The organism is Telluria sp. LT2P80, from assembly GCF_059685955.1.
The window spans coordinates 114352-172022 of record NZ_JCASIO010000007.1 but is presented as its reverse complement, the minus strand read 5'-3'; the positions used below and the strand labels follow the sequence as shown (position 1 = coordinate 172022).

The 57671-nt window shown below is 62.2% G+C and carries 55 protein-coding genes (2 of these 55 only partly in view); 28 read left to right on the top strand and 27 right to left on the bottom strand.

Annotated elements, in window-relative coordinates; translation table 11 throughout:
- Positions 1-660 carry the 3' portion of an MFS transporter gene (locus AC56LW_RS18195; protein WP_499636594.1) on the top strand. Its footprint begins 492 nt before the window's first position, so only the last 660 of its 1152 coding nucleotides appear in the window; the start codon falls outside the window, past its left edge; its stop codon occupies positions 658-660.
- Between the two features lie 13 nt (positions 661-673).
- Here the strand turns inward: AC56LW_RS18195 and panB are convergent, their stop codons facing one another.
- Positions 674-1561, bottom strand: a complete 888-nt coding sequence (gene panB, locus AC56LW_RS18190) for a 3-methyl-2-oxobutanoate hydroxymethyltransferase (protein ID WP_499636592.1) — start codon at positions 1559-1561, stop codon at positions 674-676.
- 207 nt (positions 1562-1768) lie between these two features.
- Here panB and AC56LW_RS18185 point away from each other — a divergent pair, with 207 nt between their 5' ends.
- From AC56LW_RS18185 to arsH, 4 genes are read left to right on the top strand one after another with little or no spacing between them, the layout of a single operon-like run.
- Complete coding sequence (locus AC56LW_RS18185; RefSeq protein ID WP_332532762.1) at positions 1769-2095, top strand: ArsR/SmtB family transcription factor; 327 nt, start codon at positions 1769-1771, stop codon at positions 2093-2095.
- 35 nt (positions 2096-2130) lie between these two features.
- On the top strand, positions 2131-2610 hold the full coding sequence (locus tag AC56LW_RS18180; protein ID WP_499636590.1) for an arsenate reductase ArsC: 480 nt from the start codon (positions 2131-2133) through the stop codon (positions 2608-2610).
- Between the two features lie 56 nt (positions 2611-2666).
- On the top strand, positions 2667-3947 hold the full coding sequence (locus AC56LW_RS18175) for an arsenic transporter (RefSeq protein WP_499636588.1): 1281 nt from the start codon (positions 2667-2669) through the stop codon (positions 3945-3947).
- Between the two features lie 15 nt (positions 3948-3962).
- Positions 3963-4682, top strand: a complete 720-nt coding sequence (gene arsH / locus AC56LW_RS18170; RefSeq protein ID WP_499636587.1) for an arsenical resistance protein ArsH — start codon at positions 3963-3965, stop codon at positions 4680-4682.
- 97 nt (positions 4683-4779) lie between these two features.
- Here arsH and AC56LW_RS18165 read toward each other — a convergent pair whose 3' ends face one another.
- Positions 4780-5505 carry an AraC family transcriptional regulator gene (locus AC56LW_RS18165; RefSeq protein WP_499636585.1) on the bottom strand — a complete coding sequence of 242 codons (726 nt, stop codon included), beginning with the start codon at positions 5503-5505 and terminating at the stop codon, positions 4780-4782.
- A gap of 151 nt (positions 5506-5656) precedes the next feature.
- On the opposite strand from AC56LW_RS18165, the gene AC56LW_RS18160 reads away from it, so the two are divergent.
- Complete coding sequence (locus AC56LW_RS18160) at positions 5657-6832, top strand: MFS transporter (RefSeq protein WP_499636583.1); 1176 nt, start codon at positions 5657-5659, stop codon at positions 6830-6832.
- 231 nt (positions 6833-7063) lie between these two features.
- Here AC56LW_RS18160 and AC56LW_RS18155 read toward each other — a convergent pair whose 3' ends face one another.
- From AC56LW_RS18155 to hda, 5 genes are all read right to left on the bottom strand, one after another.
- Positions 7064-7603: an NUDIX hydrolase gene (locus AC56LW_RS18155; protein WP_499636581.1), complete on the bottom strand. Its 540-nt coding sequence runs from the start codon at positions 7601-7603 to the stop codon at positions 7064-7066.
- 79 nt (positions 7604-7682) lie between these two features.
- Complete coding sequence (gene folK / locus AC56LW_RS18150) at positions 7683-8156, bottom strand: 2-amino-4-hydroxy-6-hydroxymethyldihydropteridine diphosphokinase (RefSeq protein ID WP_499561343.1); 474 nt, start codon at positions 8154-8156, stop codon at positions 7683-7685.
- Positions 8153-9616 (bottom strand): polynucleotide adenylyltransferase PcnB, encoded by a 1464-nt coding sequence (gene pcnB / locus AC56LW_RS18145; RefSeq protein ID WP_499636579.1) that lies wholly within the window; start codon positions 9614-9616, stop codon positions 8153-8155. The genes folK and pcnB overlap by 4 nt, the downstream gene beginning before the upstream one ends.
- The gene (locus AC56LW_RS18140; RefSeq protein ID WP_499581660.1) at positions 9609-10283 is read right to left on the bottom strand and encodes an HAD family hydrolase; all 675 of its coding nucleotides are present in this window, start codon (positions 10281-10283) and stop codon (positions 9609-9611) included. The genes pcnB and AC56LW_RS18140 overlap by 8 nt, the downstream gene beginning before the upstream one ends.
- A complete protein-coding gene (hda, locus tag AC56LW_RS18135) occupies positions 10280-10963 on the bottom strand; it encodes a DnaA regulatory inactivator Hda (protein ID WP_183556114.1) in 684 nt (227 codons plus the stop codon). The genes AC56LW_RS18140 and hda overlap by 4 nt, the downstream gene beginning before the upstream one ends.
- A gap of 190 nt (positions 10964-11153) precedes the next feature.
- Between hda and purM the strand changes: the two genes are divergently transcribed.
- A complete protein-coding gene (purM, locus tag AC56LW_RS18130; RefSeq protein ID WP_258835832.1) occupies positions 11154-12197 on the top strand; it encodes a phosphoribosylformylglycinamidine cyclo-ligase in 1044 nt (347 codons plus the stop codon).
- A gap of 6 nt (positions 12198-12203) precedes the next feature.
- Positions 12204-12821 carry an adenylyl-sulfate kinase gene (gene cysC / locus AC56LW_RS18125; RefSeq protein WP_499636577.1) on the top strand — a complete coding sequence of 206 codons (618 nt, stop codon included), beginning with the start codon at positions 12204-12206 and terminating at the stop codon, positions 12819-12821.
- Positions 12822-12990: 169 nt separating this feature from the next.
- On the opposite strand, the gene AC56LW_RS18120 is transcribed toward cysC, so the two are convergent.
- From AC56LW_RS18120 to tssE, 9 genes are all read right to left on the bottom strand, one after another.
- Positions 12991-13248 carry a PAAR domain-containing protein gene (locus AC56LW_RS18120; RefSeq protein ID WP_499636575.1) on the bottom strand — a complete coding sequence of 86 codons (258 nt, stop codon included), beginning with the start codon at positions 13246-13248 and terminating at the stop codon, positions 12991-12993.
- A gap of 257 nt (positions 13249-13505) precedes the next feature.
- Positions 13506-13733 carry a DUF6396 domain-containing protein gene (locus AC56LW_RS18115; RefSeq protein WP_499636758.1) on the bottom strand — a complete coding sequence of 76 codons (228 nt, stop codon included), beginning with the start codon at positions 13731-13733 and terminating at the stop codon, positions 13506-13508.
- 1 nt (position 13734) lies between these two features.
- Complete coding sequence (locus AC56LW_RS18110) at positions 13735-14586, bottom strand: tetratricopeptide repeat protein (RefSeq protein WP_499636573.1); 852 nt, start codon at positions 14584-14586, stop codon at positions 13735-13737.
- Between the two features lie 41 nt (positions 14587-14627).
- Positions 14628-16256 (bottom strand): tetratricopeptide repeat protein, encoded by a 1629-nt coding sequence (locus AC56LW_RS18105; RefSeq protein WP_499636571.1) that lies wholly within the window; start codon positions 16254-16256, stop codon positions 14628-14630.
- Positions 16257-16258: 2 nt separating this feature from the next.
- A complete protein-coding gene (locus AC56LW_RS18100) occupies positions 16259-18286 on the bottom strand; it encodes a phospholipase D-like domain-containing protein (RefSeq protein ID WP_499636569.1) in 2028 nt (675 codons plus the stop codon).
- Between the two features lie 33 nt (positions 18287-18319).
- The gene (locus tag AC56LW_RS18095; RefSeq protein ID WP_499636567.1) at positions 18320-21154 is read right to left on the bottom strand and encodes a type VI secretion system Vgr family protein; all 2835 of its coding nucleotides are present in this window, start codon (positions 21152-21154) and stop codon (positions 18320-18322) included.
- Between the two features lie 49 nt (positions 21155-21203).
- Positions 21204-22274, bottom strand: coding sequence for a type VI secretion system baseplate subunit TssG (tssG, locus tag AC56LW_RS18090; protein ID WP_499636565.1), 1071 nt, complete (start codon positions 22272-22274; stop codon positions 21204-21206).
- A complete protein-coding gene (gene tssF, locus AC56LW_RS18085; RefSeq protein WP_499636563.1) occupies positions 22274-24115 on the bottom strand; it encodes a type VI secretion system baseplate subunit TssF in 1842 nt (613 codons plus the stop codon). The genes tssG and tssF overlap by 1 nt, the downstream gene beginning before the upstream one ends.
- Before the next feature lie 20 nt (positions 24116-24135).
- A complete protein-coding gene (gene tssE, locus AC56LW_RS18080) occupies positions 24136-24618 on the bottom strand; it encodes a type VI secretion system baseplate subunit TssE (RefSeq protein WP_499636561.1) in 483 nt (160 codons plus the stop codon).
- A 52-nt stretch (positions 24619-24670) separates the two neighbouring features.
- On the opposite strand from tssE, the gene tssK reads away from it, so the two are divergent.
- Positions 24671-26146, top strand: a complete 1476-nt coding sequence (gene tssK / locus AC56LW_RS18075) for a type VI secretion system baseplate subunit TssK (protein ID WP_499636559.1) — start codon at positions 24671-24673, stop codon at positions 26144-26146.
- Positions 26147-26161: 15 nt separating this feature from the next.
- Here tssK and AC56LW_RS18070 read toward each other — a convergent pair whose 3' ends face one another.
- The 5 genes from AC56LW_RS18070 to AC56LW_RS18050 all read right to left on the bottom strand — a co-directional run bounded on the left by AC56LW_RS18070 (position 26162) and on the right by AC56LW_RS18050 (position 32952).
- On the bottom strand, positions 26162-28180 hold the full coding sequence (locus tag AC56LW_RS18070) for an alpha/beta hydrolase family protein (RefSeq protein ID WP_499636557.1): 2019 nt from the start codon (positions 28178-28180) through the stop codon (positions 26162-26164).
- Between the two features lie 120 nt (positions 28181-28300).
- On the bottom strand, positions 28301-30367 hold the full coding sequence (locus tag AC56LW_RS18065) for a sodium:solute symporter family protein (protein ID WP_499636555.1): 2067 nt from the start codon (positions 30365-30367) through the stop codon (positions 28301-28303).
- On the bottom strand, positions 30364-30678 hold the full coding sequence (locus AC56LW_RS18060) for a DUF4212 domain-containing protein (RefSeq protein WP_499636553.1): 315 nt from the start codon (positions 30676-30678) through the stop codon (positions 30364-30366). The genes AC56LW_RS18065 and AC56LW_RS18060 overlap by 4 nt, the downstream gene beginning before the upstream one ends.
- Complete coding sequence (locus tag AC56LW_RS18055) at positions 30668-32215, bottom strand: sensor histidine kinase (protein WP_499636552.1); 1548 nt, start codon at positions 32213-32215, stop codon at positions 30668-30670. Before AC56LW_RS18055 ends, AC56LW_RS18060 begins: the two co-directional genes overlap by 11 nt.
- Positions 32212-32952 (bottom strand): response regulator, encoded by a 741-nt coding sequence (locus AC56LW_RS18050; RefSeq protein WP_332532786.1) that lies wholly within the window; start codon positions 32950-32952, stop codon positions 32212-32214. Before AC56LW_RS18050 ends, AC56LW_RS18055 begins: the two co-directional genes overlap by 4 nt.
- 221 nt (positions 32953-33173) lie before the next feature.
- Between AC56LW_RS18050 and recA the strand changes: the two genes are divergently transcribed.
- From recA to AC56LW_RS18020, 6 genes are all read left to right on the top strand, one after another.
- Positions 33174-34247 carry a recombinase RecA gene (recA, locus tag AC56LW_RS18045; RefSeq protein WP_183556129.1) on the top strand — a complete coding sequence of 358 codons (1074 nt, stop codon included), beginning with the start codon at positions 33174-33176 and terminating at the stop codon, positions 34245-34247.
- 75 nt (positions 34248-34322) lie between these two features.
- A complete protein-coding gene (gene recX / locus AC56LW_RS18040; protein ID WP_332532787.1) occupies positions 34323-34787 on the top strand; it encodes a recombination regulator RecX in 465 nt (154 codons plus the stop codon).
- A 440-nt stretch (positions 34788-35227) separates the two neighbouring features.
- Positions 35228-35791: a DUF2889 domain-containing protein gene (locus tag AC56LW_RS18035; RefSeq protein WP_332532788.1), complete on the top strand. Its 564-nt coding sequence runs from the start codon at positions 35228-35230 to the stop codon at positions 35789-35791.
- A gap of 66 nt (positions 35792-35857) precedes the next feature.
- A complete protein-coding gene (sucC, locus tag AC56LW_RS18030; protein ID WP_183556131.1) occupies positions 35858-37027 on the top strand; it encodes an ADP-forming succinate--CoA ligase subunit beta in 1170 nt (389 codons plus the stop codon).
- A 19-nt stretch (positions 37028-37046) separates the two neighbouring features.
- Complete coding sequence (gene sucD / locus AC56LW_RS18025) at positions 37047-37928, top strand: succinate--CoA ligase subunit alpha (protein WP_343026256.1); 882 nt, start codon at positions 37047-37049, stop codon at positions 37926-37928.
- Between the two features lie 304 nt (positions 37929-38232).
- The gene (locus AC56LW_RS18020; protein ID WP_499636550.1) at positions 38233-38721 is read left to right on the top strand and encodes a pilin; all 489 of its coding nucleotides are present in this window, start codon (positions 38233-38235) and stop codon (positions 38719-38721) included.
- Positions 38722-38776: 55 nt separating this feature from the next.
- Here AC56LW_RS18020 and AC56LW_RS18015 read toward each other — a convergent pair whose 3' ends face one another.
- Together AC56LW_RS18015 and AC56LW_RS18010 are read right to left on the bottom strand one after the other, a co-directional pair.
- Positions 38777-40843, bottom strand: a complete 2067-nt coding sequence (locus AC56LW_RS18015; protein ID WP_499636548.1) for a S9 family peptidase — start codon at positions 40841-40843, stop codon at positions 38777-38779.
- A 155-nt stretch (positions 40844-40998) separates the two neighbouring features.
- Positions 40999-41454, bottom strand: a complete 456-nt coding sequence (locus AC56LW_RS18010) for a fasciclin domain-containing protein (protein WP_183556134.1) — start codon at positions 41452-41454, stop codon at positions 40999-41001.
- A 132-nt stretch (positions 41455-41586) separates the two neighbouring features.
- On the opposite strand from AC56LW_RS18010, the gene AC56LW_RS18005 reads away from it, so the two are divergent.
- Entirely contained in the window at positions 41587-42549 is a 963-nt protein-coding gene (locus tag AC56LW_RS18005) for a MerR family transcriptional regulator (protein ID WP_499636545.1), read from the top strand.
- Between the two features lie 208 nt (positions 42550-42757).
- Complete coding sequence (locus AC56LW_RS18000) at positions 42758-43144, top strand: LysM peptidoglycan-binding domain-containing protein (protein ID WP_499636543.1); 387 nt, start codon at positions 42758-42760, stop codon at positions 43142-43144.
- Between the two features lie 51 nt (positions 43145-43195).
- On the opposite strand, the gene moaC is transcribed toward AC56LW_RS18000, so the two are convergent.
- A complete protein-coding gene (gene moaC / locus AC56LW_RS17995; RefSeq protein ID WP_499636541.1) occupies positions 43196-43702 on the bottom strand; it encodes a cyclic pyranopterin monophosphate synthase MoaC in 507 nt (168 codons plus the stop codon).
- A gap of 124 nt (positions 43703-43826) precedes the next feature.
- Here moaC and AC56LW_RS17990 point away from each other — a divergent pair, with 124 nt between their 5' ends.
- Complete coding sequence (locus tag AC56LW_RS17990) at positions 43827-45365, top strand: M48 family metalloprotease (RefSeq protein ID WP_499636756.1); 1539 nt, start codon at positions 43827-43829, stop codon at positions 45363-45365.
- Between the two features lie 211 nt (positions 45366-45576).
- Here the strand turns inward: AC56LW_RS17990 and AC56LW_RS17985 are convergent, their stop codons facing one another.
- The 3 genes from AC56LW_RS17985 to AC56LW_RS17975 are packed head-to-tail and all read right to left on the bottom strand — an operon-like array spanning position 45577 to position 47394.
- On the bottom strand, positions 45577-46164 hold the full coding sequence (locus AC56LW_RS17985; RefSeq protein ID WP_499636539.1) for a DUF2946 family protein: 588 nt from the start codon (positions 46162-46164) through the stop codon (positions 45577-45579).
- A gap of 4 nt (positions 46165-46168) precedes the next feature.
- Positions 46169-47152, bottom strand: coding sequence for a YheT family hydrolase (locus tag AC56LW_RS17980; protein ID WP_499636537.1), 984 nt, complete (start codon positions 47150-47152; stop codon positions 46169-46171).
- A gap of 47 nt (positions 47153-47199) precedes the next feature.
- A complete protein-coding gene (locus AC56LW_RS17975; protein ID WP_183556139.1) occupies positions 47200-47394 on the bottom strand; it encodes a zinc-finger domain-containing protein in 195 nt (64 codons plus the stop codon).
- Positions 47395-47616: 222 nt separating this feature from the next.
- Here AC56LW_RS17975 and AC56LW_RS17970 point away from each other — a divergent pair, with 222 nt between their 5' ends.
- The 10 genes from AC56LW_RS17970 to AC56LW_RS17925 form a co-directional block, all read left to right on the top strand.
- Positions 47617-48375: an AzlC family ABC transporter permease gene (locus tag AC56LW_RS17970; RefSeq protein ID WP_499636534.1), complete on the top strand. Its 759-nt coding sequence runs from the start codon at positions 47617-47619 to the stop codon at positions 48373-48375.
- The gene (locus AC56LW_RS17965; RefSeq protein WP_499636532.1) at positions 48368-48712 is read left to right on the top strand and encodes an AzlD domain-containing protein; all 345 of its coding nucleotides are present in this window, start codon (positions 48368-48370) and stop codon (positions 48710-48712) included. Before AC56LW_RS17970 ends, AC56LW_RS17965 begins: the two co-directional genes overlap by 8 nt.
- Positions 48713-48750: 38 nt before the next feature.
- The gene (locus AC56LW_RS17960; RefSeq protein ID WP_499636530.1) at positions 48751-49965 is read left to right on the top strand and encodes a phosphoglycerate kinase; all 1215 of its coding nucleotides are present in this window, start codon (positions 48751-48753) and stop codon (positions 49963-49965) included.
- Between the two features lie 52 nt (positions 49966-50017).
- Positions 50018-51466, top strand: coding sequence for a pyruvate kinase (pyk, locus tag AC56LW_RS17955; protein ID WP_332532799.1), 1449 nt, complete (start codon positions 50018-50020; stop codon positions 51464-51466).
- Between the two features lie 110 nt (positions 51467-51576).
- Positions 51577-52641, top strand: a complete 1065-nt coding sequence (fba, locus tag AC56LW_RS17950; protein WP_183556144.1) for a class II fructose-bisphosphate aldolase — start codon at positions 51577-51579, stop codon at positions 52639-52641.
- A gap of 149 nt (positions 52642-52790) precedes the next feature.
- Positions 52791-53687, top strand: a complete 897-nt coding sequence (locus AC56LW_RS17945) for a phosphoribosylaminoimidazolesuccinocarboxamide synthase (protein ID WP_499636528.1) — start codon at positions 52791-52793, stop codon at positions 53685-53687.
- Between the two features lie 3 nt (positions 53688-53690).
- The gene (gene purE, locus AC56LW_RS17940; RefSeq protein WP_332532801.1) at positions 53691-54188 is read left to right on the top strand and encodes a 5-(carboxyamino)imidazole ribonucleotide mutase; all 498 of its coding nucleotides are present in this window, start codon (positions 53691-53693) and stop codon (positions 54186-54188) included.
- Between the two features lie 4 nt (positions 54189-54192).
- The gene (locus AC56LW_RS17935) at positions 54193-55392 is read left to right on the top strand and encodes a 5-(carboxyamino)imidazole ribonucleotide synthase (protein ID WP_499636526.1); all 1200 of its coding nucleotides are present in this window, start codon (positions 54193-54195) and stop codon (positions 55390-55392) included.
- 2 nt (positions 55393-55394) lie between these two features.
- Positions 55395-56426, top strand: coding sequence for an L-threonylcarbamoyladenylate synthase (locus AC56LW_RS17930; protein ID WP_499636524.1), 1032 nt, complete (start codon positions 55395-55397; stop codon positions 56424-56426).
- 259 nt (positions 56427-56685) lie between these two features.
- A protein-coding gene (locus AC56LW_RS17925) for an SGNH/GDSL hydrolase family protein (RefSeq protein WP_499636522.1) crosses the window boundary here: on the top strand, positions 56686-57671 show its 5' portion. The gene runs 376 nt beyond the window's last position; 986 of the gene's 1362 nt are visible here — the first part of the coding sequence; it begins with the start codon at positions 56686-56688; its stop codon lies beyond the right edge, outside the window.

Sequence of the window (57671 nt, the reverse complement as noted above, 5' to 3'; positions counted from 1 at the left end):
CTGGGCCATGGGCAGGGCGCGCTGATGGTCGGCGTGGTCACGGCGGTCGTGCTGGCGCTGTCCGCGCCGCGCGTGATGGGCTTTGCAGCCACGCACGGCGCGGGCAGTCACTTCTCGCTGCCGCGCGGCGCGGCATTGAGTCTGGGCCTGCTGGCGCTGCTGTGCTTTGCGGTCGAAGGCGCGCTGGTCGACTGGAGCGCCTTGCTGATGGAAGAACGCACTGGCGCCACGCCGGCATCGGCGGCGCTGGGCTTCTCGGCGTTTTCGATTGCGATGGCGGCGTGCCGCTTCGCCGGCGACCGGCTGATCGTGCGCTTCGGCGCGCTGCGCATCATGGTCATCGGCGGCCTGGCGATGTTCGCCGGGCTGGCACTGGCAGTGGCCAGCACGCACTTCGTGCTGTCAGCGGTAGGTTTTGCGCTGGTGGGACTGGGCGCGGCGAACGTGGTGCCGCTGCTGTTCGGGGCCGCCGCGCGCATCCCCGGCATGAGCGCCGGGAATGGCGTGGCGGCGGTGGCCACGCTCGGCTACGGTGGTTTGCTGCTCGCGCCGCCGGTGCTGGGCTGGGTCGCCATGCACTCGAGCATCATGGTGGCGCTGGGCGGGCTGTCGCTGTCGGGCCTCGTGATCGCCCTGAGCGCCCGTATTATCAGGCGCTAGGGCGTCGCGTAGATCAGAAGCAGTGCTCGACGGCCGGGAAGCTGCCATCCTTCACGGCTGCGACGTAGCTCGTGACGGCTGCGTCGATGCTGGTCTGGCCGTCCATGAAGTTCTTCACGAAGCGCGCCTTGCGGCCCGGGAACACGCCCAGCAGGTCGTGCATCACCAGCACCTGGCCCGAGCAATCGGGGCCGGCGCCGATGCCGATCGTCGGCACCGACAGCAGCTCGGTGACTTCCTTGCCCAGCGCCGCCGGCACCGCCTCGATGAGGATCAGCGCCGCGCCGGCCGCCTGGAGCGCCAGCGCATCGTTCTTGAGGCTGTCGGCGCCGGCGTCGGTCTTGCCCTGCACGCGGAAACCACCCAGCTGGTGCACAAACTGCGGCGTCAGGCCAATGTGCGCGCACACCGGAATGCCCCGTTCCACCAGCAGGCGCACGGTGTCGGCCAGCCAGGCGCCGCCTTCGATCTTGATCATCTGCGCGCCGGCGCGCATCAGCTGCACGGCGCTGTCATAAGCTTGTTGCGGGTTGCCGTAGGCGCCGAACGGCATGTCGGCCAGCACCAGTGCGTGCTTGTTGCCGCGTGCGACCGAGGCCGTGTGATAGACCATGTCGGCCACCGTCACCGGCAGCGTCGAATCGTGACCGGCGCAGACCATGCCCAGCGAATCGCCGATCAGCAGGATCTCGACGCCGCAGCGGTCCATCAGCGACGCGAAGCTGGCGTCGTAGCAGGTCAGCATCGCGATCTTGTTGCCGGCTGCGCGCATGGCCAGCAGTGATGGCACGGTGACGGCTTTCGGGGTTGCCGGTACGGGGGCCGCGGGCGCGGGCACAGCGGCGGGCGTGGGTGCACCTGCGCCAGCCGTCATCTCGTTACCCTGCAAATATCCACTCATGAGAAATCCTTTAAAACAATACGTCCTGGCGCCTAGTGTAATGCGGCGCCTGTGAAGCTGCGGTCAGCGCGCATTCTACTGCAGCCTGCCTTTCCTGACACGGCCACCCCCATGTCATCAAGCCGTCAAAATACTTCAATATTCTTTGAATTGTTGTACCGTTCGGCTATCATTCTTATATCTTGTAATGCATCAATCGGGAACACCATGGATACCAAAGCCACACTTGCCGCCCTGTCAGCGTTGTCGCAGGGGAGCCGCCTTGCGATTTTCCGGCTGCTGGTCCAGGTGGGACCGGCGGGGCTGGCGGCCAGCCGGATTGCCGAACACCTCGATGTGCAGCCTTCGGCGCTGTCGTTTCACCTGAAAGAGCTGTCGCACGCAGATTTGCTGTCGTCACGGCAGGACGGGCGCTTCGTGATCTATTCGGCCAACATCGCGACGATGAATGGCCTGGTCGGCTTTTTGACCGAGAACTGCTGCGGTGGCGTGCCGTGCGACGCGGCCGCTGGCGAGCCATGCAAACCAAACTGACGCTGCACATAACCCCTCACCAGACCAACCATCCCATGAACATTCTCTTTCTCTGCACCGGCAATTCGTGCCGCTCCGTCCTCAGCGAGGGCACTTTCAACCATCTGGCGCCCGAGGGGTTCAAGGCAATCAGCGCCGGCAGCCAGCCAACGGGCACGCTGCATCCGCGCGCTGTCGCGCTCCTGCACCGCAAGGGCATCTCGACCGAGGGCTATTACAGCAAGTCGTGGGACAACTTGCCGGTCACGCCCGATATCGTCGTGACCGTCTGCGGCAGCGCGGCCGGCGAGACCTGTCCTGCCTATCTGGGCCCGGTCCTGCGCACGCACTGGGGCCTGGATGACCCGGGCCACGTCGTCGGTACCGACGAACAAATCGAAGCGGCGTTCGAGCGTACTTATGCCATCATCCTGGCCCGCACGCAGGCCTTCCTGGCCCTGCCGCTGGAAGAACTGCAAGCTGACCGCAACCGGTTCAAGGCAGAGCTCGACCGCATCGGCACCCTGTTGCCCTGAACGGCATCCGGCACTGCCGAGGCTGTATTTGATTGACCTGTTCACTAGGACCCTTCGTGCTGATCGCATCGCTGATTTTTCTCGCAACACTCGTTCTCGTCATCTGGCAGCCCCGTGGGCTGGGCATCGGCTGGAGCGCCACTGCCGGCGCTGCGGTCGCGCTGCTGACCGGTGTCATCCACGTCGCCGACATCCCGGTGGTGTGGGGCATCGTCTGGAATGCGACGGGTGCGTTCGTCGCCATCATCATCATCAGCCTGCTGCTGGACAAGGCGGGCTTCTTCGAGTGGGCGGCCCTGCACGTTGCGCGCTGGGGCAAGGGCAATGGCCTGCGCCTGTTCATCCTGCTCGTGCTGCTGGGCGCAGCCGTGTCGGCCCTGTTTGCCAACGATGGCGCAGCCCTGATCCTGACGCCCATCGTGATCGCGATGCTGCTGGCGCTGCGCTTCACGCCCAAGGCAACGCTGGCCTTCGTCATGGCGGCCGGCTTCATCGCCGATACGGCCAGCCTGCCGCTGGTCGTGTCGAATCTCGTCAACATCGTCTCGGCCGACTACTTCGGCATCAGCTTCTCCCGCTACGCGTCGGTGATGGTGCCGGTCAATCTGGTCGCCGTGGCGGCAACGCTTGGCGCACTCATCTGGTTCTTCCGCAAGGACATTCCGGCGAACTACGACATGGCGCAATTGAAGGATCCAGGCGACGCCATCCATGATCGGGCAACCTTCATCACCGGCTGGTGGGTGCTGGGGATCCTGCTGGTGGGGTTCTTCTGGCTTGACGACATGGGCGTACCGATCAGCGCCGTGGCGGCGGCCGGCGCAGCACTCCTGCTGGCCGTGGCCGCGCGCGGGCACCGCATCTCCACACGCGCCGTGCTGCGCGATGCGCCGTGGCAGATCGTGATCTTTTCGCTCGGCATGTACCTGGTCGTGTATGGCCTGAGGAACGCCGGGCTGACGGTGTATCTGACCGAGCTGTTGAACTGGTGCGCGCAATACGGTGTCTGGGGCGCCGCGCTCGGCACCGGCTTCATCACGGCGATCCTGTCCTCGATCATGAACAATCTGCCGTCGGTGCTGGTGGGCCTCCTGGCCATCGACGCCACCACGACCAGCGGCGTGGTGCGCGAGACGATGGTGTATGCGAACGTCATCGGCGCCGACCTCGGCCCGAAAATCACCCCGATCGGCAGCCTGGCCACCCTGCTATGGCTGCATGTGCTGGCGGCGAAGGATATCCGGATCTCGTGGGGCTACTATTTCCGGGTGGGTATCGTGCTGACGCTTCCGGTCCTGTTCGTTACCCTGTGCGCGCTTGCGCTGCGCCTGAGCTAAGAAAGGCTACCCGCCATGAATGACACCATCCCGAACCTGCCGAATATCCGGCCCGAGCTGCTGGACATGCCGACCGTTGACAAGCTCGAGCCAGTGGGCGACATGAATCACCCGCCACGCATCCTGCTGCTGTACGGTTCGCTGCGCGAACGCTCGTTCAGCCGCTTTCTCACCTTCGAGGCCGCGCGCATTCTCGAGCACTTCGGCGCCGAGGTGAAAATCTTCGACCCGATGACCTTGCCGATGGTGGGCAGCGTGCCGGAGATGCACCCGAAAGTCGTCGAACTGCGCGAGCTGTGCCTGTGGTCGGAAGGCCAGGTCTGGTGCAGCCCGGAGCGCCACGGCACGGTGACCGGCGTGATGAAGAACCAGATCGACTGGATCCCGCTGGAGCAGGGCGCCGTGCGCCCGAGCCAGGGCCGGACGCTGGCCGTGATGCAGGTCTGCGGTGGTTCGCAATCGTTCAACGTGGTCAACACGCTGCGCCTGCTGGGGCGCTGGATGCGCATGATCACGATTCCGAACCAGTCGTCGGTACCGATGGCGTACAAGGAATTCGATGACGAAGGCCGGATGCGGCCCTCGGCCTATTACGACCGCGTGGTGGACGTGATGGAGGAGCTGGTCAAGTTCACGCTGCTGACTCGTGGCCGCAGCGATTACCTGACCGACCGGTACAGCGAGCGTAACGAGCGGGCGCTCAAGGCGATTGACCGGCAGATCGGGAAAATTTGAACGGCGGCGATGTCAGCCTGACCTTCCGCTTCGGTCAAAAGCCGACCTTTACCCGGACTCATCGAAGCCCAGGAAGGGCAGGGAAAATATCACGCATCTACAGCAACGATGAAAAATACTGAGTCGGGGATTTTCCTAGCGCCTTTTTGAACATCGTGATAAAGGCGTTGACGGAGTCGTAGCCGAGGGTGCCTGCCACATTTTGTACAGACTGGCCTTCCGCCAGCTGACTCAGTGCGATCATCAGGTGCAGTTGCTGACGCCATCGGCCAAACGTTAATCCTGTTGTATGTTCGACCAGCCGTGCCAACGACCGCTCACTCATAGCGAGCAGATCAGCCCATTGGCGCAGGGTGGTGCGATCACCAGGATTGGCAATCAGCGTGTTGGAGATGCGCCTGATTTTCGGATGGTCAGACATCGGTAAATGCAATTGTTCGACTGGCGCCTGTGACAACTGCTCCAGCAATACTGCGATCAGCCGAGCGATAGGCCCATCTGTTGACGCCGTGGGTTCCTGTTTAGCGACATAGCAAATTATCTCCCTCACTACGGGTGTAATGGCGACAGTGCAGCATCTGTCCGGCATTACGGTCGCACCCGGTTCGATAAACAGAAAGAAGATGTGGGCATTTCCCGTCGCGCGACAGCTGTGGGCAATCTCGCTCGGTATCCAGACTGCATGTTGTGGGGGCACCAGCCACAGGGCTTCAGCCACTTCGCAGGTGACGGCCCCCTGCAGAGCCAGAATGAGCTGTCCCTTGCGATGCTGGTGTGCCTCATGCTCAACGCCGTTTTGCTGTGACTCAAGTTCGAGCGCCACGGCAACCTGCTCGAAAGAATCGGAATCGAAATCTTCCGGGGATCTGGCCAATAATCGGGGTGTTGGCATAATTTAGATATAGTCTGTCAGTTTATCTATATTAAAGCGATTGCTTGTTCTTTAAAGTCATATTTTTTCGACGTGAAGAGATATGAAGACATTGACTAAAAATAATAATTGGGCAACCGTATCGCTGATAGCAGCAATATTGCTCGTTGCCATGAACCTGCGGGTGCCTTTTACCGGTGTCGCTCCCGTGCTGCCCTGGATACAGCATGACTTCAGCCTCAGCACCACCGCTGTCGGCTTGTTGACCTCGTTGCCCTTACTCGCCTTCGCAGCATTTTCCCCTTTCGCTGCATCCATCGCAGCGCGTTTCGGTCTGGAACGTACCCTACTGGGCGCACTGGGCGTCATTGCTGCTGGCGTCGTCATCCGTTCCGGCGGCAGTATCTGGACTTTGTACAGCGGGACTGTCTTTATCGGCGCCGGCATTGCACTGGGAAACGTCCTACTGCCTAGTCTCATCAAGCGCGATTTTCCGGCGCATCTCGTCTCCCTGACGGGTGCGTATTCCATCACCATGGGGGCTGCTGGCGCTATCGGCTCTGCGGCCGTCATTCCGCTTACACAAGCATGGGGCTGGCGCGCTGCGCTGGCGATGTTCGTCATCGTTCCGCTGGTAGCTTTGTTGGCATGGCTCCCGCAATGGAACAAACAAGGCAAGGCCGTAGGTACCGCCAAGCATCAAGCCCCAGGCGTCGCAGTCTGGCGCTCGCCACTTGCCTGGCAAGTCAGCCTGTTTATGGGTCTTAATGCGATGCCGTTCTATATCGCTGTGGCCTGGCTGCCGACGATTTTGATGGAGCATGGCATATCGGCAACCGCTGCGGGCTCGCTGCACGGAACGCTACAATTGGCCACTGCGGTGCCTGGCTTGCTGATGGCAGCGATACTGCGCCGCATGAACGATCAGCGCGCCGCTGCCGTGATCGCCAGCTCGATGTCTGCCATCTCATTGATGGGATTGATGTTAGCGCCGTCGCTGGCATTGCTATGGGCTGTCTTGCTGGGATTTGGCTGTGGCGCCAGCATGATATTGGGCCTGACCTTTATCGGTCTTCGTACCGTCAATGCCAGAGATGCGGCTGCGCTGTCAGGCATGGCGCAGTGCGTTGGTTATTTGATGGCAGCTGTAGGCCCAATGATATTGGGTGGCCTACATGATGTCTTTGGCGGATGGTCAACGCCATTGCTGCTTGCCTCTATGGTTACCCTTCTTGGGGCATGGTCGGGCATGTTGGCTGGACGGGCTGTCCACCTGTAGGCAGCGAAAGCAAGAGGCTGGTCCTTAATCAGCTAAAAGCGCTGTTTCAGGGAACTTCAGTGCCCTTTGCACGTAACGTCGTCGTCAGATACAGCGGAAATTGTGGATGTTCGCTGTGAGGCGAAAGCCACCGGTCGAATAGGGCGAAGTAACCAGCAGGTTGCGTCAAACTTTATCTGCATGCCCAGCATGTCGACATCGTTCGCCTCATAGCAGGGCTTGCGTCGAACTTTATTGTTCGCCCACAGCAGCGCCTGCCGCCAGCATGGCCAGCGCATACCTGAGCATCCACGTTTCACGCGCAATCGACAACCCCATGTGCGCCGGCTTGGTACCCAGTATCCGCTCGTTGTGTTCGATGGCGGCGTCGATATCGATCCAGCGCGGCACCATGCCGTTGGCCACCTCGTACGCTTCGGGCGAGGTCGCGCCCAATTCGCCGTCAACGCGGCACAGATAGAAGTGCGAGCGCATGAATAGCACGTCGTAGCCACTTTTCAGCGGCGGGCGATGCTCGTCGAGATAGCCGACATAACCCTCGACGGTAACATTGGCGGCGCCCGTTTCTTCCAGCAGTTCGCGGCGCAGGCCGTCGATTGGGTCTTCGCCCGCATCCAGCCCGCCACCCGGGAAGCTGTAGTCATCGTACCGACGGGTATACAGCAGCAAAATGCCGCGGCCGCGCAGGATGATGGCGCGCACGGCCTGCCGTTCGAAGATGGTACCTTCGAGCGAGACGCCAGGATGGGTCAGTGTATGCAGCAGCGTCACAAGAACTCCTGGTACTTCATCAAAGTGGGCGCCGTGGCCTCAAGGTCACAACTGGCGCGCTGCGACTGACGCCCGGGTATCAGTCGAGTTTGGCGATCGTCTGGCCGGCCACCAGTTGCGCGAAGTCGCGCGCAGCGCCGTGGCCGGGAATGACGATATCCGGCGCGATTTCCAGCAGCGGCGCGATCACGAATGCACGTTCGTGCATGCGCGGATGCGGCACGCTCAAGGTGTCGGTGGCGATCGTCTCGTCACCGTACAGCAGCAGGTCGAGGTCGAGCGTGCGCGGGGCGTTGTGGTACGGGCGCTCGCGGCCATGGGCCTGTTCGATGGCTTGCAGCGCCGCCAGCAGTTCGTGCGCGCCAAGTGACGTATCCAGGCAGGCCACGGCGTTGATGTAATCGTCGCCGCTCGAGTCGATCGGGGCGGTGCGGTACATGCTGGACGTGTGCAGCAGCATGCCGCCGTCCATGCGCGCCAGGCGCGCGAGCGCATCGAGCACATTGCCACGCGCGTCGCCCAGGTTCGCACCGATGCCGATATAGGCGATCATTTGCCGCGCATGGCCCGGTACTTGGCTTCTTCGTGCGCCGCATAGGCAGCGTCGCGGGCCCGGTCTTCGGCGGTCAGGCCATCGTCAGGGTCCGGCGCATGCACGGCGCCGCCGACATCGCCTTCGCCGCCGCTCTTGCGCGGCGCGCGCCGTGGCCGGCGCTTCTTGGCCGGGCCACCTTCGCGCTCGCGCGAGACGGCCACTTCGACCAGGCGCTCGCGGTCGCCGCCTTCGGCGGCATAGAAATCGGTCCACCAGTCGCCGATTTCCATGTCGAGTTCACCCGATTCGCAGCGCAGCAGCAGGAAGTCGTAGCCGGCGCGGAAGCGCGGGTGTTCAAGGAGCTTGTACGGCGCGCGGCCGGCGCGGCGCTCGAAGCGCGGCTGCATGGCCCAGATGTCGCGCATGTCGGTGGCGATGCGGCGCTGCAGGGCCAGGTTCTCGGTCTGCGTTTCGAGCACGTCGTCGGCCGCCAGGTGCAGGGCAGGGATCGGCGACTCGCCGCCGGCGACATAGGCCGTCCACTTCTCGAGCACCTGATGCCACAGCAGCGACGCAAACAGGAAGCCCGGCGAGACACCCTTGCCGGCCTTGATGCGGTTGTCAGTGGATTCGAGCGCCAGCGTGACGAACTTCATGCCGATCGGCTGTTCGAGCACGACATCCAGCAGCGGCAGCAGGCCGTGGTGCAGGCCGGCCGAGCGCAGTTGCTGCAGGCATGCCAGCGCGTGACCGGACATGAGCAGCTTGAGCATCTCGTCGAACACGCGCGCGGCCGGCACGTTGTCGATCAGCGGGGCCATGACGGGGATCGGCGCCAGCGTGACCTGCTCGATCGAGAAGCCCAGCTTGGCCGCGAAGCGCACCACGCGCAGCATGCGCACCGGGTCTTCGCGGTAGCGTTCTTCGGGCACGCCGATGATGCGCAGCAGCTTGTTGCGGATGTCTTCCATGCCGCCGTGGTAATCGAGCACCTGCTGGCTGGCCGGGTCGTAGTACAGGGCATTGATGGTGAAGTCACGGCGCGCCGCGTCTTCGTGCTGCGGGCCGAAGCTGTTGTCGCGCAGGACGCGGCCATGTTCGTCCTTCGGCGCGTTGTCGCTGCCGTTGCCGCGGAAGGTGGTCACTTCGAGCAGGTCCTGGCCGAACATCACGTGCACGATCTGGAAGCGCCGGCCGATGATGAAGGCGCGCCGAAACAGTTTTTTCACCTGCTCGGGCGTAGCGTCGGTGGCGATGTCGAAGTCTTTGGGTTTGACGCCCAGCAGCATGTCGCGCACGGCGCCGCCGACGACGAAGGCCTGGTAGCCGGCTTCCTGCAGCGCCTGCGTCACGCGGATCGCGTTGGATGACACGCTGCGTGGGTCGATGCCATGTTCGTCGGGGCCGAGGATGACCGGCTCGGTCGGGTCGCGCTGGTCTTTCACACCCAGGATTTTACGGATGAAGGTTTTAATCATTGAATAGTTGGATGGTTGGCCAGCCCTGTTCGCGCGCGTGGCTTGCGAGCGCCTTGCCGGGATTGGTGGCGACCGGGTGAGACACGATCGACAGCAGCGGGATGTCGTTGTGCGAATCGCTGTAGAAGTAGCTGCGCCCGAAGCTGTCGAACGGCTGCCCCAGGCGTTCAAGCCAGGCGTGCATGTGAACGACCTTGCCGGGGCCCGATGTCGGCGTGCCGGCCAGGCGCCCGGTGAGCATGCCGGCCGCGTCGAATTCGGGCATCGCGGCGATGTGGTGCTCGACGCCGAAGGCTGCCGCGATCGGCGCCGTGATGAAGTGGTTGGTGGCGGTGATGATCGCCACCAGATCGCCGGCTTCCTGGTGATCGCGCACGAGCTGGATGGCCTGCGGCGTGATGGCCGGCTCGATCACTTCGCGCATATAGCGCGCATACAGTGCGTCGAGTTCCGCGCGCGGGAACGCCGCCAGGGTGCCGAGCGCGAATTCGAGGTACTCGACCGGATCCAGCACGCCGGCATTGTACTGGGCGAAGAAGGCGTCGTTGCGGGCACGGTAGGCGTCGCCATCGACCGCGCCGACCCGCGCCAGAAATTCGCCCCATTCGTGATCGGAGTCGATCGGCAGCAGCGTGTGGTCGAGGTCAAACAGGGCGAGGTTTTTCATTCTTTGGATTCGAGCGGCAGGTTTTCTTGCAACAGCAGGTCGCGCAGCAGCGGCAGCGTGACCGGCCGCTGGGTTTCAAGCGAATACTGGTCAAGCGCATCGAGCATCGTCGACAGGGAACGCATGTCGCGTTTGAAATGAGACAACAAATAGGGTAACACGCTGGCCGACAGCGTCAAACCGCGCGCCTCGGCGGCGTGCGTCAGCGCTTCGATCTTCTGGTCGTCGGACAGGCCGTGGATCTGGTACACCAGGCCCCAGCCCATGCGCGTACGCAGGTCTTCGCGCACCTGCAGCACTGCCGGCGGCACGGGGCCGGTGCAGACCATGTAGGCGCCGTGTTCGCGGATCTGGTTGAACAGTGCAAACGCATCGATCTGGCGCCGGGCACTGAGGCGATGGCAGTCGTCGAGCAGGTACAGCGTGGTGCCGGCGGCATGCACGAACTGGCTGGCCGGCGCATCGAACGGGATGTAGCGCGCGCCCGGGCTGGCAGCCAGGCCCTGCAGCAGGTGGGTCTTGCCGGCGCCGGTGTCGCCCCACAGATAGGCGAAATGCTCGCGCGAGCTGCGCTCGGCGAACAGGTGCATCAGGTGCGTCAGCTCGGCATTGGCCCCGACCTGGAAGGTGTCGAGGCTCTGGGCCGGTTCGGCGCCTAAATCGAGCACCAGCTGTTTCATCGCGAGGGCCGATTCATGCCGGAAGATGGAGGAATGGGCATGCCAGTAAGGATAAGTTTTCGTTGTTATGTACGTTAAACGGCGGCGGTCGGCCCATAAAAGGAATACAGGGGAAGCCGTTTTGCTAAAATAGTGGATTGACCAGTTTCGCCGGTCGCCTCCTATTTTACCGCCTCCGCTGCCAAATACCATGAACCAACCATCTAATGTTTCTCTCTCCTACCGCGATGCGGGTGTTGATATCGATGCCGGCGACGCGCTGGTCGAAGCGATCAAGCCACTTGCCAAGCGCACCATGCGTGAGGGCGTACTGGGCGGCATCGGCGGCTTCGGCGGTCTGTTCGAAATCAGCAAGAAGTTCAAGGAGCCAGTCCTGGTCTCGGGCACCGACGGCGTGGGCACCAAGCTGCGCCTGGCGTTCGAGCTGAACCGCCACGACACCGTCGGCATTGACCTGGTGGCCATGAGCGTCAACGACATCCTGGTCCAGGGCGCCGAGCCGCTGTTCTTCCTCGACTACTTCGCCTGCGGCAAGCTGGACGTGGCCACCGCCACCGCCGTGGTCAAGGGCATCGCCCTGGGCTGCGAACAGTCGGGCTGCGCGCTGCTGGGCGGCGAAACCGCCGAAATGCCGGGCATGTACCCGGACGGCGAATACGACCTGGCCGGCTTCGCCGTCGGCGCGGTCGAAAAATCGCAGATCATCGACGGCAGCAAGATCGTGCCGGGCGACGTGGTGCTGGGCCTGGCCTCGTCGGGCATCCACTCCAACGGTTACTCGCTGGTGCGCAAGATCATCGAAGTGGCCAAGCCCGACCTCGACGGCGACTTCCACGGCCGCAAGCTGGCCGACGTGCTGATGGCGCCAACCCGCCTGTACGTCAAGCCGCTGCTGGCGCTGATGGCGTCGATGGAAGTCAAGGGCCTGGTCCACATCACCGGCGGCGGCCTGGTCGAGAACATCCCGCGCGTGCTGCAGGATCACCTGACGGCCGTGCTGGATGGTTCGTCGTGGACGATGCCGCCGCTGTTCCAGTGGCTGCAGCAGCACGGCGGCGTGGCTGACGCCGAAATGCACCGCGTGTTCAACTGCGGCATCGGCATGACCGTCATCGTCTCGAAAGAGAACGCCGACGCCGCCTTCGCCCAGCTCGAAGCGGCTGGAGAGACCGTGTATCGCATCGGCGAAATCCGCGCCCGCGCCGACGGCGAAGCGCAAACCATCGTCGTCTAAACCGCGATGACACCCCTGGCGCCGTCCCTGTCCATTCGCGACGAGGAACGGCGCCAGCGGGCCGGCCACGGCGGCGCCGTGGTCTGGATCACCGGCCTGTCCGGCGCCGGCAAGACCACGCTGGCCGACGCACTTCAACGCACGCTGTTCGACCTGGGCTGCCAAGTATTCGCGCTCGATGGCGACAAGGTCCGCAATGGGCTGTGCGCCGATCTCGGTTTTTCTCTCCCTGAACGTTCCGAAAACATTCGCCGCATCGGCGAAGTGGCGCACCTGTTCTGTCAGGCGGGCCAGATCGTCATCGTCTCGGCCATTTCGCCCATGCGCGCCGACCGCGCCCGCGTGCGCGCGCTGGTGCTGGCGCCGCAGTTCATCGAAGTGTATTGCCGCTGCCCGCTGACGGTGTGCGAGGCGCGCGATCCGAAAGGGTTGTACCGGCGGGCGCGGGCAGGGCTGCTGGCGGAGTTTACGGGGATTTCATCGCCGTATGAGGCGCCGGAGGCGGCTGAGGTGGTTGTTGATAGTGCTGCGGCTGCGGCTTCGGTTGATGATGGTGTGGGTAAGGTGCTGGCCAGACTGCGGCAGCATGGGATTATCAAGGCCGCCCAATATCAAGGCGAGTAGATTTCTGCCCCAGCTTCTTGTCGGCGTATTTGTCGATGTTGCTGTCTTAAGTTGAATGTTGTTCAGGGCAGCGCAGGATCGACGTCCTTACATCCAGTCCTTGCGTGCGTCGATGCACTTTCAGTGCTGGCAGATAAACGTCTTCAGCTTTTGTTGACCGCCAACGCGCCTATTTTATGGACGCTATCAAATGAGCACCGCACGCTGTTGAGTCACCATCGTATGCATATGGCTTGCCTTTGTGCCGCGCGCCACTGCCGTCGGGTTTGATCGCGAAATTACCTTTGCATTTTGGGCAAAAAGTCATGTCGGCGGACAGCGCCGCCTCGACTCCCATGACAATGGTTCCAGAAGACACGGCGATGACCTTTCCGCCATGATCGGTCATATCGTTGAGGCGAATGACGCCGCGGCCCACGTGTTTCATGACTGCTCCTTATGGTGTGCAAAGTGAGAATCTGGAATCGGGTTCTTGCCCAGTGCCGCCACGATTGGGCAAGGTCTTGCAACATGGCGGTCACTTCCTCGACAGAGCGAAGGGATGGCTCTGCTCCCCATTCGTTGCGGATATCGCTGCAGGTCGAACGCTTCTCCGGGCTGGTTTTCTGCGAATGACGTTTCGGTTCACCTTGCTTTGTCTTCGCTCGTAATCAAGTCATATGCGACATCAAGGTAGTGCTGGCCTTACCGTTGAGAGGCAGCGCTTGATTTTGGCTCCGAGGGTCGGCTTGTCACGCCTTTCGCGGCATCAATGAGCATCTGTTTGTCGCCATCCCACGGCGAGAGCGGTGCGGGCGGTAAGGGGAGTACTTTGTCGAGGTTGGGGAAACGAAGCAACGGATTGAGATTGAGGGCGTTGTGAAATACGGCATAGCGCTCAGATCGGGCTTGATCGAGATATGGCACGAGCATGTCAGCCAAATCGTCCGGGTCTTGAAACTCTATCAACAAATCTCGCGCGCAATCGGCAACCGAATTTTACTCCCGTGTGTAGAGTCTTAAGTGCTAAAGCCTTGGTATCAGATGTTCGCGACGCTGAAATTTTTCCGTCACCTGCACGTGGCCATGCTTGAATATAGAACAGACTATACGCGGCAGGACCATATTCCTGAGCGAGAGAGCATTCCAGCATCTTCGTCGCAACCGGAATATTTGCCCAAAACCCATCGTTTGGACTATCCCACGTTGCAGCCATCATGTCGCCCAGATATGCCATCGCATGTGGATTACCCATTTCGGCCGCCTTTTGCCAGAATGCATATGCCTTGGTAGCGTCACCAGCCACGCCAACACTATTCAAGTAAAAGGTTCCCATTCGATCATAGGCTGCAGGGATGCCGAGCTGCATCGCCTGCTCGACCAGAGCGAGCGCTTCTGCTTCGCCATGAGGTGGATCACGATTTTCGAGATAAAGGCTGGCCAAGTTGAGCATCGCTTTCCAGTGATGACGCTCCGCAGCTTGACGCGTCAACTGAACAATTCTTTTATAGTCGCGGTCCTCTTCCCATGCATCAGGATCGTCCAGCGACTTGGCTTCCTGGAACCATAATTCGGCTTGTGCATCAATGGGCGGCACTTTGGTTGCTTCGATCTGGCAAGTGAAGCTAGGGCGGTGCGGATTAAAGAGGGGCAGTTTTTCGTTGCGGGGCAGGGCTTGGGTGGCCTTGTATTGGTCTCGTACAATGCTTATCGCGTTAAAAGAGCAGACCAGGAAAACCACCGTCAGCAGGCCGTATGCGATCTTGCGAAGCAGAGGTAATGTCATTGCCAGCTCGATGTCTCGTTGAGAGGTGGAAGCTTTCCCGGTCAACCCAGGTTTGGTGCAGCGCTGTCCATCAGATGCCATGTCAGCTCATCCGGATCGAAGGGAAGGTAGCTGCCATCTAAAAACTGCGGAAACGGTTGCTCGGCGACCACCCAGGCCTGGCGCCACGGTTGGTTCACGACTTGATGCAGTGGGTGTTCTGTTGAAAGCCAAGGTTGCCAGGTGCCAGTGACCGGACACGTCTTGAGCGCATTGCAGGACCGTTGCGGTTGTGTGCGTATGACTTCGCGCGTCATGCCGGTAGCGGCCACGGGGTTGACTACGCCATGGTCGTGGCGGACTGTGAGGAAACGCTGCCACGTTAGCTCCGGGATGGCTCTGCTCCCCATTCCTTGCGGATATCGCGGCAGGTCGAACGCCTCTCCCGGCTGATACAGGCCTGGCGGAATGTCTTTGAGCCGAGTCTGCACCTGCGCTGACTCGGATGGCGCAGTGGCTTGCCAGTATCCTGCGAATGGCGCTTCGGTTCCCCTTGCATTGTCTTCGCTCGGGATCAAATCATATGTGGCATCAAGGTAGTACCGGCCTTGCCGTTGAGAGGCAGCGCTTGATTTTAGCTCGGAGGGTAAACTTGTCACGCCTTTCGCGGCATCGATGAGGGTTCTTTTGTCGCCATCCCACGGCGACAGCGGTGAAGGCGGTAAGGGAAGCACCTTATCGAGGTTGGGAAAACGCAGCAAGGGATTCAGCTCAAGAGCATTGTGAAGTACAGCATAGCGCTCGGACCGGGCTTGATCGAGATGCGGAACGAACATATCGGCTAAGTCGTGTGGGTTGCGGAACTCGACGGACAGACTTCGCGCGCAATCAGAGCAGCCGAGCCTAACTCCGCCGTGCAAAGTCGTTAGTGCTAGCGCTTTAGTCTCAGCTGTTCGTGGCCCTGAGATTTTACCGTTTGGTGCACGTGGTTTCCCTCGAAGGTTTGCTAATTTATATGCAGCAGGGCCATAGCCTTGAAGCAACGCACACTCCAGCATCTTGGTTGCAACCGGGATGTTGGCCCAGAATCCATCGATCGGGCTATCCCATGTTGCCGAGGTCATATTGCCCAGATAGGCCATTGCCTGTGGATTACCCATCTCTGCTGCCTTTTGCCAGAATGCGTGGGCTTTAGTTGAGTCCTGATTTACACCAACATTGTTCATGTAATAAGTACCCATCCGGTCGTAGGCGGCGGGGATACCGAGTCGCATCGCCTGTTCGACCAACGCAAGCGCGTCTATTTCCCCATGCGGTGGATCACGATGCTCAAGATAGAGACTAGCCAAGTTGAGCATAGCTTTCCAGTGGCGCCGCTCCGCAGCCTGACGTGTTAACTGAACAATTTTTTTGTAGTTTCGGTCCTCTTCCCAAGTATCAGGGTCGTCCAGTGCCTGCGCTTCTAAGAACCATTTTTCGGCCTGTGCATCAACAGGCGGAACTTTGGTCGTTTCTATCTCGCACTTGAAATTGGATCTATGTGGATTAAAAAGAGGTAGCTCTTCATTGCGCGGAAAATCATGGCTAGTTTTGTATTGATCATGTATCACGCTATATCCCCTGAAAGAGCAAAACAATAAGATCGCTGTCAGCAGAATGAAGAACAGCTTGCGAAGTAAATGCGTCCTCACAGTTAGCCCAAACGTTGCGTGGCGCTACGGTTGTCTCGGAGAGGTAGCAGGAACCCATTCAGGCTTTCTGAACCTTCTTTTCGTATGACGTTTTGTTTCATGATCTCCATCCAGTCAAAGAATGCCTTGGCAATGTCACTTGGTGAACCACTTTTCCCTTTAACCGTTCCGCCACTTAATTTCCCCCAAATTTTCTGTCGCAAATCCGCCGCCTTGTTTGCATCATTCGTCGCCAGATTAATCTCACTATCAACCGCCATACTGCGTTGATTTAAATTAGCACTGCCCAGACTGAAAAAGCTGTCATCCACCAGCAACAGTTTTGAGTGAATATAGATTTCGCGATAACGCATGCGGCCTTTGTCCAGCGCAGATGTTTGCAACATCGCCACCGCCACCTTCAGACCGTATTTCTTTTCCAGCGCATCAACGCTCGGCTTGTCGATGTCATTTGCGAATTCCACAACCGCCCGCTTTGTGTACAGGGCACCGGTCGAGTTCCCCATCTCGTCGCACATCACGCCCGTGTACGTTTTCTTGTTTTCCTGCTCGATGAATGTCGACTGCCCAGTCATGCCGCTCTGCTGGCCAAGCACGGCAAGCGCGTCATAGGTTCTTGGGACCATCTGGTCACGTTCTGGAACGGGGATAACGACAAATACGTGCAGTAGTGGCATGTCGCCCTTGGTCCTGCAGCCCTTGGCTGCGGCGGCCTTCCACCGTGCCATGACGTTCTTGCGCGCCTGTATCAAACGTTCCGACCATTCCTGATATTGGAAGTACTGGTTTTCGATGTAGAGATAACCGGTCGCTGCTGCGGCCACGTCGGTGGCGACAAAGTACATTTCCTTGGCGGTTTTGTCCTTTTCATCGGGCTGGGTGCGAATGATCTGGACTGATGAATTTGCGCCTGGCGCACCCTCGCGCTGCAGGGCAGAGGGTATCTCGGTGTGATCAAAGCGCGTATCGCCGCCAGCCCGGTCCCAGGCGCGGATAAAGTTCGCTTGCACACTGGCAAGTGCACCACCTTTGATGCGACACGCATAGTCCCGATATGGTTTGAAGGTGTTGAAGCCGGCATCTGCCTTGGCACCTGCATCAACCTGAACTGCTTCAGTGACTTCGCGTGCACCACTGGCCTCGCGTTTCGGATTCTCCAGAAGATGCTCTTCGGTATCCCAGTAGTCTGTGACCGAGTTCAGGCCTTTCACATAGCCTACTGCTTCGGCGCCAGCATTGAAGTCGTAATCGATGAGAATTGTTTTCTGGTGGTGGGTGCCAACCCACACCATGCCATGTCGCTCGACCTCCCATTTGTCGAGGCCATCAGGTTGATATTTTTCATCGATCAAGTTCGCCTTTATCGCAGCTGCGTCTCCGGGGCGGGTGAGGATTTTGATCCCCTGGAAAAGGCCCGAGAACGCCGCCTCGTACCAGCCATGACAGTATTCTTCCCGCGCGATTGATGGTATCGAATCCGGGTTGGCGGGCTGCGGTGTGCCCATTCCCCGCAGCGGTGAGCCCGATGCAAACAGTGTGAATTTGGGTTTTCTGAAAGCTTCTTTAGCCAAAGCAAGGCTTCGGGGTGCCCCGATCCTGTCAGCTTCGTTACCGCCGGTGATACAGCGCCACGGATGTGTACCATGCGAATATCCGGGCATGTTCATGGCAAGCGGGCTGCCAAGCTTGCTGTACCAGACAAGCAAACGGACGCTCACGTGCCTTTTGCCCGCCGCAATCAGTAAATCACCATATGTTTCACCACGCGGCCATGTCCCTGCATTACGTACCAATTCCATACCGGGATCGAACCCCCAACAACAGATATCGATTGATTTTTTTGCAGCCTTGATGTGCGCTGCGATATCGATAAACGCTTTTTCACCGCATACAAACACCTTGAGTTCGTTGTTGTGGGTGATCGGGTGGGTCTTGCTGCGCTTCTCCAGAAACCACTGCACTGTGCTCGTCGCCTGGCAACTTAGCTCGTCAATAAAAACTTTTTCAGCACGCTTGATCGGATCAGGCATATGGCGTCCTCCTGGAAACGGTTGCGTTGGTCGTCAGAGATGCTTGCGGCTGTCAGTCGAGCCATCGAGCGCCCGTGCGCCCTTATTGGAAAGCGACTGTTCCAGATACTCCGGTGCCTGAGGCGGCGCGAATTCGGGCACCGCAGAAAGGTCATAGATCTCGCCGTTTGGAAGTTCAACCTGATAGTCCCTGGTTCCCGTCTTGTGCTCGACGGCGATCTGACCGAGATCGTCAGTGATGCCATCTTCGACTTTCGTCCCGTTCTTCAGAAGCGAGTAAGGGACGTTGGCAAATGGACGGCCATTTTTGGAATGCGTCAGCAAAGTGAAGACCAGCTGCTTCGGGTCTTCCGGCGTCGTCGGCTCTGCAATATTGATCTTGTGCTCGGTTGACGGATGCGGACGGTTTTGTGGAGGGAGCGTTTCGAGGTTGCCGTGAAACAGTGCCGGCTTGGGTGCAAAGACCTGCAAGCGGTCGGTGATTTCAACCATGCATTCGGTGCCGTGAAGGCGCACGCCTTTTCGTCCCTTGATGTCGACCCAATCGGCCTGGCTGATCAGCGACAGGACCTTGTTGGCGATGACCTGAATGTCGTCGTCATGCGCCTGGACCGTGATTTTTCCGGATGCTGCAATCAACTTCATGCCGGCCTTGTGAACGAACAGGCGCAGCGTTTGCCTGATGCTTGCAAACAGGCTCTCGCCAGTTGCGATCGACACACTGCGACCAGCGGTCAGCGCCGTGTGCTGGGCACTGGCAATGTGGGTTGATTGCGCCGTGGTCGTCTCGATGCCCGCCGGGCTGGCCAGTACAAGGTGAGGTTGGGCCAGCTCCGGGAATTCTTTACCAGCGCCGCGTACTACGTCGTTCTGTGCCCCGAGTGCATCGGCAATGATGTCCTGTTGGCTGCTTTCCTGCGCCATCCCTTCCATTGCTGCTGTCGCTTGCGCATCGTGCAGTTTGTGCGCGGCGTCGAGTCGTTTAATCGTCTCATCCATATCCTTGATCGCCCCACGCGCCGCCTGCCTCGCCTCGGTCGTGATCAACAGCCCCTTGGCTGCCCGTGCGACGCCATGCCCGTCCGTACGCAGTTCCCAGCCTTCCCCACGTGCATCCTTGCGCCCGGCGTTGTCCTCGATCCGCGTGATATGCCCGAGTGACAGCTGACTGCACTGGTGATCGCTTTTCAGCTGCGCCTGGATCATCTCCTTCGTGTCATCCAGAACCAGGTGATTGCCACGTGCACCACCACCACCGAGCTCGCGGCTGCGCAAGCCTGCCAGGGCCGATTGCGCCGGCAGCGCCCATGGCGGCATGTGCGTGCCGTTGTAGAGCGCGCCCAGTATCAGTGGATGGTCGATGTTCCCGTTCGGATAGACAACGGCGACTTCTTCGCCGACGCGCGGCAGGCGGATGTGCCCAAACTCCTTCCCTGCAGCCGGGCTCAGCACCCGAATCCATGGCGAGCTGTTCTCGTCGTGCTGGCCCAGCCGGTCCCAGTGAAATTGCAGCTTGACCCGGCCGAAGCCATCGGTGTGGATGTCGGCGCCAGCCGGACCGACGACCGTCGCCGTGTGCAAGCCCATGTAGGCGCCTGGCTCGCTGTTGAAGTCGCGACCCGGCCGCCAGCGGATGTCCCTGTTGATGCAGGTGAACCGGTTCTCGTAGTGCGACGGGGCGCCTGCGCCGGCCTGGTAGTTGTTGGTTGCTTCGTGCTCGACAGACAGTATCAGGTAGCTGCGGTCACCAATACCGCGGCGCGGTTCGGGGTCGTAGTCCAGCGAGCGCGGCTCGGCGCTGAAATGCCCGCCGAGTTTGAAGGTGCGCCCGGGCTGGACGCTGCGGGCATTGCTGGTGGCATCGAACGTCTGCGTATCCTTGTCCTGCTCCACCATGCGCTGCGTTGCGAGCCGTTCGCCATCGCTGCGCATGCGAAAGCCGTAGGCGCCGCTGTCTTCGTACACTTCGTAAGCAAATATGTCGCCTTGCCGGTTGGCGGAATAGCCGGTGGCGCGCTGCGCGCCGGGATTCTTGTAGTCGGCGCTGGCCAGCGTGGTCGTGCCGGCGCCGAGGCGCCGGCTCGCACTCCACAGGTGAATGCCGTCATCTTCGAGCGAGCCGCTTTTGTCGTGAAACGCGATGACGTCCACGTCCTCATAGCTGGTGGCGTCGATCGGCTCGTTATGGAAGCTCTTGTCGGAGAGCATGAGCTTGTGACCATCGAAGCGGTGCTCGTACCAGTAATGCATGCCCCGCGCTTCCCAACGGCGGTGCAGGTGGTTGTAGTCGGTCTCGTTATATTGATTGGCAACGGTCAGTGGCGGATCTTCTTCAAACACATGCATGTGCCAGTCGGCCTGGCGGTAGTGCTTGAGCGTTTCTTCGGTGATTTGCTGCACGCTCTTGCCATGGAACGACACGTTGTCCTTTCGCAGTCGCGCGAAGGCTAGCCAGGGCTCAAGCACCATCCGGTAAAAGGCAAAGCCGCCATCGGCGCGCAAGAAAGACAGCTGCGTGATATACCCGTTAAAGTAACGCAGCGAGCCGTCCTGGCGCACCAGCGAAATCGTGACCAGCCGGCCCATCAGCATCTTGAGCGGAATGCGCGGGTCGTCCGACAGGACGTCGACCTCGAACCGGAATCCGCGTGAGACTTCCTCGTGGGCGACCAGTTTATTTGGCAGCAAAATCGCGGGCGGGCCGTCCTCGAAAGGAAAGTCCAGTCGCATCAGCCGGTTGTGCTGCGCGTTACCGCGAAATGCCGATAGTGCGGCGCCGGCTGCGATGGTCTGGCTCTCGCCCATTGCGTTGCTCCCGATGGCCGCTGCACGGCCGCAGTTGAAATAATCGACATGGTCAGCGACCACGTTAGCCCGCCGTCACGCAGCCTCAATTGACTGGCATCAACGCCGTTTTTTAAGCCACGTCGCCGTCTTCCTGTCTGTCTCTTTTTCGAGTCATCGGGGTCTGCAGCATCAACCGGACGTCGGGACGATCCGTGACGCCTGGTGTCGCGGTAAGAAACGTATTCCAGCCAAGCTGACGCGACGGCGTCCTCGTTCTCAGCGTGAGCGGCTTGATGGCAGGCGGTGCAAGCAGCAAGCGTAGTTCGTAGTGCAAGGTCGGCACTGCAAACATTCTTGTCATTTCCCGCAGTGCCGCCAGCGCCGTGCCACCGGGAAGAAAACTGCGCGCTTGCGCTTCGTCCAGTGGCCCGACATGCAGACGCGCGCAGATGTCATGCCGCCACAGACGTGTGCCCAGCGCCGTGCTGATGCCGAGCTCGGGCCTGGTGACGCCCAATGTGCTGCGCCGGTTTTCGGGAATCGCATCCCAGCAGCCGACGAATTGTTCGAGTCTGACCGGCACGTCGAAATAGCTGCTCAACACCTGTTCGACCGTGCCGGCCGCCACCGGGCGGGTGCGCAGCAGCCCGGCGAAACAGGCTGCAGTGTCCTGTCTGACGTGCCTGTCTGGTTGTCTGACGCTTGCGGCCCTTGGCGGGCATGTGCCTGCCAAGGCAGTCAACATCGGCAACAACCGGTCCCCGTCGCCGATGGCCAGGTCGTGTTCGACCCGGTACTTGACCGACGCTTCATAAAACAGGCCGATCAACCGGGTCGACATGACGTCGAGCAGTTCGCGCTGGCTGGCATCGTCTCCAAGCGACTTGCGCGCTGCGATCCGTTCGGTATCGTGCACTGGCAGGGTGCCACTGGCGCCGAGCAGGCCGATGAATGCAGGCGTGATCCGAACGTGGCGCAATGTTCCCGAGCGCAGCGCGCCAAGTGGATCCTGTGTTGCCGGCTCGACGTCAAGCGCTTCGACTTCGCTGGCAGGAAACGACAGCGACAGGCTGTTGCGAAACGACAGCACGGTGCGCAACGCGCGCTCGCGGCCGATGCCATGGCGCTGCAGCGCGCTTAGCAGGATGCTGACCAGCTGGGTGAAGCTGAACCGGTATGGTTCAGCCAGGAGCAGGGCCATTACAGAAGGCTCATGCTTCCGCTTCGTGGGGCGCATCGGATCAGCTCCTTTCCGCTTTGATGCGAGAGGGCGACGAGTTCGACGAAGCTGTTCAGCTGCACGTACAGCGCGAAGAACTGGTCCAGCACCTGGACGAACAGGTGCAGGCCGGCGCCGGCATACGCTTCTTCGTCGAGCGTGACGCGCACTTCAAGCCCGTGCACCAGCGATGTGCCGTTCCTGTGCCTGATCCAGGCCGTGGTGTCCTGCTGGTCGAGTGCGATGATGCCGCGGATTTGCCGACGCGAGACGGACGACGAGGCCAGGTCGTACAGGGACAGCATTTCGCGCAGGCCGTGAACACCTTCGTCCATCAGGGAATGATGGTTCAGCGCCAGGTGCGAGATCAGGCGCCAGTGCATGCCTGCGTCATTCGTCAAGCGGGCAGGGCGGGTTGGCCTGCGCACCATGCGGATCGCTGCGTTGCGCGTTGCGCCGGGGATGAACAGGTCGCCTTCAGGCGCACCGATGGCCAGTGAGCAGGGCAGATCGCGGTTCGTGCAGCTCAGTTCAACCGACAGGATATTTCTCTCGATCTCGAACGGGTCGCAATCGGCGCCGACGAGCGTAATCGATGTTTCATGGCCCGGACTGCACAAGGCAAGCGTCTCGTCGTGCCGCAGGAACCAGTAGCGTCCATGCTCGCTGGCGCATTGTGCGCCGTGCCGAAGCGCATAGAACGGCTGGAACGCCGTGACCGACGTGTCGTTGCCGTTCTGGCGCACGAGGTGTACCGCATCGACCGAATACACCTCATATGCCTGCGGAAAATTGGCGTGCGCCAGAAGGGTGTAGTCGGCCGCGCGCTGGTCGTACGTGATCGGTACGCCAGGCTGCTGGAACAGATTGACGACAGGCGTGCAACCTTGCACCAGATGCTGTGTCGACAGGCCGGCGAGCATGCGCGCCTTGTCGGCGTCGGGGCGGATGCCGGCAAGGCCCAGACGTAACGTGACACTGGCGCAGCCGGCAGGTAAGCGTGCCAGCAGCATGGCAATATCGATGTCGAAAAAATTGAACTTCTCGGGGAAGGCAAAATATTCGGCAAGAATGCGGTAAGCCCCATGCGAGCGGGCGTCGAACGGAATCAGGGCATCGTCAGGAGCAAATCCAGCCGGTGCGATCGGTATGCAAGGTAACCGCTCCCACGGGCCGTCATCGTCAATCTGGACGTACGCTGCCACCGTGTGCATGAAGAGCGCATCGCGCAGCGTGGCGCAGAACGAGGTATCGCCATCGGCATACACGCGCAGCACGGTCGCCGTGTCCGGCGCCGGCAGCGGCCCCCATCCGGCGGCGCCGAATGTCAGCGTCAGCGACGATGTGACGTCGTCCGGCAGGCGTGTTGCGACCGGCGCCTGGATGACGGTCTCGAAACGTGCGGCGCGTAGTGCGACAGGCGACGGCTTGACGTCGTGGATGGTCTTGAAGCGGCATGCCACACCATGTATTGGCTTCGATTCCAGCAACGTCCCGCGCGGCATGGCAGGGATCGCATCCGGGCGATCGAGTGCGCTGGAAACGCGCACGATTGCGCAGGACGGAAACGGGCGCAGATAGTGGGGATAGAGCAGGTTGAGCAGGGCCTCAGTGAATTCGGGGTACGAATCGTCCAGTCGCTTCGACACGCGCGCGCTGAGCAGGGCCGTGCTTTGTATCAGGCGTTCGACATGCGGATCGTCGCAGGTATCGCCACCCATTTGCAGCCTGGCGGCAACCTTGGGATAGCGCTGCGCATATTCCCTGCACAGCGACCTGAGAATGACGAGCTCGCGCTCGTACTTTGTCAACAATTCGTCCATGGGATCAGCGCTTGCGCCCTCTAGTTGGCACCTTCGATCGAATACTGCTGGAGCGAGGGGCGAAATACCGCATTGAACGACATCGCCTCGGGCATCGACGCATGTTTCAGCTGCGCAGTGATCACGAATTCCACGCGGTTGATGGTGCCCCTGGCGCTCTTGGCGCCCCGCAGTGACACGAGGACCTTGTGCAGCCGGGGTTCATGGCGCTGGATGGCCAACTGGACGGCCTTGCAGATTTCCTGCTGGTCCGTATCGCTGTTCATGCACATGCCGGCGAAGTCGATCAGGCCATAGTTCAGGATGGAGCCCGATACCGCCGGGAGCGGGCTGAACGACGCCTGGTGCACGCCGCAGCGGGTATTGAGCAGCGCCTGCAGATCACGCGTGACACTGCGCAGCGCATGCTCGACAGAGCGCGCATGGGCGTCGCGCCGGTTACCCGATGGGGGTTCACCAGTGTCGTCCAGGCGGTCGAACAGACCGGAAGTAAAGCCGCGCATTGCGCTCCTCTCGTCAAAGCAGGACAACACCCACGGCAGCCATTGTCGGATCGTGAATCCCGGCAATGTTGCGCGGTCACAAGGGAATGCACTGGCTGATCGATACGATGCCTGGCTGCGCGAAATCAATATCGCGCTTCAGGCGCAACGCCATCCTTCCCAGAATGTGTCCAGCGAAACTTCAATGGGAGGAACCATGAATGCAACATCGAAGGTCCTGTGGTCGGAAGGCTTGACGCTGGGCCCGCAGCACTTTCAGCGTCAGGATCTCTATCACGAAACCCGGCTCCAGCGCATCGCTTCGGCCCTCAATCCGTACTGTTGGGGTGTGTGCAAGGTGACGTGGAATGTGGACGGATTGGGACACAACCGCCTGAGCGCGAACACGATGTCGCTCATCTATCCCGACGGAGACATCGTCGAAGCGCCTGGCGCCGACCTGCTGCCCGAGCCGGTCGATCTCACACGCCTGCCGCCAGAGGAAGAATCATTCACGTTCTACGCAGCCCTGGCTCTGGTCAAGCCGCATGGGGGCAATGCCGACGACAACAGCCGTTACGTGCGTTGCGACCTGGATACCACTGACCTGTTCAGTGATGCGCTGGCGATCGAGGTGCCTTTCCTTAAAAAACAAGTGCGGCTGTTGCTGCAGGCCGAGCCGCATGGGGCGCGTGCCAGCATCCCGGTGGTGCGGCTGCGGCGGGTAGCGGAAGGGGGTTTCGAGCTGGTACCGGAGTTCATTCCGCCGAGCGTCACGGTGGGCGCAGCCCCAGGCCTGGTGCGCATGCTCGATGGCTTGAGCAGTGTGATCACGACGAAGATCGAATCGCTCCAGCGCACGCACCGCATGACGAACAACAGCATGTACGAAGCCGGTGCGGGCGATATCTCGTCGTGGTGGATGCTCAACATCCTGAGCACGGCCAATGCGCTTCTGATGCACTGCGCCAGGTCGCCCGGGTTTCATCCCGAGGTGATGTTCCGGCAAATGCTTGCCGCCGCGGGCGGACTGATGACGTTTTCCGATCGCTACAAGACAGCCGACCTGCCCGCCTACCGCCACGAGGCGATGGGCGAGGCATTCGCCGAGCTCGACGCGTTGCTGCGCGATCTGGTCGATACGGCGATCGGCACCAACTACCTCATTATCCCGTTCGTGGCAGACAAGAGCCGGCGCACGTTCTCGCAGGCGATCCTGGATCCGGCCAAGGTCACGAAACAAAGCCAGCTTTATCTGGCGATCACTGCCGATATGGCGGGCCTTGATCTGGTAGCGACGGTACCGATCCGGCTCAAGGTCGCTGCGCCCGAGAATATGGAAAGTATTATCGGGTCAGCATTGCCAGGCATACCGATCGCGCACATGCCGCAAGTGCCCCCGGCGATCCCGGTGCGGCCCAACACCTACTATTTTTCGCTGTCCACCAAACATCCCCTGTACGACAAGGCGCTGGAGGCAGGCGTGCTGGCGGTGTATGCGCCGGACGGGATCCCGGGACTGAAAATCGACCTGGTCGTGGTGCTCTAGTCAACCACCGCGATGTCAGCGCACCGCCCCGCTACCGATATTCTTGTCGAGGAACTTCTCGACCCGCCCCCAGAAATCGATGCGGTTCTTTTCCAGCGCCCAGCCGTGGCCTTCTTCCGGGTACTCGATCCATTCCACCTGCTTGTTAGTGCGCATGACGGCGTTGCGCAGCGCGGTGCCATGGTTGATCGGCACGCGCCGGTCGACGCCGCCGTAGGCCAGCAGCAGCGGCTGGGTGATGCGCGCCGCCTGCTGCAGCGGTGACGTGGCCTTGAACTGGTCGACATCCTTGACCGGGTCGCCGATCCGTTCCGGCAGGCTGTGCTGCTTGACGTCGCGTGACGTGTCGCTGCTGAAATGCGCGCCATTGTCAAACAACAGGCCAATGTCGGTCACGCCGACAAAGCTGATACCGCAGCGGAACATGTCCGGATCGTTGACGAGTCCCATCAGCGTCGAATAGCCGCCGTAACTGGCGCCAGCGATGCAGACGCGCTTGGGGTCGACCAGCCCCTTGTCGACAGCCCAGCGTACACCGTCGGCGATGTCGTTCTGCATGGCCAGGCCCCATTGCTTGTAGCCGGCACGCTCATGCCTGGACCCGAAACCCGTGCTGCCACGAAATTCGGGTTCGAGCACGGCATAGCCGCGCGTGGCCAGAAATTGCGAGTCGGGGGCCCAGCCCCAGGATTTGCCGCGCACCCAGGGGCCGCCATGGACCATCACCACCAGCGGCAGGCCGGTGCGCCTGGCGCCCGGTGGCAGGGTGAGCAGGGCCGGAATGTCCAGGCCATCGCGCGCCTTGTAGCGCAAGAACTGCTGGCGCCCCATCTGCGTCGGATCGATGCCTGGCCGTGCTTCGCCGACCTTGTTCAGCGACTTGGTTTTGCTGTTGTACAAGAAAAACACCGGTGCGACCACGTCCGAATAGGCGGTGACCACGAGCAGGGGCGAGTCACCCCGGGCCGGCACCGACATCAGGTTGACCGTCGTCGGGAGCAGCTTGTCGACATCCTGCTGGATCGCCTTCATGCCGGCGTCGAACCATTCATTCGATACCGCATCGGTACGGAACTGCATGCCCAGCACCTTATCGCGGTTGATCACCAGCTCACCGTCGATATCGTAGCCGGGCGCCGACAGCAGCGGTTGCGGGTCGAGCTTGCCGGTGTTCACATCGAACGTGTGCATGGCGGTCGTTCCGGCCTTGCCGCGCGCCGTCACGAACAGCGTGCCGGTCGGCCCGAATGCCACCGGTTCAATCGTCGCGGCGGTTTCCTTAAAGGTCGGGAAGCTGGTCAGTTCGCGCCATTTGTTGGTGACCGGGTCGAGATATTGCAGCGTCGTGGTCAGGTCCTTGTAGGTGATCGCCAGGCGCGGCTCGCCCTTGTGATCGAGCAGCCAGCCGCGCGTGGCGCCGGGGCGCGGCACTGTCTTGTATTGGCCCGACACCGTGTTCACCTGGAGCAGGTCGATATGGCTCAGTTCATTGCGGGTGTCGCCGACCGCCGCCAGCGCGTAGGTGTCATCCGAATCGACCCACGGGGTGTTGCCCGCCATCTCGCTCGATGGTGGCAGCAGCCGGCGCACGATGCGCGTGCCGGTGCTCTTGTTGACGAGATTACGGCTGGCCAGTTCAATGAAACGGCCGCCGTCGAAGTCGACCGCGTACATGCCGGGCATGAAGCGCTGGTCGCCCGGACCGACGCCTTTGTCATGCGTGTCGAACACCAGGCGCCGGTCGTTGATCCAGTAGAAATTGCGGACATCGGCGTCGTTGTAATGGGCGACGATCTTGGCGCTGTTGGTCTCTAGGTCGATGACCGTCAAAAAGTCGCGCTTGCCCGGCGCGCTGGCGCGCACGGCCAGATGGCGTCCGCTGGGCGAGAGCCTGGCGTCGCCAAAAGGCGCGTTGCCGAAGAAAGCCGAGACAGGCGGCGGTGCTGGCGGGGTTTGTGCGAGGGTCAGTGGCGAAGCGACGAGGACGAGTGCAGCGAAGGTGGCCCTCGCCAGCACGCGGGTAAATGCAGGCATGAAGTTTTCCGTGAAATGCTTGGTGTTGGTATGGTTCGCCTATGTTGGCGCGGCCCAGAATAGCATTTGCATCACCGGGAAAATCTCTTCAATTCCCACCTCAGTTTCCACCTGCCTGTGTCATTCGGGCGCCCGGATATAGTCGACCATGCCCGCGCTGGCGCGGCTCGGGCGCGGCGTGAGCAGGCTCACCACGACCACCGTCAACAGGCCTGCCGGCACGCCGAACACGCCGGCCGCCATCGGCAGGATGCCGAACCAGGTCTCCAGCGCATTGCCGCCCAGGACCGGGCTGGCGCGCAGCATGTAGTACAGGCACACGGCAAAGCCCGTGATCATGCCAGTGATGGCGCCGATGTGGTTGGCGCGTTTCCAGAACACGCCCAGCACCAGCACCGGGAACAGTGTGGAGCCGGCCAGCGAGAACGCCGCCGCCACCAGCGACAGGATGTCAGCTGGCTTTTGCGACGCCGCGTACGCCGCGATGAAGGCCACCGCCAGCAGCAGCAGCTTCGAGATCGTCACCCGTTTCTGGGTCGACGCGCCCGGTTCCACCATCTTGTAATACACGTCGTGCGACAGCGCGTTGGAAATGGCCAGCAGCAGGCCGTCGGCCGTGGACAGCGCCGCCGCCAGGCCGCCGGCCGCGACCAGGCCCGAGATCACGTACGGCAGGCCGCCGATTTCGGGCGTGGCCAGCACCAGCACGTCGGCGTCAATGGCAAATTCGGCCAGCTGCACGATGCCGTCACCGTTGATATCCGCCACGCTGATCAGGGGATTGGCCTTGTCGACATTGGCCCAGTATGAAATCCAGGTCGGCAGCGACGAGAAATCGCTGCCCACGAGCGACGTATAGATGTCGTACTTGGCGAGCACGGCCAGCGCGGGAATCGTCAGGTACACCAGCAGGATGAAGAACAGCGTCCAGAACACCGACACGCGCGTCTCGTGCACCGAGGGCGTGGTGTAGGCGCGCATCAGGATGTGGGGCAGGGCGGCGGTGCCGAACATCAGGCAGAACACCACGGCCAGAAAATTGTTGCGGCGCGCGTCGGATTCTTCCGGCGTGGCGCCGGGGAACGGCTGCGCATGCGGCTCGGGCGGGCGTGCCCGTGCCAGGTTAGCGTCACGCCGTTCGAGCCACAGCGCACGGGCATCGTCGACCGAGTTGGGGTAGGTGGTCAGCGCGCGCTCGGCCTGGCGCACTTCGGTCAGCGAGGCGTTGCGCGCGCGGGCTGCGGCCAGCTGGCGCTGGGCATCGAGCTTGCCGGCTTCCCACGATTCGGGCAGGGCCGCCACGCGCGCCGCGTAGCCGTCGGCGCGGCGCAGGAATTCGGCGCGCACCTGGGCTTCGCGCGGGTCCTTCGCCAGTTCGGCTTCGCGCGCGGTGAGCTTGGGCAGGAGCGATCCGTACGCCACCTGCGGGATCGGATTGTCGGCGTGCTTCACCGACAGCCACATGGTCGGAATCAGAAACGCGACCAGCAGGATGATGTACTGCGCCACCTGGGTCCAGGTGATGGCGCGCATCCCGCCCAGGAACGAGCAGACCAGGATGCTCGCCAGGCCCAGGAAAATCCCGACTGAAAAATCGACGCCGGTAAAGCGCGACGCGATCAGGCCGACCGCATAGATCTGCGCCACGACGTACGTGAACGAGACGAGGATGGTGGCGCTCACGGCCAGCGCCCGCACCGGGCCGCCACGGCCGCCCGCGCCGCCGCCGTAGCGCGCCGCCAGAAAATCGGGCACCGTGTACTGCGCAAACTTGCGCAGGTAGGGCGCGATCAGCAGCGCGACCAGCACGAAGCCGCCGGTCCAGCCCATGATGAAGGCCAGGCCGTCGAAGCCCTGCAGATACAGGCCCCCGGCCAGGCTGATGAAGCTGGCCGCCGAGATCCAGTCAGCCGCCGTCGCCATGCCGTTGAACATGGCCGGCACGCGCCGGCCGGCGACGTAGTATTCGGTGACGTTCGAGGTGCGGCAGATCACGCCGATGATCGCGTACAGGGCGATCGTGGCGAACATGAACAGGTAGCCGATCCACAGGCGCGGCATGCCTTCCTGCTCGAGCAGGGCGAGGGCCGCCAGGAACACCGCGAAGGCGCCGGTGTACGACAGGTAGTAGCGCGAGAGCTTCTTGAAATAGCCGTGCTTCACACCAGGCGTGGGGTTCGTGCTCATGGGCGAGGTTCCAGCGCGGCGTGGTAATCGCGGTCAAGCCGGCGCATGCGCCAGGCGTAGATGGCAATGATCGTCAGCGACACCAGCGCGGCGCCTTGCGCGGCCATGTAGAACGACAGCGGCCAGCCAAACACCTCGAAGCGCGCCAGCTCGCGCGCGAAGAACACGGTGCCGAAACCCGTGACGAGCCAGACGGCCAGCAACAGCAGCGACATGCGCCGCGTGCGGTCCCAGTGGATCGCGCGGGCCTGTTCCAGACGCGCACGCGCCATCGTGTCGGAAGTTGGTTCGGGGATGGAATCAGTCGGCATGGTCGGGTTCACCCACAGGCGGTGGGAAGGTCAGGCGAAACAGGCTGCCCGGAAAGCGCGGGGACACGCTGCGTGGATTATTGAAGATGTCGATGTCGGCGCCGTGCTGCTGCGCGATTTCGCGCACGATCGCCAGCCCCAGGCCGCTGCCCTGGGTATTGCTGCCCAAGATGCGGTAGAAGCGTTCGAACACGTGCAGGCGTTCGGTCGGCGCGATGCCGGGGCCGGTGTCTTCGACTTCGAGCAGCGCGTGCTCGCCGCTGCTGCGCACGCGTACCGTCACGCTGCCGCCAGCGGGCGTATAGCGCAGCGCATTGTCGATCAGGTTCGACAGCATCTCGCGCAGCATCAGCGGCTGGCCGGCGATCATCACCCGCTCGTCGTCATTGGCGGGCGGCTCGAAACCCAGGTCGATCTGGTGGGCGAACGATGCCTGCACCCAGTCCTGCACGGTCTCGCGCGCCACCGCGGCCAGGTCGATCTCGTCGAACGCCAGGCCCGCCTGCGGCTGGTTCTCGGCGCGCGCCAGGGCCAGCAGCTGGTTGATCAGGCGCGTGGCCGATTCCGAGCTCTTGGCCAGCTGCTCGAGCGAGCGGTGGATCTCGGCAGGATCGACTTCGCGCAGGGCCAGTTCGGATTGCATACGCATGCCCGCCAGCGGCGTTTTCATCTGGTGCGCGGCGTCGGCGATGAAGCGTTTCTGCATCTCCACCGTCTTGCCCAGGCGCTCGAGCATGTCGTTGAACGAGCCGACCAGCGGCGAGATTTCTTCGGGCACCTGGCGCGGATCGATCGGCGACAGATCGTCCTGCGGCCGCGCGCGGATGCGCTGCTGCAGCTCGGCCAACGGGCTCAGGCCGCGCGAGAGCGCGAACCAGACCAGCGCCAGGATCACCGGCAGGATGATGAACTGGGGCAGGATCACGCCCTTGATGATTTCATTGGCCAGGTGCGCGCGCTTGTCGAGCGTTTCGGCCACCTGCACCAGTGCCAGCGACGGCGTCGGTGATGCCGTGCGTTCGTGCAGCGGATCGAGATTTACGTAGGCATAGGCCACGCGGATCGGTGTGCCGTGGATGGTGTCGTTGCGAAATTCGACCGTGCCGCTGCGGGCCGGCTCGCCGGCGCGGTTGGCGCGCGGGCGCGGCAGGTCGCGGTCGCCGTCCAGGTGTTCGCCAGCCGGCCCGGCCAGCAGGTAATACACGCTGTCGACGTCGTCGGCACGCAGGATGTCGCGTCCGGCCGTGCGCAGCTGGCCGACCGTCTTGCCGTCCACGGTGCGGATCTGCTGGCCCAGCACCGTGACCCGGTCTTCGAGCGCATCGTCGAACGGCTGGTTGGCGATCGATTTCGCCACCAGATAGGTGATCGCGATGCTCATCGGCCACAGCAGCAGCAGCGGCGCGAGCATCCAGTCGAGGATTTCCCCAAACAGCGAGTGACGGATGTTTTCGTCCGGCTCGGGGTTGGGTGGAACGTAGAGCGGCTCGAACTGGTGCTGCTGCTGCGTGGGCTCGGGCGTGAAGCCGGCGTTCACTTGTCGGCAGCGGAGGTGGCGATACGGGCGTCGTTCGCAGCCGCAGCGGCTGCTGCGGCTGCGCTGGCCTCGGAGAATTTCTCGAGGCAATAGCCCAGGCCGCGCACGGTGGCAATGCGCACGCCGCCGACCTCGATCTTCTTGCGCAGGCGGTGCACATACACCTCGATGGCGTTGTTGGATACTTCTTCGCCCCATTCGCACAGGTGGTCGACCAGCTGCTCCTTGGAGACGAGGCGCCCGGTGCGCGCCAGCAGCACTTCGAGCAGGCCCAGCTCGCGCGCCGACAGATCGAGCATCTGGTCGTTGATGTAGGCGCTGCGGCCGACCTGGTCATAGACCAGCGGGCCATGGCGCACGACGGCCGCGCCGCCGCCGGCGCCGCGCCGGGTCAGTGCCCGCACGCGCGCTTCGAGCTCGGACAGCGCGAACGGCTTGGCCATGTAGTCGTCGGCGCCCAGGTCGAGACCCTCGACGCGCTGCTCGACCGAGTCGGCCGCAGTCAGGATCAATACAGGCAGCAGCGAGGCGCGGGCGCGCAGGCGGCGCAGCACTTCGAGCCCGGACATCTTCGGCAGGCCCAGGTCGAGAATGAGCAGATCGAACTCCTGCGTGGACAGGGCGGTATCGGCATCCTGGCCGTTCTTGACACAATCGATGGCATAGCCGGACTGGCGCAGGGAGCGCGTCAGGCCATCGGCAAGTACGCTATCATCTTCGGCGAGCAGAATTCGCATGGGGCACCTCTTATTGACGTTGTCGCTTGTTCATCGAACACGCGTGATCGAACCGGTTCTCATTGTGTTGGATTTACCGCCACAATGCGAGTCCCGAGCGATTGTTGGTAAGATAACCACGTCTTTTCGCTTGCAAAAACCACTGGATTTTTATACAGTACTGGCTCTTGAAGTGCGCGTGACCGCCCACACCTTGCCTACTCCACGACAGAAAGTACACCATGGACGACAAAAAAACCGCATTGAACGCCGCTGATAAGGGCAAGGCGCTGGCTGCCGCCCTGGCGCAGATTGAAAAGCAGTTCGGCAAGGGCTCGGTGATGCGCATGGATGCGAACACGCCGGTCGAAGAAGTGCAAACGGTTTCCACCGGCTCGCTGGGCCTGGACATCGCGCTGGGCGTCGGCGGCCTGCCGCGCGGCCGTATCGTCGAGATCTACGGTCCTGAATCGTCGGGTAAAACCACCCTGACGCTGCAAACCATCGCCCAGATGCAAAAGCTGGGTGGCACCTGCGCGTTCATCGACGCCGAGCACGCACTCGACGTCACCTACGCGCAAAAGCTCGGCATCAACCTGAGCGAGCTGCTGATCTCGCAGCCGGATACCGGCGAGCAGGCGCTTGAAATCACCGACGCGCTGGTACGCTCGGGCAGTGTCGACCTGGTCGTCATCGACTCGGTCGCGGCCCTGACGCCACGCGCCGAAATCGAAGGCGACATGGGTGACTCGCTGCCCGGCCTGCAGGCGCGCCTGATGTCGCAAGCGCTGCGCAAGCTCACCGGCTCGATCAACCGCACCAACACGCTGGTCATCTTCATCAACCAGATCCGCATGAAGATCGGCGTCATGTTCGGCAGCCCTGAGACCACCACCGGTGGTAACGCGCTGAAGTTCTACGCGTCGGTGCGCCTGGACATCCGTCGTACCGGCTCGATCAAGTCGGGTGACGAAGTGATCGGTAACGAAACCAAGGTCAAGGTCGTCAAGAACAAGATCGCCCCGCCATTCAAGGAAGCGCACTTCGACATTCTTTATGGAGAAGGCACGTCCCGTGAAGGCGAAATTCTGGATCTCGGCGCAGATAACAAAATCGTCGAGAAGTCGGGCTCGTGGTACAGCTACAACGGCGAGCGTATCGGTCAGGGTAAAGACAACGCGCGTCAGTTCCTGCGTGACCGTCCAGCCCTGGCGCGCGAGATCGAAAACAAGGTCCGTACCGCCTTGGGTGTGCGTGAGCTGCCACCGACGATCGGTGGTGACGACAAGCCGAAGCTGCAGGCGGTTGGTGAATAATCAGTTCGGCGCAGGGCGCGGTGGCAGCAGCTGGCCACCGGCGCCTGGCGCCATGCTGATGGGCTGACGTTACCCATGCGAGCACCCGTACTCAGTCTCAAGGGCCGCGCGCTGCGCTATCTGTCGCAGCGCGAACACAGCCGCTTCGAATTGCGCCGCAAGCTGTCCAAGTATGCGGAAGAGGGCGATGACGTCGATGCCCTGCTCGATTTCCTCGAAAAAAATAACTGGTTGTCACAGGAGCGCTTTGCCGAATCCCTGGTCAACCGTAAAGCGAGCCGTTATGGCGACAGTCGTGTGATGGCCGAATTGCAAAGTCATGGATTAACGGGCGAGGCCCTGGTCGACATCAAGGCCGGGCTGTCCGACAGCGAGACCGCGCGTGCGGTCGAAGTCTGGCAACGCAAATTTGGCACGGTCGCCGAGGATGCAGCGGCGCGCGCCAAGCAGATGCGGTTCCTGCTGCAGCGGGGGTTTTCCCAGCGCGCGGCGCGTGCGGCGATGCAGGGCGCGCCCGATGACGACGAGTTTCCCGACTAATTAATGCTCTCGTGATGGCTTGCAGTCACAAGGTACAACTCGATGCTGCCTCAGGCGTCAGCGTGGAGCGTCATCCCCGATATGCGAACGCATATTCCTCAACGGGCGATGGCGCTGCACGCTGGCGCTTTTCTATGTCGGGAGTAATCAGAAAAAAATCCCATATCTCCCATTCATGGCATGAATGGCGACTACTACCGGCTGTTCTTCATGCGCATACCATATGCGTCAAACACGCTGTCAAGCGCCTGCCAAGTCCGGGTATCTCCGTCGACGCTGGCCCTGATGTCCCCTTTTAGCGATGCGCCGGGCGGGACGCTGTGATAAACTTTACGGGTTTAAGCAGCGCCGCATGAGCGGTTGTTGCCGCAGAAGCTGCGGTGACGTGCACTAGCACACCGGCTGCATCACTAACCGCCGTCTCGACGGCACTGGTATTTATGCCTTTGTCTCTTCCCGTATCGCGCTCGCTCCGGCATACGCGCGCCATCACAGTCGATGCCTATGCGCGCGACGATGGCATGTGGGATCTTGATGCCAGCATCCGCGATGTGAAAACGCGTACTGTTGAACTTGCTTCCGGCGAACGGCCCGGCGGCACGCCAGTGCACGACCTGAAGCTGCGCGTCACGATCGACCGCGACCTGAACATCGTCGATGCCGAAGCCGCATCCGATGCCGTCCCGTATCCGGGCTTTTGCGATACCATCGGCCCTGCCTACAAGAAGTTGATCGGGCTCTCGCTCGTGAACCATTTCCGGTTGCATCTGAAAGACCGCCTGTCCGGCGTGCTCGGCTGCACCCATCTGACCGAACTGGCCCAGGTGCTGCCCACTGCAGCGCTGCAAGCCTTTGCTGACGACACCGTCGATGCCCCAGGCGGGCAAGGCGTCACGTCATCCGACCGTCCATTTGAGCTCGACCGTTGCCATGCCCTGCGCAGCGACGGCCCCGCCGTGGCCAAATATTACCCGCGCTGGTCCATCAAGGCCGTGGCGGGTTAAGTCGTCGTTTGTTTTTTTTGTAGTTCAACCGTTTCTAATTCAGTAATAGATAGAAGGGAAGCCAGCATGAAGATCCATGAGTATCAGGGCAAAGAAATCCTCCGAAAATTCGGGGTGACCGTTCCGCGCGGCATTCCGTGCATGTCGGTCGAAGAGGCTGTCAAAGCTGCTGAAGAACTGGGTGGTCCGGTCTGGGTCGTCAAGGCACAGATCCACGCTGGTGGCCGCGGCAAGGGCGGCGGCGTCAAGGTCGCCAAATCGCTCGAGCAGGTCAAGGAATACGCTGACCAGATCATGGGCATGCAGCTGATCACGCACCAGACCAGCCCGGAAGGCCAGAAAGTCCGTCGCCTGATGGTCGAAGAAGGCGCCGACATCAAACAAGAACTGTATGTCTCGCTCGTCACCGACCGCGTCAGCCAGAAAGTCGTGCTGATGGCCTCGTCGGAAGGCGGCATGGACATCGAAGAAGTCGCGCACAGCAACCCGGAAAAAATCCACAACGTCATCATCGACCCAAAAGTCGGCCTGACCGATGAGCAGGCTGACGACGTCGCCGCCAAGATCGGTGTGCCAGCCGGCTCGATCGCCGACGCACGCGCGAACCTGCAGGGCCTGTACAAAGCCTACTGGGAAACCGATGCATCGCTGGCCGAAATCAATCCGCTGATCGTCACCGGCAGCGGCAAGATCATCGCCCTGGACGCCAAATTCAACTTCGACGCGAACGCCCTGTATCGCCGTCCTGAAATCGTCGCTTACCGCGATCTGGACGAAGAAGATCCAGCGGAAGTCGAAGCATCGAAATTCGACCTGGCCTACATCTCGCTCGACGGCAACATCGGCTGCCTGGTGAACGGCGCCGGCCTGGCCATGGCAACCATGGACACCATCAAGCTGTTCGGCGGCGAGCCAGCCAACTTCCTCGACGTCGGCGGTGGCGCCACGGCTGAGAAAGTGACCGAAGCGTTCAAGATCATGCTGAAGAACCCTGACCTGAAAGCCATCCTGGTCAACATCTTCGGCGGCATCATGCGTTGCGACGTCATCGCCGAAGGCGTGATCGCTGCATCGAAAGCCGTTTCGCTGCAAGTGCCGCTGGTCGTGCGCATGAAGGGCACCAACGAAGACCTGGGCAAGAAGATGCTGGCCGAATCGGGCCTGCCAATCATCGCCGCAGACACGATGGAAGACGCAGCCAAGTCGGTCGTCGCCGCTGCTGCCGGTCAAGCCTAATTGCTAAGGAAATAAAAAAATGTCGATTCTGATCAACAAAGATACCAAAGTAGTCACCCAGGGCATCACCGGCAAGACCGGTCAGTTCCACACCCGCATGTGCCGCGAGTACGCAAACGGCAAGGAAGCATTCGTTGCTGGCGTGAACCCGAAGAAAGCCGGCGAAGATTTCGAAGGCATCCCGATTTTCGCAACCGTTGCTGAAGCGAAAAAAGAAACCGGCGCCAACGTGTCGGTCATCTACGTCCCACCAGCAGGCGCAGCCGCTGCAATCTGGGAAGCCGTCGAAGCCGAGCTGGATCTGGCGATTTGCATCACCGAAGGCATTCCAGTCCGTGACATGATGGAAATCAAGGACCGTATGGCCAAGTCGGGTTCGAAGACCCTGCTGCTGGGCCCTAACTGCCCAGGCCTGATCACCCCTGACGAAATCAAGATCGGCATCATGCCAGGTCACATCCACCGCAAGGGCCGCATCGGCGTCGTCTCGCGTTCGGGTACCTTGACGTATGAAGCAGTTGCACAGCTGACCGCACTGGGCCTGGGCCAGTCGTCGGCAGTCGGCATCGGCGGCGATCCGATCAACGGTCTGAAGCACATCGACATCATGCAGATGTTCAACGACGATCCTGATACCGACGCGGTCATCATGATCGGCGAAATCGGTGGTCCGGACGAAGCCAACGCGGCTTACTGGATCAAGGACAACATGAAGAAGCCAGTCGTCGGCTTCATCGCTGGCGTCACCGCGCCACCAGGCAAGCGCATGGGCCACGCCGGCGCGTTGATCTCGGGCGGTGCAGATACTGCGCAAGCGAAGCTGGAAATCATGGAAGCCTGCGGCATCACCGTCACCAAGAACCCGTCGGAAATGGCGCGTCTGCTGAAGGCCATGCTGTAATTCTGACGATCTATTGATCGAAAGCTAAAACGGGGAGCGCGAGCTCCCCGTTTTCTATTTGGTGCGCCACTTTTTGTTGATACGCATCGCGTGTGACAAAAATTGCTGTAGGGCACTGACAAATTTTGTCATCCGAGGTGCCGTTTTTTGTGCTGGAACAGGGTTTTGTTGGTTTGTTGTTCATAAAATCGACCGTTTTACGCCATTTTTGGGCTGGCACAGCGCTTGCATATAAGAAAGCGTAGCAGTGAGCAGCACAAGATACGTAGGTCCACTTTTTGAAATACCCACCTGGAGATTTAAAATGAACTTCAAGCAAATGCCAAGCAAAAAAGCCGAAGGCGGCTTCACTCTGATCGAACTGATGATCGTTGTTGCGATTATCGGTATTCTGGCTGCTGTTGCAATTCCGCAGTACAGCAACTATACCGCACGTGCTAAAGCGGCAAATGCTCTGGGTGTGGTTGACCCATACAAGACGGCGGTTGCACTTTGCGCTCAAGAAAACGGCGCGGCAACCAATTGCAACACGACGAGCAACCCCGCCGCCTTTACAACCTTCACCGAAACAAACGAAGTCTCCGGTCTGACGGTTACCGAGGCTGGCAAAATTACCATGACGCTGAAAGACATTGGTGCGAATACCAGTGGCACTACTGTTATCTTTACGCCAAATGTTGGCACTAGCGCCGTCACTTGGCAGGTCGCGTCGAACTCGACTAATGCCGCAGTCAAAGGCGCGTTTGAGAAAAATAGCGTGGCTGGTGCTGATGATGAGCCTGCTGCTGACTAATATTTAATGTAGTCGAAAAAGCCCGCTTCCCCAGCGGGCTTTTTTCATTGCAGCTTTACTTCGCTGGCTGCGCCTTCAAGAACCGATCCAGCCACCCATTCACGGTGTGATGCCACTGCACCGAATTAGCCGGCTTGAGCACCCAGTGATTCTCATCCGGGAACACCAGCAGCTTGCTCTCGACCCCTTGACGCTGCAGCGCCGTGAACGTCCCCAGCGCCTGCGCTGTTGGAATCCGGAAATCCAGATCGCCCTGGATCACCAGCATCGGCGTCTTCCATTTCGCAACGTGATGAACCGGATTGAAACGCTCATGGTTATCCGGCACCTTGTAGTACGGCCCGCCGTTTTCCCAATCCGTGAACCACTGCTCCTCGGTCGAGTAGGCCATGCCGCGTGTGTCGAACACGCCGTCGTGATTGACGATGCACTTGAACTCATCCGACCAGTTACCGGCGATCCAGTTCATCATGTAGCCGCCGTACGACGCGCCCAGTGCGCAGTCGCGTGAGCGGTCCAGCCATGGGAACTTCTTCACCGCGGCGTCGTAGCCTTTTTGCAGGTCGACCAGTGGCTTGCCGCCCCAGTCGTTGCTGATCGAGTCGGTGAACTTCTGGCCGTAGCCGGTCGAACCGTGGAAGTCGATGAACACGGCCGCGTAACCTGCGCCGGCATAGGTCTGCGGATTCCAGCGATAGCTCCAGCTGTTGCCGAAGCTGCCTTGCGGCCCGCCGTGGACGATGAACGCCACCGGATATTGTTGGCCTGGCTGCGCATTCCACGGCTTCATCACGTAACCGTAGACGGTGTCGCCATTGGCGCCGGCGAACGAGAACTGCTCGGCCTCGCCCCAGCGCACATCCTTCAGCAGCTCGCTATTCAACGTGGTCAGCTGCTTCGGCTTGGCGCCCAGCTTCATCGAGAACAACTGCGCGCCAGCGGACAGGTTCGCATGGGTATAGACCAGCGTATCACGGCGCAGATCGAACGCGCCCACGGCGCCGGTGTCGGTCAGCGGGGTGACCTTGCCGCCGGCCACGTCGATGGAGAACAGACGGTGCTGGCCGACGTCTTCCGCATCGACGATCAGCGCCTTGCCATCGGCGCGCCAGACCAGGCTGCCGGCCGAGCGATCCCAGTTCGCCGCCAGCGGGCGCTTCTGGCCGGTCGCCACATCCATCAGCATGATCTGGTAGCGGTCGGCCTCGAAGCCGGGGCGCGCCATCGCCAGGTAAGCCAGGGTGCGGCCATCGGGCGAGAACGTGCCCTTGGTGTCCCAGGCCGGATTGTCCGCCGTCAGGTTGCGCGGCGCGGTGCCGCCTGCCGCGGGCACGCTGTACAGGTCGAAGTTGGTCGACCAGGCTTCGGTCTTGCCCGCGATGCGGGCCGAGAACACGACCGTCTTGCCGTCCGGGCTGAAGCGGTATTCTTCGCGGTCACCGAACGGTTTGGAGGGCACGTCGCCGTCGAGCGAGCCCGAGAGGCTGACCGGCTCGCCGGTGATCGCGCCTGCTGCGCCGATCGGCGCCGAGAACAGCACTGCATTGCGGTGGTCGTTCCAGGTATCCCAGTGGCGCGCGAACAGGCGGTCATACACCTTGCCGGTGGCCTTTTCTTTTTCTTTCGCGTCGAGCCGGGCCTTGGTGCAGGCCAGGTCGGCACAGTCGCGGAATACCGCCAGGCTGAACGCCAGGCGGTCGCCCGTGGGTGCGACGCGGAAGTTGTCGACGTCCAGCGGCAGATCGGTCACCTTGACAGGCGCGCCGCCGGCTACCGGCTGGCGCCATACCTGCGACGAGCCCGAACGCGCGGACAGGAAATACACAGCGTCCCCCGACGGCGACCATTCCGGATCGGCGCTGCTCGACGCATGGTCGGTCAGGCGCTGCGGCGTCGGCTTGGCGGCGCGCAGGTCGATCATCCAGAGTTGGGTGTTGCCGCGGTTCTTTTCCATGTCGGTGCTGCGCACGGTGTAAATCACGCGCGTGGCGTCCGGCGATACGGCCGGGCTGCCGACCCGTTCCATATTGACCAGGTCTTCCACGGTGAAGCCGCGCGGCGCGGCCATTGCGGTGGTGGCGGCCAGTGTCGCCGCTGCCACCGTCATCAAACGAAATTTCATGCCATCCTCGTCGATCAGTCCCGCGGCCGGGTGCCGCAGGCAAGCCGGGAATGTACCACGCGCGCCACGCCAGCCGATACGACAACGCCCCCGCTATCCGGCAATGCCGGCAGCGGGGGCGCTTTAACGTTCCCTAGCGCACAGGAAGTTTGTGATTATTTTGGCATGATGACCGTGTCGATGACGTGGATCACGCCGTTGTCGGCGACGATGTCGGTCTTGGTGACAGTGGCCTTGTCGACCATGACTTTGCCGCCGGCGACCTTGACCTTGAAGGCGCTGCCTTCGACGGTCTTGACGTCACCTGGCTTGACGTCGGCTGCCTTCACGGTGCCTGGCACCACGTGGTACGTCAGCACCTTGGTCAGCGCGGCCTTGTCTTTCAGCAGTGCGTCGAGTTTGGCTTTTGGAATCTTGGCAAATGCGGCATCGGTCGGTGCGAACACGGTGAACGGGCCCGGACCTTTCAGGGTGTCGGTCAGGCCGGCAGCCTGGACAGCCGTGACCAGCGTATTGAACGTGCCAGCCGATTTGGCGGTATCAACGATATCTGCTGCGTTGGCGGCGCCGAAGGCGAAGGCGAGTGGCAGTGCGATCAGAAATTTTTTCATCGTATGACTCCATGTGGTTATTGCAGTTCGTTGTGAACCGCGTTGATTCCAATGTAATCCTCTTTTTACAACTTGTCTAACGTGTGCACCGTTTCTGTAGCATAATAAAGGTTCAATCAAGGGACGAAAATCATGGAAACCTTATTAAGAACCCATCATGAACCGATCATGTACCGGACCGGTGCTGCTGCGCGCCTGGCCGGATTGCCTGTAGAAACCCTGCGGGTCTGGGAGCGCCGTTACAGTTTATCGGATGCGCAGCGTTCTGAGCGCGGCCAGCGCCTGTATTCGGCCGAACAGGTCGCGCGCCTTGGCCTGCTCAAGCAACTGGTCGATCAGGGCCATTCGATCGGCGTGCTGGCCGGCTTGAACCGTGAACAGCTGCAATCGATGCTGGGGCTGGATGGTCAGGCGAGGGCGATTGCCACCTCGCCGGCGCGCGTACTGCTGGTCGGCGCCATGCTGTCGCGCCGAATCGCTGCCACCGGCCAAGCTGCACTGGGGCTGGACGTGCGCGGTCATTGCGCCACCCTGGCACAGGCGCTGGGGTTGCCGCGCGATGTCGGGGCTGATGTGCTGGTAATCGAACAGTCCGAACTCGACGATACCGGCCTGGCGCCGATTGCCGCCGCGCGCGAGGCCAGCGGCGTTGCAGCCGTCGTGGTGCTGTACCGCTTTTGTTCCAGTGCCACGATTCGTGCCCTGCGCGCCCAAGGCTGCCTGGTGGCGCGCATTCCGGCAGACTTGTCCGAACTGGCGCTGCTGTGTCAGTCGGCGCTGACCGGCCACCGTCCGCCGCTGCAGGAGCAGCCGCTGCCGCCTGTGGCGCCGCCCCGCTTCGATGAGGAAGCGTTGGGCAACATCATGACGGCGGCTGGCATCCGCCTCGATTGCGAATGTCCCCGGCACTTGTCCGAGATCCTGATGATGATTTCCAGCTTCGAGCGCTACAGCGACCAGTGCGCCCACCGCAATCCGGGTGACGAGGCGCTGCATGCGCGGCTGAAGATGGCGGCAGGCCGCGCGCGCGTCGTGATGGAAGATGCGCTGGAGCATCTGGCCATCACGGAAGGGTTGCCGTTGCCGAAAGGCTGAGGTCATCCGGATGCGCGGGCAGCGCTGGCGGGATGCTCCAGGCCACGAGCAAACGCAATCAAACTACATTTGTACAATAGTTCTTGATTTTTTGATCATAGAGCCTATGATGAGAGTTCGAGAGTATTCGGCACTGCTCCGGCGCTACGGCCGGTGGTGCCTTGCCCTCATGTGGAGGCATACCTTTCCAACAACCATAGAGGTCGACATGAAAACGCTACTGACTGCATTTGCTTGTATTCCCCTGCTGGTCGCATGTAATAAAGATGCGCCCGCGCCGGTCACCCCCGCACCGGTCGCTACCCCGCCGGTCACGTCAGCGCCAGCCGAGGCGCCTGCCCCGGCAGCGGTCCTGGTGCCCGCGACGCCTGCTACCGAAGCCACGCCAGCGGCGTCATCAGCCGCTTCAGGCTCATCGACTGCAGGCATGACCGGATCCGGCGGCGAGGGCACGTACGTGGTCGACAAGGGCGACACCCTGTGGAGCATCGCAGAGAAAAATAATATCCAGCATGGGGATCTGGCGAAGTGGAACAACATCAACGATCCACGCGAATTGCAGGTTGGCCGCAAGCTGACCTTGACCGCTCCGTGAGGTTGATCGCTTCAGTGCACTGAGCACGCTGGAAGGAGACGCTCCTGAGCTTTAGCGCTCGGGCTGCGCCGTCCAGTCGCCGCTCTTGCCGCCATGCTTTTCCAGCACCCGCACATTGGTCATGACCATGCCGCGGTCGACCGCCTTACACATGTCGTAGACGGTCAGCAAGCCGACCTGCACCGCAGTGAGCGCTTCCATCTCGACGCCGGTCTTGCCGATGGTTTCCACCTGGGCTCGGCAATGGACGCTGTTGGTCGCCGCATCAATCTCGAAATCGACCGCCACGCGCGTGATCGGCAATGGGTGACACAGCGGCACCAGGTCGCTCGTGCGCTTGGAGGCCATGATCGCGGCGATGCGCGCGATGCCGATCACATCGCCTTTTTTTGCGCTGCCAGACGTGATCAGGGCCAGCGTGGCCGGCTGCATGCGGATGGTGCCGGCGGCCACTGCGATGCGGTGCGTGTCCTGTTTGGCGCCGACATCGACCATATGGGCCTGGCCGGTGGCGTCGAAGTGGGTCAGATGGTCTGCGGTCGGGGTGGATTGCGTCATGAATGGCTTGGTATCGTTGGGTAACAAAGTGTTCTGGGAGCAGCAGGGTGCATGCGGATACGGTTATGATAGCACCGTGAAATCTGTCGTCCGACCAGCATCCGTGCGCCGCTGGCGCCCCGTCCTGACCGCCGTTGCCCTGTGCACGACGGCAGCGTTTGCCGTGGCCGCCCAGTCCGATCCGCTCCAGCGCCCCGATCACATCCACTTGCCGACGCTGGGCGACACCGCACGTGTCGACCTGTCGCCGGTCGTCGAGCGCAAGCTTGGCGAAGAGATCATGCGCGATATCCGGCGCGACCGCGATTACCTCGACGACGAACCCATCTCCGAATACCTGAACAACTTCGGCAATGGCCTCGTGGCTGCAGCGCCCGGCGCGCGTGGCGAAACCAATGCCGATTTTCACTTCTTTGCCGTGCGCGATGCGGCCCTGAACGCGTTCGCGCTGCCGGGCGGGTTCATCGGTGCGCACTCGGGCCTCGTGATCGCGGCCCAGACCGAATCCGAACTGGCCGGCGTCGTGGCGCACGAGATCGGCCACGTCACGCAGCGCCACATTGCGCGCATGCTGGGCCAGCAGCGCCAGGATATCCTGCTGCCGCTGGCATCGATGATCCTGGCGGCGCTGGCGGCCAAGGCCGGCTCGGATGCGGCGATGGGCGTGCTGATGGGCGGCCAGGGCCTGGTGGTCCAGCGCCAGCTCAACTTCAGCCGTGACGCCGAGCGCGAGGCCGACCGCGTGGGCTTCCAGATCATGGAGGCGGGCGGCTATGACACCACCGGCATCGTCGCGTTTTTCCGGCGCCTGCAAAATGCGTCAAAATTGTATGGCGAACTGCCGACAGGGTTGAGTAACCTGAGCAGCCACCCGCTGACCCAGGAGCGCATCAGCGACATGCAGGCGCGCATCCGCGAGATGCCCAAGAAGCAGCGCGTCGACAGCCTCGACTTTCACCTGGTGCGCGCGCGCATCCGCGTGCTGCAGGAGCCAAGCGAGCAGGGCCAGCGCAACACGCGCAGCGCGTTCAACACGCAGCTCAGGGAAACGCACCGCCATCAGCAGGCCGGCGCGCAGTATGGCCTGGCCTACCTGGCGCTCAAGCAGGGCAACCTGGCCGATGCGCAGAGCTGGCTCGACAAGTCGCGCGAGACGATGAAGCCACGCGAAGGCGTGCTGTCGGCGGCGTCGAACGTCGGCGATGGCGCGACGATGTATGCCGGTCTGGCGATCGAGATCAAGATGGCGCCGGGCCAGCCGGCGGCGGTGCTGGCCGAGGCCGTGAAAGAAGCCGAGACGATGCACGCGCGTTTTCCGCTATCGCGCTCGCTGGCGCACCAGTATGCCGACGCCATGATCGCCACGGGCAAACTCGACGAGGCCACGCGCTTTCTGCGTGACCAGTCGCAGCAATACCGCGAGGAATACAAGCTGCAGGATCTGTTGGCCAAGGCCTATGCAAAGCAGGGCAAGATCGCTTTGCAGCATATGGCGCTGGCCGAATCGTACGTGCTGGCCGGCGCCACGCCGGCCGCGATGGCGCAGCTGGAGCTGGCGCGCAAGGCGCGCGACGCATCGTTCTACGACCAGGCCGTGATCGACGCGCGCGCCCGCGAACTCGAGGCGCAGCAAAAGAAAGACAAAGAAGAGAAGGACGATTGACGGTCCACCAGATCAGCCGGCCTGAACGTGGTGCCGGTAACGACCATCACGGTAGGGTGGACGGGTATCCCGTCCACGCGGTGATGGTTGACAGCGAGATCATCCGGCCCGAAATCGGCGCCGGCAACGATCACCGCGTGGAAGGCAAAGCCTTCCACCCTACGCGGCGCGGGCGGATTGGCAGCCAGATCACCTGGCCACCATCACCGGCTCAGGGCGCCGGCATCCTGTTGAACCCGAACCGCTGCGCCAAGTCGGCATCTGCTACCCGTTCCACAGTGAACACCTTGCCCTGCCACGGCAACGCCAACGTGCCAGCGCCGCCGCCCAGCCACGCCATGACGGCGTCATCCGATGCGCTGCGGCCATCCAGCGTGAACTGGCCCAGCACCTGCGCCACATCGCGGTCATCGAGCTGCGCCACGACCTCGCCGGCCGCAAACAGCACGGCGCCGGCATCGCTCAGAAACACGTGCTCGACAGCCGTCAGCGCCTGCCCGGTTTGCAATAGCAAACCCTGCTGCGGATCGGTGCGTGCGATGAACGGCGCGGCCTCCAGATTCACGTACACGCGCTGCGGACCGTTCTGGAAATACCAGTTGCCCCGCTCGTCGTGCAGGTAGTTGCGGTTGATGAACCCCACCAGTTTCTCGTTCTCGAGCCGGTCGCCGGGCAAGCCGGCCTGCTGGGTCGCTTCGTCGCGCATGCGCCAGTGGCCGCGCGCATCGAGTGCGAGCCAGCCGTAGCAGTGCGGTACGTTTGGCCACTTGGCCATTGCCTGTTTTACGATATCGTCCATAGTGTCAGCCAGCATCGCACAGTTCGGCGCCGGTCAGCGCGCGGGTGCCCGACAAGCCATCGAAATGCTGCAGGATGCGCTGCGCCAGCCAGTCGATCCGCCCCGGAAACGGCCCGGTCGGAAAGCCCACGTGCCCACCGGTGGCCGGATACTCGAGCGTCACCGCAGCCGAGGCCGTCGTCGGCAAATACATCCCTGGCAGGAACGGATCGTTGCGTGCATTGAGCACGAGCGTCGGCACGGTGATCGCGTCCAGCACGTGACGTGCGCTGGCGCGGTGCCAGTAGTCGTCGGTGTCGCGGTAGCCGTGCAGCGGTGCGGTCACCACATTGTCGAACGCATACAGGTCGCGCGCGGCGAGCAGCGCGGCGCGGTCGAACAGGCCCGGAAACTGGTCGAGCTTGGCCAGGCACTTGGGCTTCAGTGTCTGCAGGAACATCCGGGTGTAAATCATGTTGAAGCCCGATGACAGCGCTGCGCCGCCGCGCGCCAGGTCGAGCGGGGCCGAGACCGCACACGCCGCATCGACGATCGATGCGCCATGGCCCGATTCGCCCAGCCAGCGCAGCAGCGCGTTGCCGCCCAGCGACACGCCGGCCGCGTAGAACACGCCATCATGGCGCGCGCGCAATGAGCGCACGATCCACTCGACTTCCGCGGCGTCGCCCGAGTGATAGAAGCGGGGCGCCAGGTTCGGCTCGCCCGAGCAGCCGCGAAAATGCGGCACCACGCCCGACCAGCCGCGCGCGGCCAGCGCCGCCATCAATGCACGTGCGTAATGGCTGTCCGACGAGCCTTCAAGGCCATGAAACAGCACCACCAGCGGCTGGCCCGGCTGGCCGTCGACAAAATCGAGATCGACAAAATCGCCGTCCGCACTCGTCCAGCGCTCGCGGCGGTAGGCAACGGGCGGCTTGGCGATGCAGGTCGCCGGGTAGATGGTCTGGAGATGGCCGCCAGGCAGCCAGCGTGGTGCGCGGTAGGGCATGAAGAAGTGAGGAGAGGGGCGCGCGCAGTCGCGTACGCCCCGAAAGATCAGTGGTTCTTGAGCACTGTGCCCGGCGCCAGGCGGTAGCCGGTACCGCAGTACGGGCATTTCGCCTCGCCATGGTGGTCGAAATCGAGGAAGACGCGCGGGTGCGACGACCACAGCGGCATGGCCGGGTTCGGGCAGTGCGCCGGCAAGTCTTTCGCCGTGAGTTCCACGATTGGCATCGTCTTTTGGGTCATCTGGTGTCTCCGTCTGGCAGGTGGGCAAAGACAGGATTCTAACGGATTCGCTCTATTGTCGAAATGACCGTAAAATAATGCGCTCAACATATTGAGCCCAAGTGCCCTTTCTCAAGAGGCCACGACCCATTCCATGCGTTTCATGCCCCTCTGTTTCCAGACCGCCGCTGTCGTCCCAGCCGTCATTTCGCCGCTGGGAAGTTGCACGAACGCCACACCACCATGCCCGTGAACGCGGGCGAGCCGGCTGGCCAGCCGCCGGTCACGATCGGCGACGCGCCCGACCGCGACGCATTTCGCGACGGCTTCAAGACTGGCCTGCCGACGCTGTTTGGCATCGCTGCCTGGGGCCTGGTGGTGGGCATCGCCATGGTCAAGAGTGGCCTGTCCGTGCCTCAGGCGCTGGGCATGACACTGCTGGTGTTCGCCGGCTCGGCGCAACTGGCGTCGCTGCCGCTGATCGCGGCGCAGGCGCCGATCTGGGTCATCTTCGCCACGGCGCTGGTCGTCAATCTGCGCTTCGTGATCTTTTCGGCGCTGCTCGCGCCGCACTTTGCCCACTTGCCGTGGCGTCAGCGCCTGTATCTCGGCTATATCTCGGGCGATATTTCTGTCGCCTTGTTCTTGCAGAAATATCCGAGCCCGACGCCGGCGGTGGGCAAGCTGTCGTACCTGAAGGGCTTGATGTTCCCGAACTGGGGCGCCTGGCAGATTGGCTCGGTGATCGGGGTGTTCCTGGGCAGCACCGTGCCGGCCGAATGGGGCCTGGGCTTTGCCGGCACGCTGGCGATCCTCTGCATCATGGTGCCGTTGATGATCAACCGCGCGGCCTTGTGCGGCGTGCTGGTGGCGGGCACGGTTTCGGTGCTGGCCTATGAGTTGCCCTACAAATTGGGCTTGCTGCTGGCAGTGCTGGTCGGGATGGTGACGGCGATGGTGATCGAAGAAACAATGGACAAAATAAAGGCACGCCGTGGCTGATTGGGAAATCTGGGTCGTGATTGGCGTGCTGTGCGTGGCCACGGCCGCCACGCGCAGTTCGTTCTGGCTGATCGGCCACCGCGTATCGATTCCGCCACGGGTGCAGGAAATGCTGCGCTATGCGCCGGCCTGCGCGCTGGCAGCCATCATCGGGCCCGATTTTCTGATCGATCCCCAAGGTGGGCTGCAGTTCACGCTGGCCAATCCGAAGCTGCTGGCGGGGCTGGCCGCGTTTGCGTTCTATGTGTGGCGCCGTAACATGCTGCTGACGATTTTATTCGGCATGCTTGTGTTTACCGCACTGCGCGTCCTGCACGTTTTTGGCGCGACCCCCTGATGTACAATGACGTTTTTTCACTATTGCCACGCTGACCAATGGACGCTTCCCGCCGTTTCACCCGTTTGCAAGACCTGATCGATCAGAACGCCATGCAGGGCAAGCGCGTCTTCATTCGCGCCGACCTGAATGTGCCACAAGATGACGCTGGCAATATCACCGAAGACACGCGCATTCGCGCTTCGGTGCCGGCGATCCAGGCCGCCATCAAGGCGGGCGCGGCAGTGATGGTGACGTCGCACCTCGGTCGGCCGACCGAAGGCGCGTTCAAGCCGGAAGACAGCCTGGCGCCGGTCGCCGCGCGCCTGTCCGAGCTGCTCGGCCAGCCGGTCGAACTCAAGCAAAACTGGGTCGACGGTGTCGATGTCGCGCCGGGTTCGGTCGTGCTGCTTGAAAACTGCCGCGTGAATGCGGGCGAAAAGAAAAACGACGACGAGCTGGCCCAGAAAATGGCCAAGCTGTGCGATGTGTACGTCAATGATGCGTTCGGCACTGCGCACCGCGCCGAAGCCACCACCCACGGCATCGCCAAGTTTGCACCGGTCGTCGCCGCAGGCCCGCTGCTGGCCGCTGAACTCGACGCACTGGGCAAGGCCCTCGGTCAGCCGCAGCGTCCGCTGCTGGCGATCGTCGCCGGCTCGAAAGTCTCGAGCAAGCTGACCATCCTGCAAAGCCTGGCCGACAAGGTCGACAACCTGATCGTCGGCGGCGGCATCGCCAACACGTTCATGAAGGCCGTCGGCCTGAACATCGGCAAGTCGCTCGTTGAAAACGACCTGGTGAACGAAGCCAAAGCCATCATCGACAAGATGGCCGCGCGCGGCGCGCAGGTGCCGATCCCTGTCGACGTCGTGTGCGCCAAGGAATTTGCGCCAACGGCCGCTGCCACTGTCAAGCTGGTGGCTGACGTACAAGACGACGACATGATCCTCGACATCGGCCCGCAGACCGCCGCCATGCTGGCAGAGCAGGTCGCCACGGCTGGCACGATCGTCTGGAACGGTCCGGTCGGCGTGTTCGAATTCGACCAGTTTGCCGAGGGCACCAAGACCCTGGCGCTGGCCATCGCCGGTTCCAAGGGCTTTTCGATCGCCGGTGGCGGCGACACCCTGGCCGCGATTGCAAAATACAAGATCGCCGACCAGATCGGCTACATTTCGACCGGCGGTGGCGCCTTCCTGGAATTCCTCGAAGGAAAAACGCTGCCGGCGGTGGATATCCTGCTGCAACGCAGCGCGCAGTCTGCAGCATAAATGAGACCCTAGCGCAGCCGTGGCTGCGCTTTGTTTTTTACAAGGACACTTCATGTACCGTGGCACCAAGATCGTCGCAACCATCGGCCCAGCATCGACCGACTTCGATATTCTCGTCAAAATGATCCGCGCCGGCGTCGACGTCGTACGCCTGAATTTTTCGCACGGGAAGGCCCAGGATCATATCGACCGGGCCACCTTGGTACGCCGTGCTGCCGCCGAGTGCGGCCGTGAAGTGGCCATCATGGCCGACATGCAGGGTCCGAAGATCCGCGTCGGCAAGTTTGAAGAAGGCAAGATTTTCCTGACCAATGGCGACCGGTTCATCCTGGATGCCAAGTGGGGCGAGAACGGCGAACTGGGCAACCAGGAGCGCGTGGGCCTCGACTACAAGGCGCTGCCGCGCGACGTCAAGCCGGGCGACAGGCTGCTGCTCAATGACGGCCTGATCGTGCTGATCGTCGACCGCGTCGCTGGCCACGAAATCTGCACCACCGTCAAGGTCGGCGGCGAGCTGTCGAACAACAAGGGCATCAACCGCCAGGGCGGTGGCCTGACCGCGCCGGCCCTGACGTCCAAGGACATGGAAGACATCAAGACCGCGATGAGCTTCCAGGCCGACTACCTGGCCATTTCGTTCCCGAAAAGCGCGACCGACATGGAAATGGCGCGCCAGCTGGCCAATATCGCCGGCGAGCCGTACGGCCACAAGCCGATGATGATCGCCAAGATCGAGCGCGCCGAAGCGATCCCGCTGCTGCAGGAGATCCTGGATGCGTCGGACGGCATCATGGTTGCCCGTGGCGACCTGGCCGTCGAAGTGGGCAACGCTGCCGTGCCGGCGCTGCAAAAGCGCATGATCCGCATGGCGCGCGATTCGAACAAGCTGGCCATCACGGCGACCCAGATGATGGAGTCGATGATCGTCAACGCCGTGCCGACCCGCGCCGAAGTCTCGGACGTCGCCAACGCCGTGCTCGATGGCACCGACGCCGTCATGACCTCGGCTGAGACTGCATCGGGCAAGTACCCGATCGAAACCGTCGAGATGATGGCCGCGGTCTGTCTCGAAGCCGAGATGTCCGAATACAACAAGATCGACGTCGATTTCCTCAACAAACAGTTCACCCGCATCGACCAGACCATCGCGTACGGTACGCTGTTTACCGCGCATCACCTGCGCGTGAAAGCGATCGTGGCGCTGACCGAATCGGGCTCGACCGCGTTGTGGATGAGCCGTCACAGCATCGACACGCCGATCCTGGCGCTGACCCCGCTCAAGACGACCGAGCGCAAGGCTTCGCTGTACCGCAACGTGCGCGCCTTCCACCTCGAGCAGGAAGGTGGCAGCCACGCCGTGCTGCGCAAGGCCGAAGAGCTGTTGATGAACGAAGGCTACGTGCGCAAGGGTGACCTGATCGTGGTGACGTGGGGTTCGCCGATGGGCGAAGCCGGCGGCACCAATGCGCTCAAGATCGTGCGTGTGGGCGAATATGATTAACGGGATGGGGCGCCGCGCCTGATGCGTTCACGGCATGCCGGCAGTTGGGCATGCCGCGCTCGGCACGCGCCACTTCCCGACAAGTTTCTTTATTGTTTTGGAGTACTACCATGGCACTCGTATCACTGCGTCAGTTGCTGGACCACGCCGCCGAAAACGGCTACGGCCTGCCGGCATTTAACGTCAACAACCTCGAACAGGTGCAGGCCATCATGGCTGCCGCCGACGCTGTCAACAGCCCGGTGATCATGCAGGCATCGGCCGGCGCGCGCAAGTACGCGGGCGAAGCCTTCCTGCGTCACCTGATCGACGCTGCTGTCGAAGCCTATCCGCACATTCCGGTCGTCATGCACCAGGATCACGGCCAGTCGCCGGCAGTCTGCATGGCTGCGATCCGTTCGGGTTTCTCGTCGGTGATGATGGACGGTTCGCTCGAAGCCGATGGCAAGAGCGTCGCCAGCTATGAATACAACGTCGCTGTCTCGCAAGAGGTCGTCAAGTTCGCGCACTCGATCGGTGTGACCGTCGAAGCCGAACTGGGCGTGCTCGGTTCGCTCGAAACCATGATGGGCGACAAGGAAGACGGCCACGGCGCCGACGGTGCCATGACCCGCGAGCAGCTGCTGACCGACGTCGACCAGGCCGCCGACTTCGTCAAGCGCACCCAGTGCGACGCGCTGGCAATCGCCATCGGTACCTCGCACGGCGCGTACAAGTTCACGCGCAAGCCAACCGGCGACATCCTGGCAATCGACCGCATCAAGGAAATCCACGCGCGCATCCCGAACACCCACCTGGTGATGCACGGTTCGTCGTCGGTGCCGCAAGAGCTGCTGGCAATCATCCGCGAATTCGGCGGTGACATGAAAGAGACCTACGGCGTGCCGGTCGAAGAGATTCAAGAGGGCATCAAGCACGGTGTTCGCAAGATCAACATTGACACCGACATTCGCCTGGCGATGACGGCAGCGATTCGCAAGTACATGTTCCAGAATCCGTCGAAGTTCGATCCACGCGACTACCTGAAGCCGGCGCGCGAAGCGGCAATGGACGTGTGCAAGGCGCGCTTCCTGTCGTTCGGCTGCGAAGGCCAGGCTGACAAGATCAAGCCGATCCCGCTGGACAAGATGGCCGAGCGCTACAAGGCCGGCGAGCTGTCGCAGATCGTTCAATAAATCGTAGGGATGGCGGCAACGCCGCCATCCCCGGGTTCGATCGCCCGCGTCGCAAATTGACGTAAAATATCGCATTGACCAGGCTTTACCGCCTGACTTTCACAACCGGCGGCCCGTTCCGCCGGTTCCGCTTTCCTGATACCCCATCTATGAACAGCCTCTACCAATCCTCCATTCAGTCCCTGCCACTGCTCGGTCACGGCAAGGTGCGCGATAACTACGCCGTTGGCGACGACAAGATCCTGATCGTCACCACCGACCGCCTGTCGGCCTTCGACGTGGTCATGAACGAGCCGATTCCCGGCAAAGGCAAGGTACTGAACCAGATGAGCGATTTCTGGTTCGAGAAGCTCGGCCACATCGTGCCGAACCACCTGACCGGCGTTGCGCCGGAAAGCGTGGTCGCGCCGAACGAGGTTGAGCAGGTGGCCGGCCGCGCGGTCGTGGCCAAGCGCCTGAAACCGATCATGGTCGAAGCCGTCGTGCGCGGCTACATCATCGGTTCGGGCTGGAAGGATTATCAGCAAAGCGGCGCCATCTGCGGCATCTCGCTGCCAGCCGGTCTTCAGCAAGCTGAAAGGCTGCCGGAACCGATCTTCACGCCAGCCGCCAAGGCCGATCTGGGCGAGCACGACGAAAACATCTCGTTCGCCCAGATGGAAGAAAAAATCGGTGCCGAACTGGCCGCCAAGATGCGCGACATCAGCATCAAGCTCTACACGACCGCCGCCGAATACGCGGCCACGCGCGGCATCATCATCGCCGATACCAAATTCGAATTCGGCCTGGACGACAACAACGTGCTGCACCTGATGGACGAAGTGCTGACCGCCGATTCGTCGCGCTTCTGGCCAGCCGACTCGTACGCGCCGGGCATGTCGCCACCGTCGTTCGACAAGCAGTTCGTGCGTGACTATCTCGAAACGCTGACCGAGTGGCCAAAGACCGCGCCGGCGCCAAGCCTGCCGCAAGACGTCATCGACAAAACCCAGGCCAAGTATTTCGAGGCCATCGAACGCCTGACCGGCGAAAAGCTGAAGGCATAAGTGATGACCGAGCAATCCAAGCCGCTCGTCGGCGTCATCATGGGCTCATCGTCCGACTGGGACGTGATGCAGAACGCGGTCGCGATCCTGAAGCAGTTCGGCGTGCCGTTCGAAGCGTCGGTGATTTCGGCGCACCGCATGCCGGACGAAATGTTCACCTACGCCGAGACAGCCCGCGCACGCGGCCTGCGCGCGATCATCGCCGGCGCCGGCGGCGCGGCGCACCTGCCTGGCATGGTGGCCGCCAAGACCATCGTGCCGGTGCTGGGCGTGCCCGTGCCATCAAAGTACCTGCGTGGCGAAGACTCGCTGCTGTCGATCGTGCAGATGCCCAAGGGCGTGCCGGTGGCGACGTTCGCCATCGGTGAAGCGGGTGCCGCCAATGCAGCGCTGACCGCCGTGGCGATCCTCGCTGCCAATGACGAGGCGCTGGCCGACAAGCTGGAGCAGTTCCGCCGCGACCAGACCGCCGCCGCCCAGGCCATGACCTTACCTGTTTGATCCGATGACCCAAGCGCAGCAGACTTCTCCAATTCTTCCATCGGCCGATCCGTCCACCTGGCTTGGCGTGATGGGTGGTGGCCAGCTTGGCCGCATGTTCGCGCATGCCGCGCAAAGCATGGGCTACCAGGTCGCCGTGCTCGAGCCGAGCGCCGATTGCCCGGCCGGGCAGGTTGCTGATCGCACCATCGAAGGCAACTACGACGATGCAGCGGCGCTGGCCGAACTGCGCACGCTGTGCGCCGCCGTGACGACCGAGTTCGAGAACGTCCCGGCCGACAGCCTGCAACTGCTGGCCGAAGGCAGCTTTGTCGCACCGGGCGCGTCGTGCGTGTCGATCGCCCAGGACCGCATTGCCGAGAAGCGTTTCTTTGTCGAGTGCGCGCCAGCCTCGAAGGTGATGCCGGCGCCGCACAAGACGATCGCCTCGCACGCCGACATCGACGCCATTGGTGACGACCTGCTGCCGGGTATTTTGAAAACCGTGCGCATGGGGTACGACGGCAAGGGCCAGGTGCGCGTGCGCACGCGCGACGATGTGCGCGCGGCGTTTGACGATATGGATGGCGTGACCTGCATGCTCGAAAAGATGCTGCCGCTGGCCTATGAAGTGTCGGTACTGACCGCGCGCGGCCATGACGGCGCCTCGGTCGTGTACCCGATCGCCGAAAACGTGCATCGCGACGGCATCCTGTTTACCACCACCGTGCCGGGCCCGAACGTGTCGCCCGAATGCGCGCGCCAGGCCCAGGATGCGGCGCGCGCCATCGTTGACCAGCTGGGTTACGTCGGCGTGCTGTGCATCGAGTTCTTCGTGCTCGACGACGGCACGCTGGTCGTCAACGAGATGGCACCGCGCCCGCACAACAGCGGCCACTACACGTTAGATGCCTGCATCACGAGCCAGTTCGCGCAGCAGGTGCGCGCGATGGCCCGCCTGCCGCTGGGCGACGTGCGCCAGCATTCGCCGAGCGTCATGCTCAACATCCTGGGCGACGTGTGGTTTGACGGTGACACTGACAACACGCGCGAACCGGCCTGGGACCGCGTGCTGGCGCTGCCGGGCGCCAACCTGCACCTGTACGGCAAGGACGACCCGCGCCGCGCCCGCAAGATGGGCCACGTGACCTTCGTTGCGCCGACGCTCGGCGAAGCGCAGACCAGTCTGCGCGCCGCCTGCGCCATCCTCGGCATCGAAGCGTAACCATGACCGACCTGCAGATCGACCAGTCGGTCATCGACACCGCTGCCCGCCTGCTCGAAGCGGGCGAGCTGGTCGCGTTTCCGACCGAGACCGTGTACGGCCTGGGCGCCGATGCCGAGAATCCGGCTGCGGTGGCCGCCATCTACGCGGCCAAGGGCCGGCCGCAAGACCATCCCGTGATCGTGCACCTGGCGCCGGAAGCCCCGCTCGATTACTGGGCCTGCGACATCCCGGCCGAGGCGGGCGCGCTGGCCGCGGCCTTCTGGCCCGGCCCGCTGACGATGATCCTGAAACGCGCGCCGAACATTCCCGATGCCGTCAGCGGTGGCCAGGACACGGTCGGCCTGCGCTGCCCGTCGCACCCGGTAGCGCTGGCGCTGCTGCGCGCGTTCAAGGGTGGCAAGGGCGGCATCGCCGCGCCGTCGGCCAACAAGTTCGGGCACGTGAGCCCGACGCTGGCCGATCACGTCATCGACGAATTCGCCATGGACGACACGGTGGCGATGGTGCTCGATGGCGGAGCGTCGCAGGTCGGCATCGAGTCGACCATCGTCGACCTGTCGCGCCTGGACACGCTCGGCCCGGTGCTGCTGCGCCCTGGCCACATCAGCGCCGAGGCAATTGCGGCCGTGATCGACCGCCTGCCGGCCGCAGCCGATGCAGCGGCACCGCGCGCCTCGGGCACGCTCGAATCGCATTACGCGCCACACACGCCGGTGGCGATGCAGGCGCGCGCGGTGCTGCTCGAGACCATCGAGCAACTGCACGCTGCCGGGCGCAAGGTCGCGCTGATCCACGTCAGCACCATGCCGGAAACCCACGCCGCGCAGCGCCTGCCGCCGCAGCCAGCCGGCTTTGCCCACGCGCTGTACGCCGCGCTGCGCGCGATGGACGGGCAGGGCGCCGACGTCATCCTGGTCGAATCACCGCCGCAGCAGGGCGAGTGGCTGGGCGTCAACGATCGCCTGCGCCGCGCTGCGCATGGATCGACGGGCATCGTCCACGGATTGCTCAACAGTCAACCAAACGTTTAATTCAAATCAACGAATCGATTGATGGGGCGTAAGTACGTCACAACTTACCGCCCCCCGTTACAAATTCCCCACTTTCTGCCGGTATCAGGCTGGTTATAATCCGACCCCAATAGCCAGACCCATCGGATCTACTAGGTACGAATCGCATCATCCATTGAAGCAATGGATTTTGCTATACATGGGTAATGAACGCTGGCATAGTAAGCAGGCAGCGAATAGCACGAGCGTTCGTTTAGAAAAAATCAACTCAGGAGACACAATGCGTCAAACCAAATTTGCGCTGGCCGTGCTGACGGCAGCGCTGCTGACCGCGTGCGGCGGCGGCACGAGCCCGGCGGGCGGCGACCAGGCCACCAAGGTCACGTTCACCAACCAGGTCTCGTTCGGCGACAGCCTGTCGGACGTCGGCACCTACCGTGTCGGCGCCGTGGCCGCCGCCGGTGGCGGCAAGTTCACCATCAACGGTGACAGCACTGCCAAGAGCGAAGACCTGAACGGCAAGATCTGGCTCGACTTCATGGCCGCCCAGCTCAAACTGCCGGCGCCATGCGCTGCGCAGACCGGTCTGCAAGGTGACGCATCGCTCGGCTTCTCGGTTCCGATCGTCAACCATCCGAATTGCTTCAACTACGCCCAGGGCGGTTCGCGCGTGGTTAATCCGATTGGCCCGGGCAATGCCGCGACCGGCTCGCCGATCGGCGAAATGACCACCCCGATGGTCACCCAGATCGCCAACCACCTGGCCAAGACCGGCAACAAATTTACCGGCACCGAGCTGGTGACGGTCCTGTCGGGCGGCAATGACGTGCTGATGCAACTGGCCGCCGTGACCAGCGCCGGTACCGCTGCCGGTGCGCAGGCCTTCGCCGGTGCCCTGGCTACCCGCCTGGGCGCCACCGCGACCAACCCGCAAACCGCCACCCAGGCAATCCTGGCCGCGATCGCCACCGAGAATGCCCGTCCAGGCAAGACCGATGCGACGCTGGTCGCCGCTGCCGTGCGCGCTGCCGCCACCCAGCCGGGCAACTCGGCTGTTGCCGCACCTGCCGTGTATGGTCCGCTCGTGACCGCCGCGCAAGCGGACGGCACTGCTGCCGGCAACACCGCCGCGACCGCCTATGCCACCACCAACGCCACCGCGATGGTAACGGCGCTGGGAACTGCCGGTGCGCAGATGGCTGGCCTGGTCAAGACCGAACTGCTGGCCAAGGGCGCGAAGTACGTGATCGTTGCCAACCTGCCTGA

Coding starts and splice junctions, on each gene's coding strand:
- panB (WP_499636592.1), bottom strand. CDS start 1,561: ATGAGTGGATATTTGCAGGGTAACGAGATGACGGCTGGCGCAGGTGCA.
- AC56LW_RS18185 (WP_332532762.1), top strand. CDS start 1,769: ATGGATACCAAAGCCACACTTGCCGCCCTGTCAGCGTTGTCGCAGGGG.
- AC56LW_RS18180 (WP_499636590.1), top strand. CDS start 2,131: ATGAACATTCTCTTTCTCTGCACCGGCAATTCGTGCCGCTCCGTCCTC.
- arsH (WP_499636587.1), top strand. CDS start 3,963: ATGAATGACACCATCCCGAACCTGCCGAATATCCGGCCCGAGCTGCTG.
- AC56LW_RS18160 (WP_499636583.1), top strand. CDS start 5,657: ATGAAGACATTGACTAAAAATAATAATTGGGCAACCGTATCGCTGATA.
- folK (WP_499561343.1), bottom strand. CDS start 8,156: ATGATCGCCTATATCGGCATCGGTGCGAACCTGGGCGACGCGCGTGGC.
- pcnB (WP_499636579.1), bottom strand. CDS start 9,616: ATGATTAAAACCTTCATCCGTAAAATCCTGGGTGTGAAAGACCAGCGC.
- AC56LW_RS18140 (WP_499581660.1), bottom strand. CDS start 10,283: ATGAAAAACCTCGCCCTGTTTGACCTCGACCACACGCTGCTGCCGATC.
- hda (WP_183556114.1), bottom strand. CDS start 10,963: ATGAAACAGCTGGTGCTCGATTTAGGCGCCGAACCGGCCCAGAGCCTC.
- purM (WP_258835832.1), top strand. CDS start 11,154: ATGAACCAACCATCTAATGTTTCTCTCTCCTACCGCGATGCGGGTGTT.
- cysC (WP_499636577.1), top strand. CDS start 12,204: ATGACACCCCTGGCGCCGTCCCTGTCCATTCGCGACGAGGAACGGCGC.
- AC56LW_RS18120 (WP_499636575.1), bottom strand. CDS start 13,248: ATGAAACACGTGGGCCGCGGCGTCATTCGCCTCAACGATATGACCGAT.
- AC56LW_RS18115 (WP_499636758.1), bottom strand. CDS start 13,733: ATGCTCGTGCCATATCTCGATCAAGCCCGATCTGAGCGCTATGCCGTA.
- AC56LW_RS18110 (WP_499636573.1), bottom strand. CDS start 14,586: ATGACATTACCTCTGCTTCGCAAGATCGCATACGGCCTGCTGACGGTG.
- AC56LW_RS18100 (WP_499636569.1), bottom strand. CDS start 18,286: ATGCCTGATCCGATCAAGCGTGCTGAAAAAGTTTTTATTGACGAGCTA.
- tssG (WP_499636565.1), bottom strand. CDS start 22,274: ATGGCCCTGCTCCTGGCTGAACCATACCGGTTCAGCTTCACCCAGCTG.
- tssF (WP_499636563.1), bottom strand. CDS start 24,115: ATGGACGAATTGTTGACAAAGTACGAGCGCGAGCTCGTCATTCTCAGG.
- tssE (WP_499636561.1), bottom strand. CDS start 24,618: ATGCGCGGCTTTACTTCCGGTCTGTTCGACCGCCTGGACGACACTGGT.
- AC56LW_RS18070 (WP_499636557.1), bottom strand. CDS start 28,180: ATGCCTGCATTTACCCGCGTGCTGGCGAGGGCCACCTTCGCTGCACTC.
- AC56LW_RS18065 (WP_499636555.1), bottom strand. CDS start 30,367: ATGAGCACGAACCCCACGCCTGGTGTGAAGCACGGCTATTTCAAGAAG.
- AC56LW_RS18060 (WP_499636553.1), bottom strand. CDS start 30,678: ATGCCGACTGATTCCATCCCCGAACCAACTTCCGACACGATGGCGCGT.
- AC56LW_RS18050 (WP_332532786.1), bottom strand. CDS start 32,952: ATGCGAATTCTGCTCGCCGAAGATGATAGCGTACTTGCCGATGGCCTG.
- recA (WP_183556129.1), top strand. CDS start 33,174: ATGGACGACAAAAAAACCGCATTGAACGCCGCTGATAAGGGCAAGGCG.
- recX (WP_332532787.1), top strand. CDS start 34,323: ATGCGAGCACCCGTACTCAGTCTCAAGGGCCGCGCGCTGCGCTATCTG.
- AC56LW_RS18035 (WP_332532788.1), top strand. CDS start 35,228: ATGCCTTTGTCTCTTCCCGTATCGCGCTCGCTCCGGCATACGCGCGCC.
- sucC (WP_183556131.1), top strand. CDS start 35,858: ATGAAGATCCATGAGTATCAGGGCAAAGAAATCCTCCGAAAATTCGGG.
- sucD (WP_343026256.1), top strand. CDS start 37,047: ATGTCGATTCTGATCAACAAAGATACCAAAGTAGTCACCCAGGGCATC.
- AC56LW_RS18020 (WP_499636550.1), top strand. CDS start 38,233: ATGAACTTCAAGCAAATGCCAAGCAAAAAAGCCGAAGGCGGCTTCACT.
- AC56LW_RS18015 (WP_499636548.1), bottom strand. CDS start 40,843: ATGAAATTTCGTTTGATGACGGTGGCAGCGGCGACACTGGCCGCCACC.
- AC56LW_RS18010 (WP_183556134.1), bottom strand. CDS start 41,454: ATGAAAAAATTTCTGATCGCACTGCCACTCGCCTTCGCCTTCGGCGCC.
- AC56LW_RS18005 (WP_499636545.1), top strand. CDS start 41,587: ATGGAAACCTTATTAAGAACCCATCATGAACCGATCATGTACCGGACC.
- AC56LW_RS18000 (WP_499636543.1), top strand. CDS start 42,758: ATGAAAACGCTACTGACTGCATTTGCTTGTATTCCCCTGCTGGTCGCA.
- moaC (WP_499636541.1), bottom strand. CDS start 43,702: ATGACGCAATCCACCCCGACCGCAGACCATCTGACCCACTTCGACGCC.
- AC56LW_RS17985 (WP_499636539.1), bottom strand. CDS start 46,164: ATGGACGATATCGTAAAACAGGCAATGGCCAAGTGGCCAAACGTACCG.
- AC56LW_RS17980 (WP_499636537.1), bottom strand. CDS start 47,152: ATGCCCTACCGCGCACCACGCTGGCTGCCTGGCGGCCATCTCCAGACC.
- AC56LW_RS17975 (WP_183556139.1), bottom strand. CDS start 47,394: ATGACCCAAAAGACGATGCCAATCGTGGAACTCACGGCGAAAGACTTG.
- AC56LW_RS17970 (WP_499636534.1), top strand. CDS start 47,617: ATGCCCGTGAACGCGGGCGAGCCGGCTGGCCAGCCGCCGGTCACGATC.
- AC56LW_RS17960 (WP_499636530.1), top strand. CDS start 48,751: ATGGACGCTTCCCGCCGTTTCACCCGTTTGCAAGACCTGATCGATCAG.
- pyk (WP_332532799.1), top strand. CDS start 50,018: ATGTACCGTGGCACCAAGATCGTCGCAACCATCGGCCCAGCATCGACC.
- fba (WP_183556144.1), top strand. CDS start 51,577: ATGGCACTCGTATCACTGCGTCAGTTGCTGGACCACGCCGCCGAAAAC.
- AC56LW_RS17945 (WP_499636528.1), top strand. CDS start 52,791: ATGAACAGCCTCTACCAATCCTCCATTCAGTCCCTGCCACTGCTCGGT.
- purE (WP_332532801.1), top strand. CDS start 53,691: ATGACCGAGCAATCCAAGCCGCTCGTCGGCGTCATCATGGGCTCATCG.
- AC56LW_RS17935 (WP_499636526.1), top strand. CDS start 54,193: ATGACCCAAGCGCAGCAGACTTCTCCAATTCTTCCATCGGCCGATCCG.
- AC56LW_RS17930 (WP_499636524.1), top strand. CDS start 55,395: ATGACCGACCTGCAGATCGACCAGTCGGTCATCGACACCGCTGCCCGC.